General features: G+C 67.3%; 50 protein-coding genes and 2 tRNA genes (1 of these 52 cut by a window edge). 27 read left to right on the plus strand and 25 right to left on the minus strand.

Annotated elements, in window-relative coordinates:
• The 8 genes from DK459_RS26080 to DK459_RS26115 all read right to left on the minus strand — a co-directional run.
• The coding region (locus tag DK459_RS26080) for an amidohydrolase family protein (RefSeq protein ID WP_110135279.1) at nt 1–1,416 on the minus strand (1,416 nt) is incomplete at its 3' end.
• 14 nt (nt 1,417–1,430) lie between these two features.
• Entirely contained in the window at nt 1,431–2,303 is an 873-nt protein-coding gene (locus DK459_RS26085; RefSeq protein ID WP_006389085.1) for a MurR/RpiR family transcriptional regulator, read from the minus strand.
• Between the two features lie 32 nt (nt 2,304–2,335).
• Nucleotides 2,336–3,337: an ABC transporter ATP-binding protein gene (locus tag DK459_RS26090; protein WP_006389086.1), complete on the minus strand. Its 1,002-nt coding sequence runs from the start codon at nt 3,335–3,337 to the stop codon at nt 2,336–2,338.
• Entirely contained in the window at nt 3,334–4,341 is a 1,008-nt protein-coding gene (locus DK459_RS26095; protein WP_054507001.1) for an ABC transporter ATP-binding protein, read from the minus strand. Before DK459_RS26095 ends, DK459_RS26090 begins: the two co-directional genes overlap by 4 nt.
• A gap of 2 nt (nt 4,342–4,343) precedes the next feature.
• Entirely contained in the window at nt 4,344–5,213 is an 870-nt protein-coding gene (locus tag DK459_RS26100) for an ABC transporter permease (protein ID WP_070541524.1), read from the minus strand.
• 27 nt (nt 5,214–5,240) lie between these two features.
• Nucleotides 5,241–6,182, minus strand: a complete 942-nt coding sequence (locus tag DK459_RS26105; RefSeq protein ID WP_020924879.1) for an ABC transporter permease — start codon at nt 6,180–6,182, stop codon at nt 5,241–5,243.
• A gap of 85 nt (nt 6,183–6,267) precedes the next feature.
• The gene (locus tag DK459_RS26110) at nt 6,268–7,827 is read right to left on the minus strand and encodes an ABC transporter substrate-binding protein (RefSeq protein ID WP_006389090.1); all 1,560 of its coding nucleotides are present in this window, start codon (nt 7,825–7,827) and stop codon (nt 6,268–6,270) included.
• Between the two features lie 149 nt (nt 7,828–7,976).
• A complete protein-coding gene (locus DK459_RS26115; RefSeq protein ID WP_006389091.1) occupies nt 7,977–9,245 on the minus strand; it encodes an amino acid deaminase in 1,269 nt (422 codons plus the stop codon).
• A 173-nt stretch (nt 9,246–9,418) separates the two neighbouring features.
• Between DK459_RS26115 and DK459_RS26120 the strand changes: the two genes are divergently transcribed.
• From DK459_RS26120 to DK459_RS26135, 4 genes are all read left to right on the plus strand, one after another.
• Nucleotides 9,419–10,210 carry a deaminated glutathione amidase gene (locus tag DK459_RS26120; protein ID WP_006389092.1) on the plus strand — a complete coding sequence of 264 codons (792 nt, stop codon included), beginning with the start codon at nt 9,419–9,421 and terminating at the stop codon, nt 10,208–10,210.
• A 134-nt stretch (nt 10,211–10,344) separates the two neighbouring features.
• Complete coding sequence (locus DK459_RS26125) at nt 10,345–11,685, plus strand: replication-associated recombination protein A (protein WP_047992521.1); 1,341 nt, start codon at nt 10,345–10,347, stop codon at nt 11,683–11,685.
• A 42-nt stretch (nt 11,686–11,727) separates the two neighbouring features.
• Nucleotides 11,728–13,074 carry a serine--tRNA ligase gene (serS, locus tag DK459_RS26130; protein ID WP_006389094.1) on the plus strand — a complete coding sequence of 449 codons (1,347 nt, stop codon included), beginning with the start codon at nt 11,728–11,730 and terminating at the stop codon, nt 13,072–13,074.
• A 300-nt stretch (nt 13,075–13,374) separates the two neighbouring features.
• A complete protein-coding gene (locus DK459_RS26135; protein ID WP_080564301.1) occupies nt 13,375–13,623 on the plus strand; it encodes a hypothetical protein in 249 nt (82 codons plus the stop codon).
• Between the two features lie 235 nt (nt 13,624–13,858).
• Here DK459_RS26135 and DK459_RS26140 read toward each other — a convergent pair whose 3' ends face one another.
• Nucleotides 13,859–14,197, minus strand: coding sequence for a virulence factor (locus tag DK459_RS26140; RefSeq protein WP_006389096.1), 339 nt, complete (start codon nt 14,195–14,197; stop codon nt 13,859–13,861).
• Between the two features lie 352 nt (nt 14,198–14,549).
• Nucleotides 14,550–15,050, minus strand: a complete 501-nt coding sequence (locus DK459_RS26145) for an ASCH domain-containing protein (protein WP_006389097.1) — start codon at nt 15,048–15,050, stop codon at nt 14,550–14,552.
• 191 nt (nt 15,051–15,241) lie between these two features.
• Between DK459_RS26145 and DK459_RS26150 the strand changes: the two genes are divergently transcribed.
• Together DK459_RS26150 and DK459_RS26155 are read left to right on the plus strand one after the other, a co-directional pair.
• Nucleotides 15,242–15,442 carry a hypothetical protein gene (locus tag DK459_RS26150; protein WP_006389098.1) on the plus strand — a complete coding sequence of 67 codons (201 nt, stop codon included), beginning with the start codon at nt 15,242–15,244 and terminating at the stop codon, nt 15,440–15,442.
• Between the two features lie 60 nt (nt 15,443–15,502).
• Nucleotides 15,503–16,702 (plus strand): amidohydrolase family protein, encoded by a 1,200-nt coding sequence (locus tag DK459_RS26155; RefSeq protein WP_070541521.1) that lies wholly within the window; start codon nt 15,503–15,505, stop codon nt 16,700–16,702.
• Between the two features lie 14 nt (nt 16,703–16,716).
• Here DK459_RS26155 and DK459_RS26160 read toward each other — a convergent pair whose 3' ends face one another.
• Nucleotides 16,717–17,595 carry a LysR family transcriptional regulator gene (locus DK459_RS26160; RefSeq protein WP_020924871.1) on the minus strand — a complete coding sequence of 293 codons (879 nt, stop codon included), beginning with the start codon at nt 17,593–17,595 and terminating at the stop codon, nt 16,717–16,719.
• Between the two features lie 156 nt (nt 17,596–17,751).
• Between DK459_RS26160 and DK459_RS26165 the strand changes: the two genes are divergently transcribed.
• The 3 genes from DK459_RS26165 (at nt 17,752) to DK459_RS26175 (ending at nt 20,897) form a co-directional block, all read left to right on the plus strand.
• On the plus strand, nt 17,752–18,879 hold the full coding sequence (locus DK459_RS26165) for a mandelate racemase/muconate lactonizing enzyme family protein (RefSeq protein WP_026382307.1): 1,128 nt from the start codon (nt 17,752–17,754) through the stop codon (nt 18,877–18,879).
• Between the two features lie 13 nt (nt 18,880–18,892).
• Nucleotides 18,893–19,801, plus strand: coding sequence for a dihydrodipicolinate synthase family protein (locus tag DK459_RS26170; protein ID WP_070541518.1), 909 nt, complete (start codon nt 18,893–18,895; stop codon nt 19,799–19,801).
• A 118-nt stretch (nt 19,802–19,919) separates the two neighbouring features.
• The gene (locus tag DK459_RS26175) at nt 19,920–20,897 is read left to right on the plus strand and encodes a tripartite tricarboxylate transporter substrate binding protein (protein ID WP_054443152.1); all 978 of its coding nucleotides are present in this window, start codon (nt 19,920–19,922) and stop codon (nt 20,895–20,897) included.
• A 15-nt stretch (nt 20,898–20,912) separates the two neighbouring features.
• On the opposite strand, the gene DK459_RS26180 is transcribed toward DK459_RS26175, so the two are convergent.
• The 7 genes from DK459_RS26180 to DK459_RS26210 all read right to left on the minus strand — a co-directional run bounded on the left by DK459_RS26180 (nt 20,913) and on the right by DK459_RS26210 (nt 30,481).
• Nucleotides 20,913–23,183 (minus strand): TonB-dependent siderophore receptor, encoded by a 2,271-nt coding sequence (locus DK459_RS26180; RefSeq protein WP_053497009.1) that lies wholly within the window; start codon nt 23,181–23,183, stop codon nt 20,913–20,915.
• A 109-nt stretch (nt 23,184–23,292) separates the two neighbouring features.
• Nucleotides 23,293–24,273 (minus strand): siderophore ABC transporter substrate-binding protein, encoded by a 981-nt coding sequence (locus DK459_RS26185; RefSeq protein WP_070541514.1) that lies wholly within the window; start codon nt 24,271–24,273, stop codon nt 23,293–23,295.
• Nucleotides 24,270–25,046, minus strand: a complete 777-nt coding sequence (locus tag DK459_RS26190; protein WP_054440417.1) for an ABC transporter ATP-binding protein — start codon at nt 25,044–25,046, stop codon at nt 24,270–24,272. Before DK459_RS26190 ends, DK459_RS26185 begins: the two co-directional genes overlap by 4 nt.
• Nucleotides 25,043–25,966: an iron chelate uptake ABC transporter family permease subunit gene (locus tag DK459_RS26195; RefSeq protein ID WP_070541531.1), complete on the minus strand. Its 924-nt coding sequence runs from the start codon at nt 25,964–25,966 to the stop codon at nt 25,043–25,045. The genes DK459_RS26190 and DK459_RS26195 overlap by 4 nt, the downstream gene beginning before the upstream one ends.
• 20 nt (nt 25,967–25,986) lie before the next feature.
• Nucleotides 25,987–26,928: an ABC transporter permease gene (locus tag DK459_RS26200; protein ID WP_049052721.1), complete on the minus strand. Its 942-nt coding sequence runs from the start codon at nt 26,926–26,928 to the stop codon at nt 25,987–25,989.
• Nucleotides 26,928–28,694 (minus strand): ABC transporter ATP-binding protein, encoded by a 1,767-nt coding sequence (locus DK459_RS26205; protein ID WP_070541511.1) that lies wholly within the window; start codon nt 28,692–28,694, stop codon nt 26,928–26,930. Before DK459_RS26205 ends, DK459_RS26200 begins: the two co-directional genes overlap by 1 nt.
• Nucleotides 28,688–30,481 (minus strand): ABC transporter ATP-binding protein, encoded by a 1,794-nt coding sequence (locus DK459_RS26210; RefSeq protein WP_070541508.1) that lies wholly within the window; start codon nt 30,479–30,481, stop codon nt 28,688–28,690. The genes DK459_RS26205 and DK459_RS26210 overlap by 7 nt, the downstream gene beginning before the upstream one ends.
• 133 nt (nt 30,482–30,614) lie before the next feature.
• On the opposite strand from DK459_RS26210, the gene DK459_RS26215 reads away from it, so the two are divergent.
• A complete protein-coding gene (locus DK459_RS26215; protein ID WP_006389111.1) occupies nt 30,615–31,244 on the plus strand; it encodes a TetR/AcrR family transcriptional regulator in 630 nt (209 codons plus the stop codon).
• A gap of 155 nt (nt 31,245–31,399) precedes the next feature.
• Here DK459_RS26215 and DK459_RS26220 read toward each other — a convergent pair.
• Nucleotides 31,400–31,490 (minus strand) — tRNA-Ser (locus DK459_RS26220).
• Between the two features lie 257 nt (nt 31,491–31,747).
• Here DK459_RS26220 and DK459_RS26225 point away from each other — a divergent pair.
• From DK459_RS26225 to yaaA, 3 genes are all read left to right on the plus strand, one after another.
• Nucleotides 31,748–33,043, plus strand: a complete 1,296-nt coding sequence (locus DK459_RS26225) for a cation:proton antiporter (protein ID WP_223203293.1) — start codon at nt 31,748–31,750, stop codon at nt 33,041–33,043.
• 148 nt (nt 33,044–33,191) lie between these two features.
• Nucleotides 33,192–33,974: a 3-hydroxybutyrate dehydrogenase gene (locus DK459_RS26230; protein ID WP_006389113.1), complete on the plus strand. Its 783-nt coding sequence runs from the start codon at nt 33,192–33,194 to the stop codon at nt 33,972–33,974.
• Between the two features lie 16 nt (nt 33,975–33,990).
• On the plus strand, nt 33,991–34,761 hold the full coding sequence (yaaA, locus tag DK459_RS26235) for a peroxide stress protein YaaA (RefSeq protein ID WP_020924859.1): 771 nt from the start codon (nt 33,991–33,993) through the stop codon (nt 34,759–34,761).
• A gap of 76 nt (nt 34,762–34,837) precedes the next feature.
• Here yaaA and DK459_RS26240 read toward each other — a convergent pair whose 3' ends face one another.
• Nucleotides 34,838–37,060 (minus strand): FUSC family membrane protein, encoded by a 2,223-nt coding sequence (locus tag DK459_RS26240; RefSeq protein ID WP_054440407.1) that lies wholly within the window; start codon nt 37,058–37,060, stop codon nt 34,838–34,840.
• Nucleotides 37,061–37,500: 440 nt separating this feature from the next.
• Between DK459_RS26240 and DK459_RS26245 the strand changes: the two genes are divergently transcribed.
• The 4 genes from DK459_RS26245 to pssA all read left to right on the plus strand — a co-directional run bounded on the left by DK459_RS26245 (nt 37,501) and on the right by pssA (nt 41,868).
• The gene (locus DK459_RS26245; RefSeq protein ID WP_255412927.1) at nt 37,501–39,270 is read left to right on the plus strand and encodes an acetolactate synthase 3 catalytic subunit; all 1,770 of its coding nucleotides are present in this window, start codon (nt 37,501–37,503) and stop codon (nt 39,268–39,270) included.
• A gap of 10 nt (nt 39,271–39,280) precedes the next feature.
• Nucleotides 39,281–39,772, plus strand: a complete 492-nt coding sequence (gene ilvN, locus DK459_RS26250) for an acetolactate synthase small subunit (RefSeq protein WP_006389117.1) — start codon at nt 39,281–39,283, stop codon at nt 39,770–39,772.
• Nucleotides 39,773–39,842: 70 nt separating this feature from the next.
• Complete coding sequence (gene ilvC, locus DK459_RS26255) at nt 39,843–40,859, plus strand: ketol-acid reductoisomerase (RefSeq protein ID WP_006389118.1); 1,017 nt, start codon at nt 39,843–39,845, stop codon at nt 40,857–40,859.
• Between the two features lie 235 nt (nt 40,860–41,094).
• Nucleotides 41,095–41,868: a CDP-diacylglycerol--serine O-phosphatidyltransferase gene (gene pssA / locus DK459_RS26260; protein WP_006389119.1), complete on the plus strand. Its 774-nt coding sequence runs from the start codon at nt 41,095–41,097 to the stop codon at nt 41,866–41,868.
• Nucleotides 41,869–41,928: 60 nt separating this feature from the next.
• On the opposite strand, the gene DK459_RS26265 is transcribed toward pssA, so the two are convergent.
• Nucleotides 41,929–42,447 carry a hypothetical protein gene (locus DK459_RS26265; protein WP_020924856.1) on the minus strand — a complete coding sequence of 173 codons (519 nt, stop codon included), beginning with the start codon at nt 42,445–42,447 and terminating at the stop codon, nt 41,929–41,931.
• Between the two features lie 318 nt (nt 42,448–42,765).
• On the opposite strand from DK459_RS26265, the gene rpsO reads away from it, so the two are divergent.
• The 4 genes from rpsO (at nt 42,766) to DK459_RS26285 (ending at nt 47,452) form a co-directional block, all read left to right on the plus strand.
• Nucleotides 42,766–43,035: a 30S ribosomal protein S15 gene (gene rpsO, locus DK459_RS26270; protein ID WP_006223612.1), complete on the plus strand. Its 270-nt coding sequence runs from the start codon at nt 42,766–42,768 to the stop codon at nt 43,033–43,035.
• A 90-nt stretch (nt 43,036–43,125) separates the two neighbouring features.
• A complete protein-coding gene (pnp, locus tag DK459_RS26275) occupies nt 43,126–45,282 on the plus strand; it encodes a polyribonucleotide nucleotidyltransferase (protein ID WP_020924855.1) in 2,157 nt (718 codons plus the stop codon).
• 208 nt (nt 45,283–45,490) lie between these two features.
• Nucleotides 45,491–46,219, plus strand: a complete 729-nt coding sequence (locus DK459_RS26280) for a hypothetical protein (RefSeq protein ID WP_006389122.1) — start codon at nt 45,491–45,493, stop codon at nt 46,217–46,219.
• Nucleotides 46,220–46,234: 15 nt separating this feature from the next.
• Nucleotides 46,235–47,452 (plus strand): threonine ammonia-lyase, encoded by a 1,218-nt coding sequence (locus tag DK459_RS26285; RefSeq protein ID WP_006389123.1) that lies wholly within the window; start codon nt 46,235–46,237, stop codon nt 47,450–47,452.
• A 1-nt stretch (nt 47,453) separates the two neighbouring features.
• Here the strand turns inward: DK459_RS26285 and DK459_RS26290 are convergent, their stop codons facing one another.
• Nucleotides 47,454–48,119 (minus strand): PIN domain-containing protein, encoded by a 666-nt coding sequence (locus DK459_RS26290; RefSeq protein ID WP_020924853.1) that lies wholly within the window; start codon nt 48,117–48,119, stop codon nt 47,454–47,456.
• 452 nt (nt 48,120–48,571) lie between these two features.
• Nucleotides 48,572–49,495 (minus strand): carbon-nitrogen hydrolase family protein, encoded by a 924-nt coding sequence (locus tag DK459_RS26295; RefSeq protein WP_020924811.1) that lies wholly within the window; start codon nt 49,493–49,495, stop codon nt 48,572–48,574.
• Between the two features lie 92 nt (nt 49,496–49,587).
• On the opposite strand from DK459_RS26295, the gene DK459_RS26300 reads away from it, so the two are divergent.
• Nucleotides 49,588–50,529 carry a LysR substrate-binding domain-containing protein gene (locus DK459_RS26300; RefSeq protein ID WP_020924810.1) on the plus strand — a complete coding sequence of 314 codons (942 nt, stop codon included), beginning with the start codon at nt 49,588–49,590 and terminating at the stop codon, nt 50,527–50,529.
• Here DK459_RS26300 and DK459_RS26305 read toward each other — a convergent pair.
• Nucleotides 50,470–51,456, minus strand: a complete 987-nt coding sequence (locus tag DK459_RS26305) for an AraC family transcriptional regulator (protein WP_045952815.1) — start codon at nt 51,454–51,456, stop codon at nt 50,470–50,472. The genes DK459_RS26300 and DK459_RS26305 overlap by 60 nt on opposite strands.
• A gap of 100 nt (nt 51,457–51,556) precedes the next feature.
• On the opposite strand from DK459_RS26305, the gene DK459_RS26310 reads away from it, so the two are divergent.
• Together DK459_RS26310 and DK459_RS26315 are read left to right on the plus strand one after the other, a co-directional pair.
• Nucleotides 51,557–52,792: an MFS transporter gene (locus tag DK459_RS26310; protein ID WP_070541505.1), complete on the plus strand. Its 1,236-nt coding sequence runs from the start codon at nt 51,557–51,559 to the stop codon at nt 52,790–52,792.
• 108 nt (nt 52,793–52,900) lie between these two features.
• On the plus strand, nt 52,901–54,163 hold the full coding sequence (locus tag DK459_RS26315; protein ID WP_024068026.1) for a hypothetical protein: 1,263 nt from the start codon (nt 52,901–52,903) through the stop codon (nt 54,161–54,163).
• A 140-nt stretch (nt 54,164–54,303) separates the two neighbouring features.
• Here the strand turns inward: DK459_RS26315 and DK459_RS26320 are convergent.
• Nucleotides 54,304–54,391 (minus strand) — tRNA-Ser (locus DK459_RS26320).
• Nucleotides 54,392–54,513: 122 nt separating this feature from the next.
• Between DK459_RS26320 and DK459_RS26325 the strand changes: the two genes are divergently transcribed.
• The 3 genes from DK459_RS26325 to secG all read left to right on the plus strand — a co-directional run.
• Nucleotides 54,514–55,491, plus strand: coding sequence for an NAD(P)H-quinone oxidoreductase (locus DK459_RS26325; RefSeq protein ID WP_006389132.1), 978 nt, complete (start codon nt 54,514–54,516; stop codon nt 55,489–55,491).
• Between the two features lie 128 nt (nt 55,492–55,619).
• Entirely contained in the window at nt 55,620–56,366 is a 747-nt protein-coding gene (gene tpiA / locus DK459_RS26330) for a triose-phosphate isomerase (protein ID WP_006389133.1), read from the plus strand.
• A gap of 21 nt (nt 56,367–56,387) precedes the next feature.
• Nucleotides 56,388–56,734, plus strand: partial view of a preprotein translocase subunit SecG gene (secG, locus tag DK459_RS26335; protein ID WP_054440273.1) — the 5' portion only. 157 nt of this gene lie beyond the right edge of the window; only the first 347 of its 504 coding nucleotides appear in the window; it begins with the start codon at nt 56,388–56,390; the stop codon falls past the right edge of the window.

The following is a 56,734-nucleotide window of genomic DNA, read 5'->3' on the forward strand; positions in this document are numbered from 1 at the left end:
CCAGCGGCCGGCGCGGTCGCCGGTGGGCTGGCCTTGGCGGTAGGACAGGACGCCGTTGACCCAGACGGCCTCGATGCCGGCGGCGGTCTGGACGGGGGCGGCGAAGGTGGCGCGGTCGATGACGGTGGCGGGGTCGAACAGGACCAGGTCGGCGTGGAAGCCCTCGCGCACCAGTCCGCGTTCGGCCAGGCCGAAGCGGGCGGCGGACAGGCCGGTCATCTTATGCACGGCTTCGGCCAGCGGGAACAGGCCGACGTCGCGGCTGTAGTGGCCCAGCACGCGCGGGAAGGCGCCCCACAGGCGCGGGTGCGGCATGGGGTCGTTGGGCAGGCCGTCGGAGCCGACCATGGTGAGCCGGTTCGACAGCACGCGGCGCACGTCGTCCTCGTGCATGTTGTGGTAGACGGCGCCGGCCGGTTGCAGGCGCTTCGCCGCTTCCAGCAGCGTCACGTTCCAGTCGGCGGCGATGGCGGACAGTTTGCGGCGGGCCTGTTCGGGGTGCGGCACCGACCAGGTGATGTCGATGTCGAATTCGTCGGTGACCTGCTTGAGGTCGAGCGTGGACGAGCTGGCCGAATACGGATAGCAGTCGCAGCCCACGTGCTGCATGCGGCCGGCGTTCTCCAGCTTGAACAGCACTTCCTTGGTGCGGCCCCAGTTGCCGGCGCCGGCGCATTTCAGGTGCGACACCACCACCGGCACGCGGGCGTGCAGGGCGATGTCGAAGGCTTCCTGCATGGCTTCCAGGATGGCGGCGAATTCCGAGCGCAGGTGGGTGGTGTAGAGCGCGCCGAATTCGTCCAGGACCTCGGCCAGCAGCTTGACCTCGGCGGTGTCGGCCTCGATCGCCGAGCCGTAGGCCAGGCCGGTGCTCAGGCCGATGGCGCCGTGGGCCAGGGCTTCGCGTAATTGATCGCGCATGGCCATCACCTCGTCGCGCGTGGCGCTGCGGTCGAGGCGGTCCATGTGGTTGTTGCGCAGGGCCGTGTGGCCGACCAGCGCGGCGACGTTCACGGCGGGCTGCGCGGCCTCGATGGCGCGGGTGTAGTCGGCGAAGGTCGGGTAGGCGAAGTCGTCGCGCTGGCCCAGCAGGTTCATCGGGTCGGGTGGTTCGCCACGCAGCGAGACCGGCGAGGCGCTGATGCCGCAGTTGCCCACCACCACGGTGGTCACGCCCTGAGACAGCTTGGGCAACATGCCGGGGGTGCGGATGACGTTGGTGTCGTCGTGGGTATGGACGTCGATGAAGCCGGGCGCGAGCGCCAGGCCGGCGCCGTTGATGATCCGACCCGCCGACTGGCCGGACAGGTTGCCGATGGCGGCGATGCGGCCATGGGCCAGCGCCACGTCGGCGGTGTATTCGGCGCCGCCCGAGCCGTCGAGCACGCGGACGTTGCCGATGAGGGTGTCGTACATCTTGGGTTCCAGTTTCAATCGCCCAGCGGCAGCCGGTTGGGGCCGCCGCGGTGCTCGTCCAGCGCCAGCTTGATGCGGCGCAGGCGTTCGCGGTTCTCTTCTTGGTTCAGCATGGCCAGCTCGGTCGACAGCAGGTCGATCGCCAGCATCATGGCGTAGCGCGAGGCCGAGGGCTTGTAGATGAAGTCGGTTTCGTCGGTGCGGATCGGCAGCACCACGTCGGCCAGCTTGGCCAGTTCCGAGGTGGCGTCGGTGACCGCGACGATGCGGGCGCGGTACTGCTTGACGATGCGCGCGGCGCCAACGATTTCCGGCGTCAGGCCGGAGGCCGACAGGATCACCACGGCGTCGCGCTCGTCGAGCGTGGCGGCCACCATGCGCAGCAGCACGGCGTCGCTGTAGACCGCGATCGGGTAGCCCAGGCGCACCAGGCGCGATTGCACTTCCTGCGCCAGCACGGCCGATGCCCCGCCGACCCCGAACACGTAGATCATGCGGGCGCCGTCGACGATGCCGGCGGCGGCCTCGAACAGCGGTTCGGTGAAGGTCGGCAGGTGCGCGCGCAGCGTGCTTTCGATGTCGGCGTAGATGCGCGCGTAGAACGTGCTTTCCTCGGCCGGCGTGCTCTGGTCCAGGAAGCGACTGCCCACGGTGCTGGCCTGCGCCAGTTTCATCTTCAGGTCGCGGGTGTCGTCGCAGCCCACGGTGCGGGCAAAGCGCGAGATGGTGGCGATGCTGACGCCGGCCTTGGCCGCCAGCTGGTCCACGGTGGCGCTGGCGCTCCAGATGATGTTGTCCAGGATGGCGTCGGCGACCTTGCGCTCGGTCACGCTCAGGTCGTCCCGGCGGCTGCGGATCTGGAAGACGATGTCGCGGATGATGTTCATGTGGTGTTCCTGGGTCATGGCGGGCGCGGCCCTTACGCGGCCAGTTCGGGATCGCCGAGGCGCGAACAGGCCGCGAAGTGGCCTGGCCCGACGCTGACGTCGCGCGCTTCGATCGTGGCGCAGGCGTCGATGGCGTGCGGGCAGCGGGTGCGGAAGACACAGCCGGAAGGCGGGTTGACCGGGCTCGGGATGTCGCCCTTGAGCAGGATACGCGAACGCGGCGCGCGCGGATCCGGCACCGGCGCGGCCGACAGCAGGGCGCGGGTATAGGGATGGCGCGGCCGCGCGTAGACCTCGCTGGTCGGGCCGCGTTCCATGACGCGGCCCAGGTACATCACCACCACCTCGTCGCACAGGTAGTCGACCACGGCCAGGTCGTGCGCCACGAACAGCATGGTCAGGCCCAGGTCGCGCTGCAGGTCCTGCAGCAGGTTCAGCACCTGCGCCTGCACCGACACGTCCAGCGCCGAGACCGGTTCGTCGGCCACGATGAAGTCGGGCTCCACCGCCAGGGCGCGGGCGATGCCGATGCGCTGGCGCTGGCCACCGGAGAATTCGTGCGGATAGCGGCGGCGGTGATCGGCGTTCAGGCCGACGCGTTCGAGCAGTTCGCCGATGCGGGCCTCGCGGCGATGCTGCGCCAACTTATGGGTGTCGAGCGCCTCGCCCAGGATCTCGGCCACGGTCATGCGCGGGTTGAGGCTGGCGTAGGGGTCCTGGAACACGATCTGCATGCGGCGGCGCCACGGCAGCATTTCTTTCTCGGACAGTTTGGTGATGTCCTGGCCGTCGAACAGCAGGCGGCCGGCGGTGGGCGCGAACAGGCGCAGCAGGGCGCGGCCGGTGGTGGTCTTGCCCGAGCCGGACTCGCCCACCAGGCCGACGATGGTGTTGCGCGGCACGTCGAAGCTGACGCCGTCCACCGCCCGCACCACCGGCGCGTTGCGCGCCTGCGAGGTGGGGAAGTGGACCTTCAGGTCCTCGATGCGCACCAGCGGTTCGGCGGCGCGCGCGGGTTGGGGGCTTGCGGTCATAGCGGGGTCACCTTGATGCAGCGGGCGTGGTGCTGGGCCTGCACCGGCACCAGTTCGGGCACGTCGCGCCGGCAGTTGTCGTCGGCCAGCGCGCAGCGCGGCGCGAAGGTGCAGCCGGCAGGCAGCGACAGCACGCTCGGCACGTTGCCCGGGATGGCGCGCAGGCGCTCGCCGGAAGCCAGCAGCGCCGCGGTCGGCAGACAGGACAGCAGGCCGCGGGTGTACGGATGGGTGGGCTTCTCGAACAGGTCGTAGACGCCGGCGTCCTCGACCACGCGGCCGGCGTACATCACCGCCACGCGATGCGCGATCTCGGCCACCACACCGAGGTTGTGGGTGATGAACAGAATGCTCATGTTCATCTCGGCCTGCAGCCGGCGCAGCAGGTCCAGGATCTGGGCCTGCACCGTCACGTCCAGCGCGGTGGTGGGCTCGTCGGCGATCAGCACGGCCGGGTTGCAGGCCAGCGCCAGGGCGATCATGACGCGTTGGCGCATGCCGCCGGACATCTGGTGCGGATACTCGCTGACGCGCCGGTCGGCCGCCGGGATCTCGACGCGGTCGAGCATGTCGCGGGCGCGCTTCATGGCCGCCGCGCGCGATCCGCCCTCGTGCTGCAGCACGGCTTCGGCGATCTGGTCGCCCACCGTGTACAGCGGGTTCAGGCTGGTCATCGGCTCCTGGAAGATCATGGCGATCTCGGCGCCGCGGATGCGCCGCAGCGTGGCCGGCGAGGCGTGGGCCAGGTCGTGTTCCTGGCCGCGGCGGTCGCGAAAGCGGATCTTGCCCGCTTCGATGCGGCCGGCAGGCTTGGGCAGCAGGCCCATGATGGACAGGCTGGTGACGGACTTGCCGGAGCCGGATTCGCCGACGATGGCCAGCGTTTCGCCGCGGGCCAGGTCGAAGGTGACGCCGTCTACCGATTTGGCGACGCCGTCGCGGCTGTGGAACCAGGTCTTCAGGCCTTCCACCGACAGCACGATGTCTCGGGTGCTTGCGGTCATGATTACAGCTCCTTGCGCAGGCGCGGGTCGAGCACGTCGCGCAGGCCGTCGCCGACCAGTTGCAGCGACAGCACCGACAGGACAATGGCGATGCCGGGGAAGATCATGATCCAGTCGGCCGAGCCCATGTACTGCTGGCCGGCGTTGATCATGGTGCCCCAGGTGGGGATGTCGGGCGAGACGCCCACGCCCAGGAACGACAGGCCGGCTTCGGCCAGGATCGCGTAGGCGAAGATGAAGGTGCCTTGCACCAGGATCGGCGACAGCAGGTTGCGCAGCACGTGCACGGTGACGATGCGCCAGGTGGACACACCCAGCGCGCGGGCGGCCTCGACGAACGGCAGCTCGCGGATCACCAGGGTCGAGGCGCGCACGATGCGGGCCAGGCGCGGCGTGTAGACGATGCCCAGCGCGATCACCACGTTCACCAGCGACGGTCCCAGCGCGGCCACCAGGGAGATCGCCAGCAGGATGTCGGGAAACGCCATCATCGCGTCGATCAGGCGCGACACGAACTTGTCGGCCGAGCGGAAGAAGCCGGCGATCAGGCCCAGCGCGATGCCCAGCACGCTGGACACGATCACCACCGAGAAGCCCACCATCAGCGACAGCCGGCCGCCGTAGATGACGCGGCTGAACACGTCGCGACCGAAGTCGTCGGTGCCGAACCAGTGCACGGCGCCGGGCGCCTTGAGGCGGTTCATGATGGACAGCTTGAACGGGTCGTAGGGGCTGACCCACGGCGCCAGCAGCGCCGAGGCCACCAGCACGATCAGCACGATCAGGCTGATGAGCACGGTCTTGCGGGCCACCAGCAGGCGCAGCACCTGCCAGCGGTCCGCGCCGGCGTTAACGGTAGTCGGATTAGTCATTTCGGTCGTTTCGTTCGCAATTCATCATCAATAACGGACGCGCGGATCGACCAGCAGGTACAGCAGATCGATGAACAGGTTGATGAGCACGTAGATGGCCGCGATGATCAGCAGCGCGCCCTGGATGACGGGATAGTCGCGGCGCAGCACGGCCGACACCACCAGGCTGCCCACGCCGGGCAGGCCGAACACGGTCTCGGTGACCACGGCGCCGCTGATCAGCAGGGCCGTGGTCAGGCCCAGCACCGTCAGGATCGGGATCAACGCATTGCGCACGGCGTGCTTGAGGATCACGCGGCTTTCCGGCAGGCCCTTGGCGCGGGCGGTGCGCACGTAGTCGTCACGCAGCACGTCCAGCATGCTGGCGCGGATGAAGCGCGTGATCAGCGCCGAGTTCACCAGCCCCAGCACCACCGCGGGCAGTATCAGGTGCGACACGCGCGTGGCGAACGAGGCGTCCGGCCCGCCATAGCCCGACACCGGCAGCCAGCCCAGCTTGACCGAGAACACCTGCATCAGCAGCAGGCCCAGCCAGAAGCTCGGCACGCTGGAGGTGAACATCGAGAACGACAGCACCGACTGGTCCAGAGTGGTGCCGCGCTTGACCGCCGACAGGATGCCCACCGGCAGCGCGATCAGCGTGGCGATGAACAGCGACATCAGCGTCAGCAGCAGGGTTGGCTCGGCGCGGTCGGCCAGCGCCGCCAGCACCGGCTTGTTCATGAAGATGGACTGGCCCAGGTCGCCCTGTACCAGCTTGCCCAGCCAGGAGACGTACTGCACCGGCAGGGGCTGGTCCAGGCCCAGCTGGTGTTCGAGCGCGGCGATGTCGGCCTGGCTGGCCTGGGGCCCGAGCATCACGGCGGCGGGGTTGCCGGGCGTGACGCGGATGATGACGAACACGATGGTCGCGACGATGAACATCACGGCCACCAGCCCGACCAGCCGGTTCAAGAGATAACGCAACACAGTGGCATCCTAAGGATCGGCGCGCCGATGCCGGCGCTGTGGTTCAGGCGGGGCGGGCCCTGAGCGGACCGCCCCGCGGCCTGGTTTACTTCTGCGCTTTCCAGGCGTTCCAGAAGAACGGCCACGGCGCCGGCTTGACGCCTTGCAGCGACGGCGAACGGGCCGCCTGGGCGTTGAAGTCGCCGACCTTCACGAACGGCACTTCGTCATACACGGCCTGCTGCACGTCGGCCCAGCGCTTGACGCGTTCTTCCTGGGTGCGGGCCTGGTTGAAGGCATCCATCACCTGCGCGCGGCGCGGCGTGTCCCACCAGCCCGGCGCGTCCTTGGACGGGAAGTCGATCAGCGCGGGTTCCGGCAGGAACACGCTGTGGGTGATGAAGATGTCCCACACGGCCGGATCCTGGCGGCGCTGCGTCAGCGTGGCCCAGTCGACCACCTGCATGTCCACCGTGAAGCCGGCGGCCTTGAGGTATTCCGCCGCCACCAGCGCCATCTTGTAGTGGAACTCGTACTGCTGGCTGGTCAGAATGCGGATCTTCTTGTCGGCCACGTTGGCGCTGTCCAGCAGCTTCTTGGCCGCGGCGGCGTCGCCCTTGTTGTAGACCTTGCCGCCCAGCGACGTGGCCCACGGGTAGCCTTCCGGATACAGATCACCGTTGAGTTTGTAGAAGTCCTTGTTGCCGAAGGCGGCGAACAGCATGTCTTCTTCGTTCAGCGCCAGTTGCACCGCCTGGCGCACGGCCAGATTGGACATGATGCCCTGCTTGGTGTTGAGCACCAGGCGCGGCCAGCCGAAGGGCTTGAGCATGACCGGGTCGGAACGGCCGCCCTTGAGCTTGTCCAGCGCTTCCACCGGCAGCGAGTCGACGTAGTCGAACTGGCCCGCGGCGGCGGCTTCGGAACGGGTGTTGGCGTTGGCGACCGGCACGAAGCGGATCTCGTCCAGGTATTGCTTGCGGGCGCCGCCGTAGCCGTCGGGTTCGCCTTCGCGCTGCTTGTAGCCCTCGAAGCGGGTCAGTTGGATGTACTGGTCCGGCACGCGCGCCTTGAGCTGGTAGGGGCCGGTGCCGACGATCTCGGTCAGCACCGGGGCGATCTTGCCCTTGGGCATGATCACGGCGGCGGCGTTGTTCATGGCCAGCAGCGCGGTCAGCGGGGCGTAGGGCTGCTTGAGCGTGATGCGGATGGTGTTGGCGTCGGGCGCCTCGATGTTGGCGATGACCTTGGCGGCCATCTTGCCGCGCGTGGCGGTCTCGGTCCAGCGTTTGAGCGAGGCCAGCACGTCCGACGAATCCATCTTGGAACCGTCATGGAAGGTGATGCCCTGGCGCAGCGCGATGGTGTAGACCAGGCCGTCCGGGGTGACTTCGGGCATCTTGTCCGCCAGCAGCGGGGTGAGGTTCCACTTGGCGTCGAAGGTGTACAGCGTTTCGAAGAAGTGCTGCGTCAGGATGCCGACCAGGTCGGCGGTGCTGCTCATCGGGTCCAGCGTGGGCGGCTCGCCGATGGTGGCGACGGAAATCGTGCCTCCCTTGACCGGCGTGGCACAGAGGGCGGGGGACGACAATGCGGTCAAGCCAATTGCGCCGGCCACGAGCAGGCTTTTCAGCCCGCCGCCTTGCCGGGAGGTGCGGAAGTTCATGATTCTCTCTCCAGAGGGTCAAAAACAGGTTGTCGCGTGATTCAGTGAAAGGCCGGTAAGGCGCCGGATGCCCGAGTTCGTTCTTGCCCCCCGGGCGCGGGGCTTGTCGGTAGCGCAACGGAGCGCGCGGCCGCGCCGCGCGCAAAGGCTCAGAAAAAGGTGTCCGCGACGTCGATGACGCGGTACTGCTCGTCCACCAGCAGGACCTGGCGCCACTTGTCGAACGTCAGGCAGGGATGGGAGATGTCGAAGGCGATCATGTCGCCAACCTGGATGTCGTCGTTCTCGCCGATCTGCATGAACGCGTGCTGGTCCATCATGGCGGTGAGCTTCCATTGGGACGGCGCGGCGCCAGGCGCGCTTTGCCCGGGACGGAAATGCAGCGACGGCGTCGGCAGGCCGGCATCGAAGGCGGCGTCGCGCTTGCCCATGGCCACGATGGCGCGGCCGGGTTCGGGCAGCGACTGTACGTAGGCCCAGACCTGCAGCGCGGGTTGCAGGCCCGGCTCCATCTTGTGGGCTACCGGGTTGTGGGCGTTGATGCGCTCGGCGGCCGAACGGTAGACGCCGACGTCGTGCGACAGGTAGCAGCCGGGGCGCAGCACGATTTCCAGCGGCGCGCCGATGTCCAGTTGCGAGAATTCCTCGGCCACCACGTCGAACCAGGCCGAACCGGCGCCGGATATCAGGGCGGGGCCGTTCTTGCGCAGCCGGCCGGTGCTGGCCAGCCCGCGCAGGGCGTCGGTGGCGCGGCGCAGGAAGGCGCGGATCGCGGTTTCCTCCTGCAGCACGCCTTCGTAGACTTCGATGCCGGCCAGCGCCAGCCCGGGCCAGCGGCCGATTTCTTCGGCCACGGCCTGCAGTTGCGCGTCGTCGCGCACGCCGGTGCGGCCGCCGGTCGGGCCCAGTTCGATCAGCACGGGCAGCACCAGGCCCTGCTCACCAAAGTAACGGCCCAGCTGGGCGGCGTTGGCGACGGAATCGACAATGCAGAAGTAGGTGAACGCCGGGTCGCGCAGCAGCTTGGCGATCAGCGCCATGTTGGCGCGGCCGACCAGCTGGTTGGCCATCAGCACCCGGCGGATGCCATGGTTGTAGGCCGCCACCACCTGCGGCGCGGTCGCCAGGGTGATGCCCCAGGCGCCGTTGTCGATCTGGCGCTGGAACAGCGCGGGGCTCATGGTGGTCTTGCCGTGCGGCGCCAGCTTGACGCGGTAGGCTTCCATGAAGCGCTGCATCCATTGCAGGTTGTGGCGCACGCGGGCCTCGTACAGTACCGCCACCGGCAGGCTGACGTCCTCGGCCAGCAGGTTCCAGTTCAGCGCCGCCACGCCGGCGTTGGTACAGGCGGCGGGAAAGGCGCCCAGGCCCTTGCCGTTGGCGTCCAGGGGGGCTGCGGTGATGGAGGAGTGGGGCATGGCGGCGGTTCGTCTCTGGAAAATATTTACGGCAAATCCGTTTTTTTTAATTATCCTGAAAGAAATTTACAAGCGGCAGTTGGGAGTTACCCGTAGTCCGCCGCCGGCGCCGGTTGGCGCGACAATAGGGGCATGTCGCGGCGACCCTCTGCCGCCCCACACAAGGAAGAGTCATGCTGAAAGTCGCTTTGGGCCAGTTCGCCGTCAGCCGCGTCTGGGAAGAAAATGCCCAGGTCTGCGTCGATCTCATGGCGCGCGCCCGTGCTGGCGGCGCCGGCCTGCTGGTGCTGCCCGAAGGCATCCTGGCCCGCGACATCACCGACCCGCAGATCGTGCTGAAGGCCGCGCAACCCTTGGATGGCCCCTTCATGACGCGCCTGCTCGAGGCCAGTCGCGGCTCGTCGCTGGCGACCATGATGTGCGTGCACGTGCCGACCGGCGATGGCCGGGTGTGGAACACCCTGGTCACGCTGCAGGATGGCCGCATCCTGTCGCAGTATCGCAAGCTGCACCTGTACGACGCCTTCACCATGAAAGAGTCGACCAACGTCACGCCCGGCAACGACATTCCGCCGCTGCTGGAGATCGGCGGCGTGAAGGTCGGGCTGATGACCTGCTACGACGTGCGGTTTCCCGAACTGGCCCGGCGTCTGGCGCTGGACGGGGCCGACCTGCTGGCGTTGCCGGCCGCCTGGGTACGCGGCCCGTTGAAGGAGCGGCATTGGGAAGTGCTGGTGACGGCGCGCGCGCTGGAGAACACCTGCTACGTCGCCGCCACGGGCGAGTGCGGCGAACGCAATATCGGTTGCAGCATGGTGGTGGACCCGCTGGGCGTGGTCACGGCGCAGGCCGGCGAGGCGCCGGCGCTGGTGTTCGCCGATATCGATCCCGAGCGCCTGGCGCATGCCCGCAAGGTGCTGCCGGTGCTGGCCAACCGCCGTTTCGCCACGCCGGAACTGGCCTGAAGCGGCGGTTCCCCGCGGGCTCGCCGGGCCCGGCGCCGCAGGCCGGTTCCCGGCCTGGCCGCCAGGGCGGAGGGCGGCCGGACATGTTGTAATACTGGCTTGATTTCCTTGCCGTCTTCCCCCATCTGCTGCCAATGAGCAACGATCTCTTCGCGGCCGATCCCGCCCATCGGCCTTACGTGCCCCTGGCCGAGCGCCTGCGTCCGCGCACGCTGGCCGACGTCGTCGGCCAGTCGCACCTGCTGGGGCCGGACAAGCCGCTGCGCGTGGCATTCGAGTCGGGCCGCCCGCATTCCATGATCTTCTGGGGCCCGCCGGGCGTGGGCAAGACCACCTTGGCGCGCCTCATGGCCGACGGCTTCGACGCCCAGTTCATCGCCATCTCGGCCGTGCTGGGCGGCGTCAAGGACATCCGCGACGCCGTCACCGTGGCGCAGGTGGCGCAGGGGCAGGGCCGCCGCACCATCCTGTTCGTCGACGAAGTGCACCGCTTCAACAAGGCGCAGCAGGACGCGTTCCTGCCCTACGTCGAAAGCGGGCTGTTCACCTTCATCGGCGCCACCACCGAGAACCCCTCGTTCGAGGTCAACTCGGCGTTGCTGTCGCGCGCCCGCGTCTACGTGCTGCAGTCGCTCACGCCCGAGGAACTGCAGCAATTGGTGGACCGGGCCATCGCCGCGTTCAACGACGGCCACGAGGAGGACGCGCGCATCCACATCGACGCCGACGCGCGCGAACAGCTGGCGGCCTGGGCCGACGGCGACGCGCGCCGGCTGATCAGCGCGGTCGAGGTGGTGGCCGAATCGGCCCAGGCCGCCGGCCGCGACACGGTCGACGCGGCCTGGCTCGAGATCTCGCTGTCGCAGAACCTGCGGCGTTTCGACAAGGGCGGCGACGCCTTCTACGACCAGATCAGCGCGCTGCACAAGTCGGTGCGGGGCTCCAATCCCGACGCCGCGCTGTACTGGTTCTGCCGCATGATCGACGGCGGCGCCGATCCCAAGTACCTGGCGCGCCGGCTGGTGCGCATGGCGGTCGAGGACATCGGTCTGGCCGACCCGCGCGCCACCGACCTGGCGGTCAACGGCGCCGACATCTACGAACGGCTGGGCTCGCCCGAAGGCGAGCTGGCGCTGGCCCAGGCGGTGGTCTACATGGCCTGCGCGGCCAAGTCCAACGCCGTCTACAACGCCTACAACCAGGCGCGCAAGTTCGCCGCCGAGCATGGTAGCGCGCCGGTGCCAATCCATCTGCGCAATGCGCCCACCAAGTTGATGAAACAATTGGGCCATGGCAAGGCCTACCGCTATGCCCACGACGAGCCGCACGGCTACGCCGCGGACGAGCAATATTTCCCCGATGGGCTCAAGCCTTCCTTCTACCGGCCGACCGATCGCGGCCTGGAGGCTAAAATCCAGCAGAAGTTGGCATTCCTGCGCGAGCTGGACGCGCAGGAACGCGCCAAGAAACGGTAACGGGCGCCGCCCGTTGCTTCCCGCAATCTCACCGACATCACCATGCTAGACCCGATACTGCTGCGCAAAGACCTGCAAACCGTCGTAGACCGCCTCAAGAGCCGTGGCGTGTCCTTCGACACGGAACGGTTCAACGAGCTGGAGTCTCGCCGCAAGGCGGTCCAGACCGAAACCGAATCCCTGCAAGCCCGCCGCAACGCGCTGGCCAAGCAGATCGGTCAACTCAAGGCCAAGGGCGAGGACGCCAGCGCCGTCATGGCCGAATCGCAGGCCGTGCCCGAGCGCCTGAAGCAGTTGGAAGAAGAGCTGGCCGCCCTGCAGCAACCGCTCAACGAGCTGCTGATGTCGGTGCCGAACCTGCCGCACGCCAGCGTGCCGCTGGGCGAGTCCGCCGACGATAACGTCGAAGTGCGCCGCTGGCTGCCGGCCGCCGCGGGCGCCGATGGCAACCCGCCCGCGCTGCCGTTCGAGGCCCGCGACCACGTCGCGCTGGGCGAACCGCTGGGCCTGGACTTCGATACCGCCGCCAAGCTGTCGGGCGCGCGCTTCTCGTTCATGCGCGGTCCCATTGCCCGCCTGCACCGCGCGCTGGCGCAGTTCATGCTCGACCTGCAGACCGGCACGCACGGCTACACCGAGTGCTACACCCCGTACATCGTCAACGCCTCGACGCTGTACGGCACCGGCCAACTGCCCAAGTTCAAGGATGACATGTTCGCCGTGTCCAAGGGCGGCGGCGACGACGATCCCAAGGTCGACGAGCACGGCAAGCCGTTCGTGCGCGAAGACCAGTACCTGATCTCGACGTCGGAAATCACCCTGACCAGTGTGGTGCGCGACACCATCCAGGCCGCCGCCGACCTGCCGCTCAAGCTCACCGCCCACACCCCGTGCTTCCGTTCCGAAGCCGGCAGCGGCGGGCGCGATACCCGCGGCATGATCCGCCAGCACCAGTTCGACAAGGTCGAAATGGTGCAGGTCACGCAGCCCGACCAGTCCTATGAGGCGCTGGAGGGCATGGTCGGCCATGCCGAGCGCGTGCTGCAGTTGCTGGGGCTGCCGTACCGGGTGATGCTGCTGTGCACCGGTGACATGGGGTTCGGCTCGGCCAAGACCTACGACCTGGAGGTGTGGCTGCCGGCGCAGAACACCTGGCGCGAGATTTCGTCGGTGTCCAACTGCGAAACCTTCCAGGCGCGCCGCATGCAGGCGCGATTCCGCAACGCCCAGGGCAAGCCCGAATACGTGCATACGCTGAACGGCTCGGGACTGGCCGTGGGCCGCGCGCTGGTGGCGGTGCTGGAAAACCACCAGCAGGCCGATGGCAGCATCCTGGTGCCCGAGGCGTTGCAACCTTACATGGGCGGCCTGACGGTATTGAAGCCTTGACCCTGGCTGGAGCAATCCACAAATAAAAAACGGAGCCCGCGGGCTCCGTTTTTTATTGTTCGCCAGGACCGGGCACGCCACTTGCTGATTATGCAAGTCGACCACACGGCGGATGGGGCGGGAAGTCCGGCCTATTTATGATCGAGACATATTTCTGTCGCGTCCGTGGATTATGTTGGCGGCGTGACTGCCTGATTTTGATGTGAGCAATTGTGTATTTTCAATAAAAGGGCCGGATAGTTCGGCACAATACATCTGCGTTTTACACGCCTCATTCACACATATAACAAGGAGTTGTCCATGACTTCAAGAATGATTGGAGATTTTCGGGTGAGATGCGCTGTGAGTCAGGATGACGAGCAGGGCTACCGCGTGCAGATATGGACCCGCCGGGTAGGCGGAACCGCACCGGAAAAATGCTGGACCGTGCCGGGGCAGGCGCCATTCGCAAGCCTGGACGAAGCGGAACAGGAAAGCCGGCAACTGTTTGAAGAAATCAACGGCGTTCGTTTCAACGGTGAACCGGAGTTTGCTCATGCGTCCGCATAATGGTTGGTGGCGGGCGTCGAGCGCTCCGCGCCGCTGGATCGATCTCGTCCAGGAATCGCCGCGTTGGGCCGTTGCCAAGCCCAATCCGGCGTCGCAGCAACCGCCCGCCGTCATGACGGGCAAGTCCGTCCAGGTCCCCACGACCTGACACGATTCCCGCCGGGCACCGGAAATTGCCCCGCAGGAAAAAAGGCCACTCCTGGGAGTGGCCTTTGTTTTTCGTGCCGTCGCGGGATCAACGATGCCAGCCGCCGCGACCGTGGTAATAGCCTCGATCGGGACCACGCCAATGGCCTCGATGGCCGCCCCAGTAGCCGCCCCCGCGGATATAGACCGGGGCGGGGTACACGACCGGCGGCGCGACGTAGACGGGCGCCGGACGATAGTAGACCGGGGGCGGCGGCGCGTAGACGGGCGCCGGGGCCACATAGACCGGGGCGGGAGCCGCGTAGACGGGGGCCGGGTAGACCACCCCTGGCACGCCAATCGAGATGCCGACGTCGACCCGGGCCAATGCGACGCTGGAGATCAGCAGGCCGGCGGCGCCGACCCCTGCGATTAACCATTTTTTCATGTTGCACCTGCCTACTGCGTGACGCAGCAAAGTTGAGTATTCGTTGACGCTATTTTCGACCTTTTCGGCGCGGCGAAGGTAAGCGACCCGTCCTCAATAGCGACAATCCGCAACGGTTGCCACCGTGCCGGCGGCGCCGATGTTGCGCCGCGTCAGCCCGCTCCCACTCTGGCGAACCCAGGGGTGAAATCGACTGAAATAAAGCGGCGCCGACTTCGGCGCGGCGGACGGGTTACAGGTAGTCACCATCAGCGCGGACGGATTCCCCTGTCGGCAACACCGGTACGCCTGCGCCAAGGCGGTGCCCCCGAACCATCGCCTCGCTCCGGATGGTCGTTTTCCCGATTTCGCCCTAGCGCTCGTCAGGCTGTTGGCAGCGGAATTCGACCACCCAGACCCAGGGATTGGCGGCCCAGGCATGCGCGCCGTAGCGCTCGCACCAGGTCAGGGCGAACGCGGTCTGCAGGGGCACGCCCGGCAACAGCGCCGAGGAGTGATAGAGCGCCTGCGTGCCTTCGGCCCGCGCATCCGCTTCGGACAGTCTCTGCAGGCGCTGGATGCGCACGCCGACCACGACGGCGGTGGCGAAGGGTTTGCCGGATTCATCCTCGAGGGTGATGCTTTCGCCGGATTTGCCATAAGGGCAACTTATCCAGGGGGAAGTCTTGCGCAACTCGCCCTCGCCTTCCGCGGGACCCATGGCGACCCACTTCCCGGAATCGGCCGCGTCGGCATACCAGGCGGTTGTCAGCTTGGTGGGCTGCGGTTTGACGATGCGCCGGGTTTGCACTTTATAGCCATCGAGAATGGCTTGCTTGAGTGGCTCGCTGAATTGGAGTGCTTGCCTTTTCATACCTGTGTTGTTCCCCTCACGTCCGACGCTTGCATACCAATGGTGCTGCGGCCGCGTCGACACGTGCCAACATGGCGGGCTTTCCGAAACCTCGCATGAAACAGTATGACGCGTCGCAATCGTCGTGTCAGGCAAAGGGTTACTTGTGTGTCTTTTTGAATACGCCCCGGCGTTGTTTGTATACTCGGGGCATGAATACTGACCTGCATGATCTCAAGCCCGGTTACTACTGGTACACCATGGCCAACGACCCGCTGGCCGTCATCCATATTCACGACGACGGCGGCGCCACGTTGATGGGCACCGACTATCGCCTCAGCGCCGAAGGCGTCGCGGACATGCTCCGCCAGGGCCAGCGCTTCTTCTGGATCGAACCGCCGCAGCAAGCCTGATCCGGCCGCCGCCCGGATACCCGGCGCATGCAGGCGAGAGGCGAGGCCAAGGACGTCCCCATGACCGACATGTTGTTAAACGACGTTCGACTGCTCGATGGCGCGGCGGTCGACGTATTGATTTCCCGCGGCCGTATCGAACGCATCGGGCCAAACCTGCAGGCGCCCGCCGGCGTGGCGCGCGAGCCCGGGGCGGGCGCGCTGCTGTTGCCGGGACTGGTCGAAGGGCACACGCACCTGGACAAGACCACCTGGGATTCTCCGTGGTACGTGAACCAGGTGGGCCCGGCGCTGACCGACCGCATTGACAATGAACGTGCCTGGCGCGCCGCCAGCGGCCATGACGCCGCCAGCCATTCGCGCGCGCTGGCGCTGGCCTTCCTGCGTGAAGGCACCACGCGCATCCGCAGCCACGTCGACGTCGATACGGATGCCGGCCTGCGTCACCTGGAGGGCGTGCACCGCACGCGCGCGGCGCTGGCCGGCCGGGTCGAGATCCAGACCGTGGCGTTTCCGCAATCCGGCCTGCTGGTGCGGCCGGGCACGGCGGCGTTGCTGGACCGGGCGCTGGCGGAGGGCGCGGACGTGTTGGGCGGACTCGACCCTTGCGCCATCGACCGCGACCCGGCGCAATCGCTCGACGTGCTGTTCGGCCTGGCCGACAAGCATGGCAAGCCGCTGGACATCCACCTGCACGAACCGGGTGAACTGGGCGCGTTTTCGCTCGACCTGATTCTGGACCGGGTGCGGGCGCTGGACATGCGCGGTCGTGTCGTCATCAGCCACGCGTTCTGCCTGGGTGGCGTGGATGCCAGGCGGCTGGATGGCCTGCTCAAGCGCCTGGCGGCGCTGGACGTGGCGCTGCTGACCACCGCGCCGCCGTCGCGGCCGGTGCCGCCGCTGCGCGCCTGTCGCGACGCCGGCGTGACGCTGTTCGGCGGCAACGACGGCATCCGCGATACCTGGACGCCCTATGGCAGCCCCGACATGCTGGCGCGCGCCATGATGATCGGCCTGCGCAACGACCTGCGCCGCGACGACGAGATCGGCTGGGTCTTCGACTGCGTCAGCACCGCCGCGGCCCGCGCCTGCGGATTCGCGCACTACGGGCTGGAGTCCGGCGCGCGCGCCGACCTGGTGCTGGTGGCGGCGAGCGGCGTGGCCGAAGCCGTGGCGCAACGCGCGCCGCGCCGCCTGGTGATCTCGGGCGGCAAGGTGGTGGCGCGCGATGGCCGCTTGCTGGATGACGCGGCGGCGTAGGCGCCGCCTGGCCGTCAGCGTCGCGCGGCCGCCTGGTCCTCGGCCAGTTCCACGAATACCCGCATCAATTCGGAACGCACCCCCGAGCGCGGCCAGATCGCGCCGACCGTGCGCACCGGACAGGGCGCCGGTAGCGGCCAGCGCTTGACCGGCGCCGACACACCCGTGGTGGCCCAGTCGGGCAGCAGCGCCACTCCCAGCCCCTCCGAGACCAGCTTGGCGATCGAATCGATGCCGTCCAGCTCGAAGCGCACCTGCGGCCGCAGGTCGCGGGCACGCAGGTAGTCGTCGGCCATGCGGCCGCCCACCACGCTGCGGTCGTAACGGATATAGGGTTCGCGCGCAATCACCGCAAGCGGGTCGCGCACCGGCATGTCGACCGGGGTCACCAGCACCAGCGGCTCGCGCCGCAGGTCGCGCCAGACGCAGGACTTGGGAATGGCGAACAGCGGATGCACCAGCAGCGCGCCGTCCAGCTCGCCCGACAGCACCTTGCCGTAGAGCAGGGTGGTGGGGGCCGGCTCGATATAGATCTCGATGTGGGGATGGCGCGCCGCCCAGGTGCGCAGCACCGGCGGCATGATGCCGGTGAGCGCGGTGGGCGTGGCGCCCAGGCGCAGCGGGCCGGCGGGCAGGTCGGACTCGGTGGCCGCCGAACGCAGGTCGCGCAGGTCGCGCAGCACGTTGCGGGCTCGTTCCAGGATGCGGGTGCCGGCGGCGGTGGGCTTGACCGTGCGGCCCGAGCGCGCGATCAACGCGCTGCCCATGTCCGCCTCGAGCGCGCGCAGCCGCTGCTGCACCGTGGCGGGCGTCAGCCCCTGGTGGCGCGCGGCCTGCGCGATGGAGCCCAGCTCCACCACGTGCACATAGGTCTGCAGGAATCTCGAATCCATCGTCGGGCTCTAAAAAGATGCTTTTTCCATATTCTAAATATGGTTCAAGATAATTGTTTGTTTCTTTGGTGGCGGCAAGAATGCGTCTGAGCGTTGCGCCGGCGCAAGGCGCGCCGGCCGTGCAACCCGCAATATTCCCCTCATCAGGAGCCAACCGTGCCCATCATTGAATCCATCGACGTTTGCGCAGCCGCCGTGCCTTTGGACAAGGTCACCTCGTTTTCGAACCGCACCGTCTCCACCCGCCACTACGGACTGGTGAAGGTCCGCAGCACCGACGGCATCGAAGGCATCGGCTTCTGCTACGTCGGCAGCGCCGGCGGCGCAATCTTCGAGGCCGCGGTGCAAAGCCTGCTGGCGCCGGTGCTGCTGGGCAAGGATTCGCACGCGGTCGAGGGGCTGTGGCAGGCGATGTACCAGGAGGCCCTGCTGCAGGGGCGCCAGGGCACGGTGATGCGCGCGATCAGCGCGCTGGACATCGCGCTGTGGGACTTGAATGCCAAGGCCGCCGGCCTGCCGCTGCACAAGTTCCTCGGCGCGGTCGAGTTGGAGTCCGTGCCGGCCTACGCCAGTGGCGGTTACTACCTGGACGGCAAGACGCCGCAGCATCTGGGCGAGGAAATGGCCAGCTACGTCGCCAAGGGCTTTGCCGCCGTCAAGATGAAGACCGGCCGCCTGTCGCCGCGCGAGGAAGAGGCGCGGCTGAAGGCGGCGCGCGAGGCCGTCGGTCCCGACGTGGAACTGATGATGGACTGCAACAACGCCTGGCAGGACGTGACCCAGGCCATGCAGTACATCCGCCGCTTCGAGCAGTACGAGCCATACTTCATCGAGGAGCCGTTCGGCCCCGACGACATCGACAGTCACGCCAAGCTGGCGCGCCTGACGCACCTGCCCATCGCCACCGCCGAGATCGGCTATGGCCGCTGGTACCACAAGGAACTGCTGGACAAGGGCGCGGCCGGCATCCTGCAGACCGACGCCGCGGTGTGTGGCGGCATCACCGAATGGAAGCGCATTGCCGCCACCGCCGCCAGCTACGGCGTGGTGGTCTGCCCGCATTGGTTCCACGACGTGCACGCGCCGCTGGTGGCCGCCACGCCCAATGCGCGCTATGTTGAGTTTTTCTGGGACGACCAGGTCCTGAATTTCCGCAAACTGGTGGATCGCCAACTGAGCCACAAACAGGGCCGTGTGGTGCTGCACCAGGAGCCGGGGTTGGGATTCGGTTTCGATGAACGCATGGTCGAGCGCTACGGCAAGTGGACCCGCATCGGCCGCTGACAGGAGAGTCTTCATGAGCACACGCGCCGCGGACCGGCCGCAAGGCGTCTATTCCCCGGTCCTCACGCCCTTCAACGCGGACCTGTCGCCCAGCGTGCCGCGCTTCGTCGGGCATTGCCGCGCCCTGCTGGAGCAGGGCGCGGGCCTGGCGATCTTCGGCACCAACTCCGAGGCCAATTCGCTCAGCGTCGCCGAAAAGCGCCAATTGCTGGATGCTTTGCTGGAAGCCGGGCTGCCGGCCGCGCGCATGATGCCGGGCACCGGCGCCTGCGCGTTGCCGGACGCCGTGGAGCTGACCCGTCATGCCGTCAACGCGGGCTGCGGCGGGGTGCTCATGCTGCCGCCGTTCTACTACAAGGGCGTCAGCGACGAGGGCCTGTTCCGCGCCTATGCCCACGTGATCGAGCGGGTCGGCGACGAACGCCTGCGGATCTACCTGTATCACATCCCGCCGGTGTCGGGCGTGCCCATCAGCCTGGGCCTCATCGACCGCCTGCTGGGCGAGTTCCCCGGTATCGTCGCCGGCATCAAGGACAGTTCTGGCGACTGGGGCAACACGGCGGCGATGCTGCGGGACTTCCAGCCGCGAGGCTTCGACGTGTTCGCCGGCACCGAGACCGTCCTGCTCGAAACCATGCGGGCCGGCGGCGCGGGCTGCATCACCGCCACAGGCAACGTCAACGCCGCGCCCATCGTCGCGCTCTACCGCGCCTGGCGCGAACCCGACGCCGAAGCGCGGCAGCGCGCCCTGAACGACACCCGCGCCATTTTCCAGGCCTATCCGATGATCCCGGCCATGAAGGCGGCCATCGCGCAACGACGCAATGATCCGGTCTGGGCCACGGTGCGGCCGCCGCTGGTGGAGCTGACCGCCGCGCAGGCGGCGCAACTGGCCCAGCGGCTGGCGGTACCCGCGGCCTGAGCCGCATCGCAGGACGCCGCGTCATCGGCCGGCCACCTTGAGTGGCCGATGGAAGGCGAGGGCGGGCAAGGTTTACCAACAGTCGCCGGGCACGAACCCGGCGCGCGAGGAGACACGTATGCAACGTAGGGACTTCATTACCGGCGCCGCGGCGCTGGGGGCGGCGCTCGTCCTGCCGTCAGCCCGGGCGCAGGAGCTGCCGCCGGGGCCGGTCAAGATCGTGGTCGGCTTTCCGGCCGGGGGCGGCACGGATGTGCTGGCGCGGCTGCTGGGACAGAAGCTGGGCGTGATGTGGAACATCCCGGTGATCGTCGAGAACCGCGCCGGCGCGGCCGGCATCATCGCCGCCGAACAGGTCGCGCGTCAGCCGGGCGACGGCCACACCCTGTTGATGGCGCACGTCAACAGCCACGGCATCGCGCCGGGCCTGCAGCCCAAGCTGACCTATTCGGCCGAACGCGATTTCTCGCCCATCGCGCTGGTGGGCAAGACGCCCACGCTGCTGATCGGCGGCGCGGCGCAGCCCGCCAGGACCCTGCCCGACCTGGTGGCGCTGTGCCGCGCGCAACCCGGCAAGATCATCTTCGGGTCGGCCGGCAGCGGATCGGCGCAGCACCTGGCGCTGGAGATTTTCAAGGCCCGCGCCGGCATCGACGTGCTGCACGTGCCCTACAAGGGCTCGGCGCCGCTGATGAACGATCTGCTGGGCGGCCACGTGCAATATTGCTTCGAGGGCATGACCACGGCCACGCCGCTGATCCAGTCCGGCAAGGTGATGGCGCTTGCGCAGACCCTGCAGCAGCGCTCCAGGAGCCAGCCCGATGTGCCGACGGTGGCCGAGCAGGGCTACCCGGGCTTCGAGGCCAGCATCTGGTTCGGCATGGTCGGCCCGGCCAGCATGCCGGCCGACATGGTCGCGCGCATGAACCGGGACATCGACCGCGTGCTGGCTATGGCCGACGTGCAGGAAAAGCTGGCGCAGGTGGGCGCGGAAGACGGCGGCGGCAGCGCGCAGCGATTCGCCGATTTCATGCGCGCCGAGCAGCGCAAATACGCCAAGACCATCCAGGACGCGAAGATCGTGGCGGAAGGTTGAAATCGGCGGCCGGGATCAGAAATCCACGGTTGCCGACAGCATGACCGTGCGCGGCGCGCCCATGGCCAGGCTGGTCCATTGGGGCATCGACCAATAGGCCTTGTTGGTCAGGTTGTGGACGGTGGCGCGCAAGGTCAGCGGTCGGCCCGCCACCTTCGTGGCATAGCGCGCGCCGACATCGTAGATCGTGCGTCCCGCCACCGACAGCGAATTGGAGGTATCGATGTACTGCTTGGATGCCGACGTCGCGTTGGCGGTCAGCGTCAGGCCGCGCAGCTGCGGAACATCCCATTCCGCGCCCAGTTTGCCTTGCAGCTTGGGAACTCCGGTCGCTGTGTTGCCCTGGTTGATGCCGCCGGCCGTCTTGGTCAGCTTGGGATCCATATAGGCAATGCCGCCCATCAGGCGCACGCCCTCCAGCGGCGAGCCGAAGAAGGTCCATTCGATGCCGCGGTTGCGCTGTTCCCCGCCGAAGGAAAAGGTGTTGGTCGCCGGGTCGGTGTAGCTGCTGGGGCGGGTAATTTCATACAGACTCAGCGTGTGCGCGAAATCGCCCAGGTCGAGCTTGAGGCCGACTTCCTTCTGCTTGCTCTTGTAGGGGGCGAACACCTCGCCCGCATTGGCCGCGCTGATCGGGGCAGTGGCGCCCTGGCTCAGGCCTTCGATGTAGTTTGCGTAAATCGAGAGCGAGTCGGTGGCCTTGAACAAGATCGCGGCCGCGGGGGTGATGGCGCTTTCGTCGTAGCGCGAGGTGCGCGCGCCGGTCGCGACGTTGTACGAATCGGCCACCACCTGCTGGTGCCGCGCGCCCAGCGTCAGCTGCACCCGGCCATCGGCGAAGGACAAGGTGTCGGCCAGTCCATAACTGCTCAGGCGCAGTTTGGTCTTCGTGATCTGCGGCGCGATGAACGTATCGGGCGCGGGACCCCATACCGGGTGGTAGATGTTGGTGATCCAATCGGGGCCGAGCGCGTTGCGCCGGCCGAATTGCTCGTCGGTGTGAGCGTAGTAAGTGGCGTTCAGTGCCCATTCATGGGCGACGGCGCCGGTGCGGAACTTGCCGCGCAAACCGGCCTCGGCCGACTGCTTCTCGACTTCGAAGCGCAGGTCGCTGACGTTGGTGCGATAGTCGCCGGCGTTGTTGAAGACCTCCACCGTTTGTACGCTGGTTGTCTTGTACTTGGTATCACTGGTGCCTACCGCGGCGTAGGCCGTCAGTTGGTCGCTCAGGTCGATCTCGCCACGGGCCATCAAGCCTTCGTCGCGGGTGTCGAAAAAGGCCCAGGTCGGGTTGAGCAAGGTATCGGGCTTCGGCGGCTTGGGCACGCTCACGCCGCGCGCCAGGTTGATGCCCCGGGTTGGACCGTCCACGCGGTCCTGGCTGCTGTAGACGTCGATGGAAATGCGGGCCCGGTCGGCGCGCAGGTCCAGTCCCAGCGCGGCCAGCTGGGACTTCTGGTCCTGCTGCTTGACCGCCGTACCGCCATCCCGGTAGACGCCATTGAAACGAATGCCGAACTGCTGGTTCTCGCCGAAACGCCGACCCAGGTCGATATGGCCGCCGAACTGCGAGTCCGACATGTAGGTCGCGGTCAGGCTCGCTACCGGCACGTCGCCGGCCCGCTTGGGCACGAGGTTGACGGCGCCGCCGACCGAGCCGCCCGGCGGCATGCCGTTGAGCAGGGCCGAGGGCCCTTTCAGGACCTCGATGCGCTCGAACATCTCGGGCGAGGCGCGGTAGTAGGGCGAGATGCCGTAGAGCCCGCCGAACGAGACATCGTTGATGTTGGAACTGAAGCCGCGGATCGAATAGTTCTCGGCGATGGTGCCTTGCACGCCGGTGGAGAACACCGAGGGATCGGTGGCGGAAATCACGTCGGTGATGTCGCGCGCTTGCCGGTCCGCGATGAATTTGTCGGTGTAGCTGACGGTGCTGAAGGGCGTTTCCATGAAATCCTTGTCGCCCAGCATGCCGACACGGCCGCCGGTGGCCACCTGTCCGCCGGCGTAGGGCTGCACGGTTTCGCCCTGCCCATGGACGGTGACGGCCTGCAGGGTGGTTACGCCCTCCGCCGTGGCGGCCGCGCGCGGGGTTTCAGGGGCGTCCGCGGCCAAGCCGGCAGTCTGCGCCCGCGCGGACGGAACCGCCGCCGCGGCGAGTATCACGCCCAGCCAGATCGCCGCCTGTACGGCGGCCGCGGTGCGGTTCAACTCGAAGGCGGTGGTGCGGCGGATAGCCTGCGGCGCGGGGAGGGCGATACGGTTTTGACGGCACAGTGCGTTCATGCCGATTCCTTTCAATGTAGGTTGAAAAATTGCTTCGGTTTGAAAACAAGAAAACGAGTGAGATCGAGAATCGTTTATCAAAGAGCCGGCCAGGAAAAACGGCCGGGTTTCAGTCCTGGTAGCCCTTGATGACGTCGTCGATCACCAGCTGCAACGAAGTCACGCTGGCGGCGGTGGTGTACCAGGCGTCGGCGTCGACGAACACCACGCGGCCGTTCTTCCAGGCATTGGTCTGCCGCAGCAGCGGGTTGCTCATGCGCTCGGCATCCATGACCGGGCGCCGTTCCATGACCGCGGTACGGTCGACCACGTACAGGATGTCGGGATTGGCTTGCTGAATGAACTCGCTGGAAATCGGCTGGCCGTGCAGGCTGGAATCGACGAGGGTGCTGGCGGGCTTGACGCCCAGCGCGTCGAAGACGAAGGCGTAGCGCGACTGCACGCCGAAGGAGCTGAAGGCCCCGTTGTTGAACATCACGATCATGGCCCTCTCGGGACGGCCTTCCGTCACGCGGCGGGCGGCTGCCACTTTGGCATCGAGTTCGGCAGCCTTGCGGCGGGCCACGTCCTCTTTGCCGAAGAGACGTCCCAGCGTCATCAGGTGATCTTTGATGACGGCGAGGTGCTGGCCCTTGCTGTTGCCGAAGTCCACATCGAAATGCAGCGTCGGGGCGATTTCGGTCAGTTCACGGTAATGGTTGGCCTGGATCGGGGAGATCAGGATCAGGTCGGGCTTGAGCGCGTGCACCCGTTCCAGGTTGGGCTGGACGATGGCGCCCAGGTCCAGCACGCTGGCGTCTTCCTTGTAGCGCGCGAGGAAGTGCGGCACATAGTCCTTGGTCATGCCCACGATCGGCACGCCCAACTGGTCGAGCGTATCGGCTTCGTTCATGTCCAGCACCGCGACGCGCCGGGGCGGGCGCGTGATCGTGGTCGTGCCCAGCTTGTGGGTGATGCTGATGGGCGAGTCGAATGCCGGCGAGGCCTGCGCCGCCTGGGGCGGCTGGGCGGGCTTGTCGCCGCACGCTTGCAGGACGACCATCGCGATTATTGCCAGGCCCACGGCGCGGCAGGTGCTTTTCCAGCTCATATCGGAACTCCGGATGGATTGAAGTAGTTGCAGAGACAGCCGCGTTCGTTGCGCAAGACCTCGAAATCCAGCTCGTACAGCGCGCGCAGGCGCGGCTCGGTCACCACCTGCGCCGACGGGCCGCAGCCATGCAGGGCGCCGTCCTTGAGCGCGACGATATGGTCGGAATAGTTGGCGGCGAAGTTGATGTCGTGGATCACCAGGATCACGGTGCGGCGTTGCTCGTCGCACAGGCGACGCAGCGCCCGCATGATCTGCACGGCATGCTTCATGTCGAGGTTGTTCAGCGGTTCGTCCAGCAGCAGCACATCCGTCTGCTGCGCGATCGTCATCGCCAGGAACGCCATCTGGCGCTGGCCGCCGCTGAGTTCATCGAGGTTGGCATCGCGTAGCGGCGTCAGGCTCAGGAAATCGATGGCTGAGTCGACCGCGTTGCGGTCGGCGGCCGTCAGCGTGCCGCGGCTGTAGGGGAAGCGGCCGAAGGCGACCAGCTCCTGCACCGTCAGGCGCAGGTCGAACCCCGGCGCCTGGCGCAGGGTGGCGACGCGCCGCGCGTACTCGGCGATCCGCAAGTTCGTCACCGGCTGCCCGTCGAGCAGGATCTCGCCGCCGCTGGGTTCCAGCAGCCGCGCCATCAGCATCAGCAGCGTGGATTTGCCGGCGCCGTTGGGCCCGATCAGCGAGGTCACGCGCCGCGCCGGGAATTCGGCGTCGATGCCGTCCAGGACGGTTCTGGCGCCGTAGGTCTTGCGAAGATTGCGGACGGTGATCATGGCGTGGCTCGGCCTCGGAACGTCAGGGTAAGGAAGTACGCGCCGCACACCAGGTTGACGAGGATGCTGACCGAGGTCTTGTAGTTGAAGGCGTGTTCGACCAGCAGCTGGGCGACGATGAATACGGCAATCGCGACGCCGCACCCCAGGGGCAGCGTGATCCTGTGCCGGTTGCTGCCCGCCACCGCGTAGGCGATGTTGGCGACAAAGATGCCCATGAAGGCCGTGGGCCCGATGAGGCTGGTCGATACCGCCACCAGAATGGCGATCAGCGCCAGGTAGCGACGGACATATCGGGCATGGTGCACGCCCAGCGACATCGCCTGGTCGCGGCCAAGCGCCAGCACGTCGAGCGCGGGCGGGCCGCCGCGAGCCGCGAAGCACACCGCCGCCAGCGCCACCGTTGCGTAGAGCAGGGTTTCGGTCGTCGCTCGATTGAACGAGGCGTAGCCCAGTCCCTGGAACACGGCGAATTCGCCCGGGCTGATGCGCAGCTGAACGAACTGCGTGAAAGTCGTGATCACCATCGTCAGCACCAGGCCGAGCAGCAGCATCCGGTACACATCGTTGCCGCCGCGCAGCAGCCAGCGATGCACCACCCAGGAATAGGCCAGCATCAGCCCCACCGAAACCAGGAAGTTTCCGGCTACGCCGAGCATCGCCATGCCGTGCGTGCCCATCAACAGAAGCAGCAGCGACTGCCACAGCAGATACACCGCCTCGTAGCCCATCACGGCGGGCGTCAGGATGCGGTTGCCGGCAAGCGTCTGAAAGACGATGGCCGAAAGCGCGACGCAGATGCCGCCGACGACGATGGCCGCCAGGCGGATCAGGCGCTTGGGAATCACGTAGCCGAAGTCCCCCCCGGCGCCCGCGAATACGAAGGCGATTGCCAGGGCGGCCAATGCCAGGCCGAACATCCAGAACCGGGGCGCGCGCTTCACCGCAACCCCCGCAGGATCAGGACCAGGAACATGACGCCGCCCACGCCGCCGGCCGTCAGGCCAATGGGCACTTCGAACGGGTGGATGAGCAGGCGGCCGATGATGTCGCAGGCGAGCAGCAGCGATGCGCCGCCCAGCGCGACGATGGGAAGCGTGCGGCCGAGGTTCTCGCCGTAGCGCAGTGCCACCAGGTTGGGCACGACCAGTCCGACGAATGGAATCGCGCCGACGATGATGACCGTTACGGACACCGTCACCGCGACCAGCACGAGGCCCAGCGCCGCGGTAGCCGCATAACCGAGCCCCAGGCTGGATGCCATGTCCTCGCCCATGCCGAGCACGGTGAAGCGATGCGCGTACAGATAGGCCAGGGCGACGATGGGCAGGACCAGATAGATGATCTCGTAATGGCCCTGAACGACGCGCGAGAAATCGCCCAGCAGCCAGCCCTGCATGCTTTGCAGGATGTTGTGGCGATAGGCGTAGAACTCGGCCACGGCGCTGAGCACGCTGCCGTACATCAGGCCGATGACCGGAACCAGTACCGTATTGCGCCAGCGAATGCGGCGAATGATGCCTACGTAGAGCAGGCTGGAGGCCAGGCAGAACACCAGCGCGAACAGCATGCGGCTCGTCGTGCCGGCCGCCGGCGCCAGCGTCAGCGACACCAGGATGCCGAGCTTGGCGGCATCCAGCCCACCGGAAGTGCCGGGTTCGACGAAGCGATTGCGCACGATGTGCTGCAGGATGACGCCGCAGACCGACAGGCCTACGCCGGTCAGCACCACGGCCGCCAGGCGTGGCAGGCGGCTGGCCGTCAGCGTCAGCCAGGCGTCGCCCGATCCGGCAAGCGCCTGCGACCACGCCACCGGGCTGGAGCCGACCAGCAGGGAGACGCCGCACAGGATGGCCAGCAGGCAGCACAGGCGCGCGGGCATCAGCGTTCCCGACCGGGCGCCGCCGGCGCGATGCGCCAGCCCTTGGCGGCCTGGCGCTGGGCCAGGAAACGGGCGTAGTGCCCTGCGCTTGCGCGCAACTGCGCGGGCGTTCCCGATTCGGCGATCAGGCCGTCTTCCAGTACCACGATCTGGTCGGCCATGGACACGGTGGATAGCTGGTGCGCGATCACGATGAGGGTGCGCCGGCCACGCAATCGCGCCAACGTGTCGGCGATGGCCGCCTGGTTCTCGGCGTCGAGCGCGGCAGTGGCTTCGTCCACCAGCAGGATGGGCGCATTCTTGATCAAAGCGCGCGCAATGGCGATGCGCTGCCGTTCTCCGCCGGACAACCGCGCGCCGCCTTCGCCGACCGGCGTCTCCAGCCCTTGCGGCAGGCGCTCGATGATCTCGGTCACGCCGGCCAGGCGCGCGGCTTCCATGAGGTCGGCGTCGCTCGCTTCGGGCCGGCCGAGGCGGATGTTGTCGGCAATGCTGCCGGTGAACAGATAGCTGTCCTGGAAAATCTGGCTGATCTGGCCCGCCAGTTGCGTCTGCGACATGTCGCGTACGTCGACCCCGCCCACCCGCACGCTGCCCTGGTCGGCGTCGAAGAAGCGCGCAATCAGGCGTACCAACGTGGTCTTGCCCGAGCCGGACGCGCCGATCAGTGCCGTCATGCTGCCGGGAGCGACACACAGGTTCACGCCGCGCAGCACATCGGTCTGGCCGGGCGCGTAGCGGAAGCAAACGTCGCGTAGTTCCACGCCGGCGTCCCGCGGCGGCCGCGGCGCTTGCGCCGCCGGCAACGGCGGGACGGCCAGCAGTTCGCGTATGGCGTCGAGCTGGCCGCGCGCGCCGCGCAGCGCTTCGCCGTAGGCGGCGACTTCCAGCAGCGGGTCGATGTAGCGGCCCACCAGCAGCAGTGAGACGACAAGCGCGACGATCTCGGCAGCTGCCAGCGGGTTTGCCAGTTGGACATTGAGCCATAGCGTCGCCGCGACCAGCAGCGCGGCGAACACCGCCTGCACGGCCCAGGCATTGAGAACCGAGGACAGGGATGACAGCAGGATCAGTCGCGTGCCGGAGCGCTGTTGCCGCGCCACGGCCTGCTCGACGAAGCGGGCGCCGGCGCCGTCGCCGTTGAAGGCGCGCAGCACCGACTGGGCCTGCGCGAACTCGACCATGCGCTGGCTGGTATCGGCGAAGTGGCGATGGAAGGCCCGGTCCGCGCGCCCCGACAACCGTCCACTCAGCGCGAGCACGCCGGCCAGCAAGGGCAGGGCCGCCAGCGCGATCAGGCCCAGTTGCCAGTGCAGCGCGAGCAGGACGGCCACGATGACCACCGGCGTCACCAGACCGCCGATCACGGGCGTGAAGACATGCGCCGGCAATTGAGCCACCGCCATCATGCCCTGGGTGATCAGGTGCCCCAACCAGGCAGTGTTGTCGGCAGTGAACCAGCCCACGGGCAAACGCGCGACGTGGTCGCCCAGTCGCTGGCGCCCGCCTTGCAGCACGCAGACGCCAACGCGCACACCGGCCTGTTCCACATAGCGCCGGCCGATCCAGCAGAGCGCGACCCCGGCCAGCAGTAACGCCAGCCAAGGCAGCGCCGCGCGCGCATCGCCCGCCAGCAGATGGCTGAGCACGGGTACCTGCGCGCTGATGGTCAGGCCGCACAGCAGGCTGTAGGCCACGGCCTGGCAGGCATAGCGGCGCAAGAGGACGGCATCCGGGCCCAGCAATTGCAGCAATGTTCTCAGCATGACGCCTCCTGCAAAGGGGCGCCCGCGTGGCCGCCCAGCCGCCACATGCGCGCATAGCGGCCCTGGCGAGCCAGCAGTTGTTGGTGCGTGCCTTGCTCGACGATCACGCCGCGGTCGAGCACCAGGATGCGATCGGCGTGCATGACGGTATCGAGGCGATGGGCGATGACCAGCACGGTGCGGCCGCGCGCGAAGCGCGACAGCGCGTCCTGGATCGCCACCTCGTTGCCGGCATCCGCGGCGGCGGTGGCTTCGTCCAGAACCAGCACCGGTGCGTCCAGCAACACTGCGCGGGCAATGCTCACGCGCTGGCGTTCGCCGCCGGACAGCTGCGCATCCTCGCCCACCACCGAGTCGTAGCCTCGTGGCAGGGCCAGGATACGTTCATGGATGTTGGCCGCGCGCGCCGCGTCCTCGACTTCGCGTCGGCTTGCCGAAGGCCGTCCCAAGGCGATGTTGTCGTGGAGACTGGCGTGGATCAGGCGCACATCTTGCAGCACGAAGCCGATATGGCGGTACAGCCGCGACGTCTCGATCTGCCGCAGGTCGACGCCGCCGAGCATGATGCGCCCATCGGTCGGGTCGAAAAAGCGCAGCAGCAATCGCGCCAATGTCGATTTGCCCGAACCGGAGGGACCGACGATCGCCGTCACCGAGCCCGGTTCCAGGGTGAAACCGAGATTCGTCAGCGCCGGCTGTTCGGCGTCATAGGCGTAGCTGACGTTTTCGAAACGGACCTCGTGGCCCGTCGGCGGGCTGTGCCGATCGGGCGAGGGCGCCGCCAGCATCGGCGTTCGCAGCAGCGCCTGGACGCGCTGGGCGGCGCCAGCGGCATTACCCAGGTCGTGCAGCAGCGTGTGGAGCAGCAGGACCGGGGCGCAGATGCCCGGCGCCACCAGGGCGAACGGCAGCAGCTCGAGCGGCGTCATCCAGCCCAGCCCCACGAACAATGCGCCGCAGGCCAGCACCAGGCCCAGCACGGTCACCGGCGCGATCATGGCATGGGCATGCGCCATGGCCACGACCAGCGGGCGGGTGAAATCCGCGAATGCCTCGGCAAAGGCGTCAACGGCCTTGCGATACCCGTCATGTGCGCGGCCGTCTGCGCCGAATGCCTTGACCACCGGAATGCCGCTGACGAATTCGATCGTCGCGCTGTTGACCCGTCCAAGGCGGGTGACGAAGGCCTGCATGTTGGCGCCGCTGGCCCGCATGGCGCGGCGCAGGAACAGGAAGAAGCCGGGAAACGGCAACAGCGCGACGATCGCAAGGCGCCAATCCATGGCGAACAGGTAGAGCACGGAGATCAGGATCGCGCCGCCCGCGCGTCCCACCGCGGTGTAGAAGTGCGCGGTCAGGCTGTGCAGGGTGGCGATGTCGTCCTGCATGGCCTGCTTGACCTCGCCCGAGGCGCGGCTGGTGAACCACCCCAGCGGAACCCGCGCCAGCCGGTGCATGACAGCCAGGCGCAGTTGGGCAGTGAGCCGGTTGTCGGCCAGGTGGGCGAGCAGCTCACCGGCCAAGACCAGCGTCATGCCGGCCAGCAGGCATACGGCGCTGGCGATGGCGACCCGCCAGATTTCATCCCGCGTCGACGCCGCCGCGGCGTGCTCGCCCAGGGCGAGTTGCGCGATATGCGCGATGCCCGCCAAAGGCGCGAGCGTCAGCATCGTGCCGATGGCGGCGCAGAGGGCGGCGAGAGCCAGGCGTGCGCGGATGGGTCGCAACAACAGGCTGATCGGGCCGGATTTCTGGGGCGGGGCCGCAGCCGTATCGCGCGTGCTCATGCAAAGAATAAGGCGTCTGAATAATTAGTTGCATGACTATAAACTAAATAAGAGTTACTTGCATCCAACTAAACTAAATGGACAGGCGGATCAAAGTTATTGCGGGTCCGTCGCCATCAGCGGGAATTGCCATATGAAATCGTCACCCCGGTCCGCGGCGCGCGGGCGTCCACCCTCCATCACGCGCGAACGGATCGCGGACGCGGGCATCGCCATCGGCCTGCCGAACATCACCTTCGTCGGCGTTGCCGCGGCGCTGGGGGTCAGCCACATGGCGCTCTACAAGCATGTGCCCAGCCTGGAGGCGCTCAAGCACCTGGTGGCCGAGGAGATCTTCAGCCGCTGGCGAATCCCGCTGCCCTGTGATGACGGACGCAGCGGGTTGAAGGAATACCTGCTCGCGTTCTCGGCGTCGGCCCAGCAATTGGTCAAGCAGAATCTCGGACTGACACCCTACGTGCTGCGCCGGTTGGCCGCGACGCCGCCCATGCTCGTCAAGATCGATGAGCACCAGAGCCGCATCGCGCGCATCTACGGCATTCCGAAAGAGCAGGCGCGCTGGCTGCTGGCCACGGTGGCGTTCCATTGCATCGCGGTGGCGGACACGGTGTATTCGGTGGCGGGCCGCGAACCACTGGTCGAGGCCGAACGCGCGGCGGAAGAGGCCGAGATGGAGGCGGAATTCGCGCAGGGCATGCATGCGCTGATCATGGGCGCGCTCGCCATGCTCGATGCCGGGGCGGTGCCTCAGGCGCAGGGCTGAGGCATGGGCGCCCCTGCCCGCAGGCCCGCTGGCTGGATATGGTCGGATATGGTCGACACGCCCGGCCAACAAAAAACCCGCACAAGCGGGGCTTATGCGGGTCGTCTGTGTTTTTGCTTGCCTACGAGACCGCGGTGGGGCTCACAAGCCAAAACTGGCGGAGAGGGTGGGATTCGAACCCACGGTACGGGGATACCGTACGCCTGATTTCGAGTCAGGTACATTCGACCACTCTGCCACCTCTCCGTGGCTGGGTTCCGCAACGGTGAAATTCCAGTGGCCGGCGCCGGGCTTGAGCCCATCGGCGGTTCCTGGTTTCCCACGATCAGATCCCTGGTCGGAAGAATCTGCGTTGTCGGAGCAGCGAAGCCCGCAATTCTACAGCAAAAAAAAGTTTTGTGTAAAGCCCGTCGAGATCGGCGGCTACAGCGGGTTTCATCCGCTTCCCAGCTGGGCAATCCTTGCGCAGAATCGGGTTGTTCCGACCCGTCCGTTTCGCGCCGATGAACCTGATTCTCATCCTGTTGCTGGCCGCCGTCCTGTGCGTGCCCCTGACCCAACGGCTGGGGCTGGGCGCGATCCCGGGCTATCTGGTGGCCGGCGTGCTGGTCGGGCCGTCCTGCCTGAAGCTGGTGACGGACGTGAGCGATATGGTCAACGTCTCGCAATGGGGCGTGGTGATGATGCTGTTCGTCATCGGCCTGGAGTTGGCGCCCAAGCGCCTGTGGGCCATGCGCCGCGAAGTGTTCGCGCTGGGCGCGATGCAGATGCTGGCCTGCGGCATGCTGCTGGGCCTGGTGTTCGGCGCGGCCCTGCGGCACATGGCAGGCATGGGATGGCAGGCGGCGGTCCTGTGCGGCCTGTCGCTGGCGCTGTCGTCGACGGCGGTGGCGCTGCGGCTGCTGGAGGAGCGCGGCCTGACGCGCACGCCCATGGGCAGGTCGGCGCTGGGGGTGCTGTTGTTCCAGGACATGGCGGCAATCCCGATGCTGGTGGCGGCGGGGCTGTTGGGCGCGGGCGGCGCATCGGCGCCGTCCTTCAAGGAAGCGCTGGTCGCCGTCGCGGTGGTGGCGGTGGCCTACCGTTTGCGCCTCCTGGGCTGGGCAGCCAAGGCGCAGCTGAAGGAATTGTTCACGGCGGCGGCGCTGCTGATGGTGGTGGGCACCGCCCAGCTGTTCGACTATGCGGGCTTGTCGGCCGGCCTGGGCGGTTTCCTGGTCGGCGTGCTGATGGCCGAATCGCGCTACCGCGACGAGTTGGAAACCGCCATCGAGCCCTTCAAGGGGTTGCTGCTGGGCCTGTTCTTCGTCGCGATCGGCATGTCCGTGAACCTGAGCGTGGTCGCGGAGCACTGGGCCTTCATCCTGGCGGGGGTGAGCGCGCTGCTGGCGGTCAAGGTGGCGGTGCTGTATGGCTTTGCGCGCGTGCTCGGCCTGCCCCGCTACCACCGCCTGTTGTTCGCGATGGTGCTGGCGCAGGGCGGCGAATTCAGCTTCGCGATCTTCAACGAAGCCTGGGACAACCACTTGATGGACCTGGATCAGCGCGACGTGCTGGCGGTGGTGGTGGCGGTGTCGATGGGAGTGGTGCCCATCCTGATCAAGCTCCTCGAACGGGTGCCCGAACGCCTGGGCGGCATGGCGGACCTGCCCGAGCCGGAGCCGGACCCGGACCCGGCGACGGCCGGCGGGCGGCCGGATGCGTCGCCGCGCGTAGCGCCGCCAACCGCGTCGGATACGGTGGCGGATACAGAGACGGATACAGCGACGGATACGGCGCCGGGCCGGCCGCGCGCTTGACCCCGCGCGCCGTGGGGGCATGGCATCATGGGCGCCTTGCCGGGCAGCTACACTTGACGCAGTTTTTCAGTCCGTGTTTCGCCCACGGCGCCGGCCGGCGTGTTCCGGCCGCCGTCCGCCCTTCGCGCCCCGCCACAGGAGAACATCTATGCTCAAAGGAAAAGTCGCAGTCGTCACCGGTTCCACCAGCGGGATCGGCCTGGGTATCGCCACCGCGCTGGCCGCGCAGGGCGCCGATATCGTGCTGAACGGTTTCGGCGACGCCGCCGAGATCGAAAAGGTCCGCGCCGGCCTGGCCGCCCAGCATGGCGTCAAGGTGCTGTACGACGGCGCCGACCTGTCCAAGGGCGACGCCGTGCGCGGCCTGGTCGACAACGCGGTGCGCCAGATGGGCCGCATCGACATCCTGGTCAACAACGCCGGCATCCAGCACACCGCGCTGATCGAGGATTTCCCCACCGAAAAATGGGATGCGATCCTGGCGCTGAACCTGTCGGCCGTGTTCCACGGCACCGCCGCCGCGCTGCCACACATGAAGAAGCAGGGCTTCGGCCGCATCATCAACATCGCCTCGGCGCACGGCCTGGTGGCTTCGGCCAACAAGTCGGCCTACGTCGCCGCCAAGCACGGCGTGGTCGGCTTCACCAAGGTGACCGCGCTGGAAACCGCCGGCCAGGGCATCACCGCCAACGCCATCTGCCCGGGCTGGGTGCGCACCCCGCTGGTCGAAAAACAGATCTCGGCGCTGGCCGAGAAGAACGGCGTCGACCAGGAAACCGCCGCGCGTGAACTGCTCGGCGAAAAGCAGCCGTCGCTGCAGTTCGTCACGCCCGAACAACTGGGCGGCACGGCCGTCTTCCTGGCATCCGATGCCGCCGCGCAAATCACCGGCACCACCGTCTCCGTCGATGGCGGCTGGACGGCGCGCTGATCAAAGGAATCTTCGAATGCTGTTTCTGCTTTCCCCCGCCAAGAAGCTGGACTACGACTCGCCGGTGCATGTCGAGACCCATACCCAGCCGCTGTTCGTGGATCAGGCCGCCGCCCTGATCAAGGTGCTCAAGACCAAGACCGCGGACGATATATCCGAACTGATGAGCCTGAGCCCGGCGCTGTCCGAGCTCAATGTGCAGCGGTATGCGCATTGGAAGCGCACCTTCACGCAGGCCAATTCGCGCCAGGCCGTGCTGGCTTTCAACGGCGACGTGTACGAAGGCCTGGAGGCCTCGACGCTGTCGGCCAAGCAGCTGGACTGGGCCCAGGAACACGTGGCCATCCTCAGCGGCCTGTACGGCGTGCTGCGGCCGCTGGACCTGATGCAGCCGTACCGCCTGGAAATGGGCACGCGCCTGGAAACGTCCAAGGGCAAGAACCTGTACGAATACTGGGGCAGCGGCATCGCCGACTACCTGAACGAACGCCAGGCCGGGCAGAAGGCGCCGGTCATCGTCAACCTGGCGTCCGAAGAGTATTTCAAGGCGGTCGACCTGAAGGCGCTCAAGGCGCGCGTGGTGCAGTGCGTGTTCCAGGACTGGAAGAACGGCGCCTGGAAGATCATCAGCTTCCACGCCAAGCGCGCGCGCGGCCTGATGGCGCGCTACGCAATCCTGCACAAGGTGTCCAAGCCCGAAGGCCTGCACGGCTTCGACCTGGAAGGCTACAAGTACGACGCCTCGGCCTCGACCGAGGACAAGCTGGTGTTCCGCCGCAAGCTCTGAGCGGGACGCGGGTAGCGCGGAAAACCGGCCCCGAAAGGGCCGGTTTTTTTGTTCCCGCGAAGCGCGGCGGCTCGATTCAGGCTGGCGCCGCGACCGGCGGCGCGTGCTGCGGATCGGCCAGCGCCAGCAGTTCCTGGCGGATCATGTGCGCGGCCTTGATCATTTGCTTGACCGGATAGACCAGCGCCGCCTGCTCGCCTTCGGTGTCGAACTGAGTGGGCAGGTCGGCGGGGGCCTGCGCGCGGTTCTCGTCGAGCAGGTCGGCCATGCCGGTGAGCGCGCGCTGCACCGCCTCGGGCGTGGCGGGCAGGGCGGCCAGGATGGGAATGGCGGCGGTGATCTGCGAGGCCAGCACGTGGTTCTGGATCAGCAGGTTGTTCAGCTCGGGCACGCTGACCTGGTGCGACTTGGGCTCGCTCATCATGCGATAGAAGGCCTCGGCGAAATTGCTGAAGGCGATGTGCACGTTCTTGCGCGCCAGGCGCCAGGCGATGTCGGCGTCGGTGACCGCGGGCGTCGCGTCGGCGGCCGCGCCCATCGGCGCGCCGTGTGCCTGCATCGCTTCCACGTAGCGCATGCCTGCCATCAGGTATTCACGATTGGCGCGCGTGGCGGCGGCGGCCAGCGGCTTGAGGTAGCGCGCTTCCCACCAGGGCAGGATGTAGCTGCACACCAGCGCCAGCGTGCAGCCGATCAGCGTATCGATGGCGCGTTCGCCGATCACCGCCATCGACACCGTGCCGGGCGAGACGAAGTGGAACACCAGCACCACGAACAGGGTGTTGAAGATGGCGCTGGCCATGTAGTTCAGCTGCACCATGCTGTTGCCCATGACGCAGGCGCCCAGCAGCACCGCGAACAGGATCTCGGGGCGGTCGGTGACGTTGAACAGCAGCAGCGCGCAGATGCAGCCGATCAGCGTGCCCATCAGGCGCCAGCCGTTGCGCTGGCGGGTCAGCGCGAAGCCCGGCTTCATGATGATGACGATGGTCAGCATGATCCAGTAGTTGTGCGCCGAGAACGCCGGCGACAGCCAGCGGCTGGCCAGCGTCATGGCGATGGCGGCCGCCGCGGTCACGCGCAGCGCATAGCGAAAGTGCGGCGAATCCAGGCGCAGGTTGCTGGTCAGCAGGCCGAAGCGGAATTCCTGGCGCGAGATGAAGCGCGTCAGCGACTTGTTGATGCGCAGCACGTCGGTGGGCTTGGCGTGGGGCGAGGCGGCGGTGTGGTCGGCCAGGCGGTCGACGATGCGGGCCGAGTTGCGCAGCCGGCGCAGCACCTGCACGATCAGCGCCAGCATCTCGGGCTCGCGCTCGCCCAGGCCCTGCTGCTTGAGTTGTTCGATCTCGTACTCGATGGCGCGCAGTTCGGCCTTGGCGCTGCTGCGGTACTGCACCTTGCGGCCGCGCGACACGTCCAGCGCGATGCGGTTCAGCTCCAGCGACATCTTCACCAGCGCATCGCGCATGAACATCAGGCAATCGTTGCCGGCCAGCGCGCGCCGCAGCGCGGCGTAGTCGGTGTGGGTGGCCACCAGCGTATCCAGCAATTGCAGCATGTCGACGAACATGTTCCAGATCATCACGCGCTGGCGGTCGCCCAGGCCCTTGCCGCGGGGCAGGGCGCGCAGCACCATGTCGCGCGCCGCCTGGTGCTTTTCGGTCATGACGGACTGCCGCTGGATCAGGTTGCGGTAGGCCTCGTCCAGGTCGGCGGTTTCGTCGTAGAAGGCGGCGCGCGCGGCGACGTAGTCGGCGGTGGCGAACAGCGCCACCGACATCGCCTGCTGTTCTTCCCGCAGCCAGAACAGCCGCGAAAATCCCAGGCTGAATGCCACGTAGAACAGCGCCCCGCCCAGCGTCGCGGCGGCATGCGCCAGCACCTCGTGCGGTTCCAGCGGCGAATGCATGGTCAGCGTCATCAGCAGCAGGCCGGCAAAGCCGATCAGGCCGCCGCGCTTGCCGAACACCGTGAACATGGAATAGACGAAGCACTGCGCGATGACCACCAGCCAGATCAGCACCGGGTTGGTCGAGGCCAGACCGGTGATGATGACGGTCAGCGTGCCCAGCGCGGCGCCGCCCAGCATCTCGTTGGTGCGGTGCCGCTGCGGGCCCCCGGGCTGGTCGATGATGGCCAGGCACTGGGCGCCGAAGGTGGCGACAAGGCCGGTGGTGTAGTGGCCGAACAGCCCGCCCAGCACCAGTACCGGCAACAGCATGCCGACTCCCTGCCGCACCCCTCCGAAGAAGTAGTGGCTGTAGAGAAAGCGGCGAATGCTGGCAATGCGCAGATCCATGGACGGCGGGGCTCGAATCCGGGTGACGCGTCAAGTATAGAGAGAGCGGTCGCGTTTTAGGGGCCAGATGGTTACCAGACTTTCCCGCATGGCCGGGCGCGACTTCCGTGCAACGTCCGCGAAACCTCGATTTGCTAGCTTTGACGCAACGCGGTAAATTGCTCCACTTGCGCCGGTCTGCCTATCCGAAACCGGCGCGATGAGGCGGATGGCCAGGGTCACCTCCCAGCCATCCCGCAGCAGATACATTTGCCGTTGGCCGCGCCACAAGCGTGTGTTGCCAAGGCTTCCATTTCGACCTCCAGCGTCCCCCAGGGGCGTTTGCACTGCGTTCTGTCGAACGTGTGCCGGGTCGGCAGGGTGTCCGGGTGGCGTGGCTCCGTGAGCCGCTAAGCGCCGGATCATGTTGCCGTAGCCGGTATGGGTTCAGTTGCCGCCGTATCCGGGCGCGCAGCAGGCAGGGTTGCAGGGCCGGTTTTGAAAGGAATGACAACATGGAAATGAATGGCGCCGATATCGTCGTGCGCTGCCTGGCCGATGAAGGCGTGGAACACGTTTTCGGCTACCCTGGCGGCGCGGTGCTCTACATCTACGACGCGATTTTCAAGCAGGACAAATTCCAGCATATCCTGGTTCGTCACGAGCAAGCCGCCGTGCACGCGGCCGATGCCTATTCGCGCTCGTCGCAGAAGGTCGGCGTCTGCATCGTGACCAGCGGTCCGGGCGTGACCAATGCCGTCACCGGCATTGCCACCGCCTACATGGACTCCATCCCCATGGTCATCATCAGCGGGCAGGTGCCCACTGCGGCCATCGGCGAGGACGCTTTCCAGGAATGCGACACCGTCGGCATCACCCGTCCCTGCGTCAAGCACAACTTCCTGGTGCGTGACGTCAAGGACCTGGCCGAAACCATGCGCCGCGCGTTCTACATCGCGCGCACCGGCCGTCCCGGCCCGGTGCTGGTGGACATCCCCAAGGACATCACCGTCGCGCAGTGCAAGTACACCCCGCCCAAGGGCGAGATCTCGATGCGTTCCTATGCGCCCGTCAACAAGGGCCACCAGGGGCAGATCAAGAAAGCCGTGCAGATGCTGCTGGCCGCCGAGCGGCCGATGATCTACACCGGCGGCGGGGTCATCCTGTCGAACGCCGCGCCCGAGCTGAACAAGCTCGTCTCGCAATTGGGCGCGCCCTGCACCAGCACCCTGATGGGCCTGGGCGGCTTCCCGGCCAGCAGCGGCCAGTTCGTCGGCATGCCCGGCATGCACGGCACCTACGAGGCCAACATGGCGATGCAGCACTGCGACGTGCTGCTGGCCATTGGCGCCCGTTTCGACGACCGCGTGATCGGCAACCCCAAGCACTTCGCCCAGAACGCCCGCAAGATCATCCATATCGATATCGACCCGTCGTCGATCTCCAAGCGCGTGCGCGTGGACGTCCCGATCGTCGGCAACGTCAAGGATGTGCTGGCCGACCTGAGCGCGCAGTACGAGGCCGCCTCGGCCGAGCACAAGCCGGCTTCCATCGCCAAGTGGTGGGAGCAGGTCGAGACCTGGCGCGGCAAGGAATGCCTGAAGTTCGCCAATTCGGATGAAGTCATCAAGCCGCAGTTCGTGGTGGAAAAGCTCTGGGAAGTGACCGGCGGCGACGCCTTCGTCACCTCCGACGTGGGCCAGCACCAGATGTGGGCCGCGCAGTACTACAAGTTCGACAAGCCGCGCCGCTGGATCAATTCCGGCGGCCTGGGCACCATGGGCGTGGGCCTGCCGTACGCCATGGGCGTGCAGATGGCCAATCCGGGCCATGACATCGCCGTGATCACCGGCGAGGCCTCGATCCAGATGAACATCCAGGAACTGTCGACCTGCGCCCAGTACCGCCTGACGCCCAAGATCATCTGCCTGAACAACCGCTTCCTGGGCATGGTGCGGCAGTGGCAGCAGATCGACTACGGCTCGCGCTATTCCGAGTCGTACATGGATTCGCTGCCCGACTTCGTCAAGGTGGCCGAGGCCTACGGCCACGTGGGCCTGCGCATCGAGCGCCCGGCCGACGTCGAGCCGGCGCTGCGCGAAGCGTTCAAGAAACACAAGGAGCGCCTGGTCTTCCTGGACTTCATCACCGACCGCACCGAAAACGTGTGGCCGATGGTCAAGGCCGGCCGCGGGCTGACCGAAATGCTGCTCGGCTCTGAAGACCTGTAAGGAGGCCACCATGAAGCACGTGATTTCCGTCCTCCTCGAGAACGAGCCCGGCGCGCTGTCGCGCGTGGTCGGCCTGTTTTCGGCGCGGGGCTACAACATCGAGACCCTGACCGTGGCGCCGACCGAGGACGCCACGCTGTCGCGCATGACCATCGTCACCACCGGCTCGGATGAAGTCATCGAGCAGATCACCAAGCACCTGAACCGCCTGGTGGACGTGGTCAAGGTCGTGGACCTGACCGAAGGCGCGCACATCGAGCGCGAGCTGATGCTCGTGAAGGTGCGCGCGGTCGGCAAGGAACGCGAGGAAATGAAGCGCATGGCGGACATCTTCCGCGGGCGCATCATCGACGTCACCGACAAGTCCTACACCATCGAATTGACCGGGGTGCAGGAAAAAGTACAGGCCTTCCTGGAGGCCCTGGACCGCAGTGCCATTCTGGAAACCGTGCGCACCGGCGTGTCCGGCATCGGCCGCGGTGAACGGATCCTGAAGCTTTGACCGGCCTTCCAGGCCAAGCCGCACCCTACATCCCGAACCAACGAATATCCAAAAATATCTGGAGCACCCCATGAAAGTTTTCTACGACAAAGACTGCGACCTCTCCCTCATCAAAGGCAAGACCGTTGCCATCATCGGCTACGGCTCGCAAGGCCACGCCCATGCCCAGAACCTGAATGATTCGGGCGTGAAGGTCATCGTCGGCCTGCGCAAGGGCGGCGCCTCGTGGGACAAGGCCGCCAACGCCGGCCTGCAGGTCAAGGAAGTGGCGGAAGCCGTCAAGGCCGCCGACATCGTCATGATGCTGCTGCCCGACGAGAACATCGCCTCGGTCTACAACAAGGAAGTGCACGCCAACATCAAGGCCGGCGCCGCCCTGGCCTTCGCCCACGGCTTCAACGTCCACTACGGCCAGGTCGTGCCGCGCGAAGACATCGACGTCATCATGATCGCCCCGAAGGCCCCCGGCCACACGGTGCGCAACACCTACAAGCAGGGTGGCGGCGTGCCCCACCTGGTCGCTGTCTATCAGGACAAGTCGGGCGCCGCGCGCGACGTGGCCCTGTCGTACGCCAGCGCCAACGGCGGTGGCCGTGCCGGCATCATCGAAACCAACTTCCGTGAAGAAACCGAAACCGACCTGTTCGGCGAACAGGCCGTGCTGTGCGGCGGCACCGTCGAACTGATCAAGGCCGGTTTCGACACGCTGGTGGAAGCCGGCTACGCGCCCGAAATGGCGTACTTCGAGTGCCTGCACGAACTGAAGCTGATCGTCGACCTGATCTACGAAGGCGGCATCGCCAACATGAACTACTCGATCTCGAACAACGCCGAGTTCGGCGAGTACGAGACCGGCCCGAAGATCGTCACCGACGAAACCCGCAAGGCCATGCGCCAGTGCCTGACGGACATCCAGACCGGCGAATACGCCAAGAAGTTCATCCTGGAAAACGCCGCCGGCGCCCCGACGCTGACCTCGCGCCGCCGCATCAACGCGGAATCGCAGATCGAAGTGGTGGGCGGCAAGCTGCGCGCCATGATGCCCTGGATCGCCGCCAACAAGCTGGTGGACAAGTCCAAGAACTGATCCCGGTTTCCGCGCGGGGTTTGCGCCCCGCGCGCGCCGACGGCAAGCGGCATGCCTCGCGAGGGCATGCCGTTTTTCTTTGCGCGGAGAATGCGCGAGGCGGGCGCGTCAGCGGGGCGCGAGCGGGGCTTTTCGCGCCGGCGGGGCCAGATCGGCGCGGGCACGGCCCTTGCTGCGGCCCGTTGTGGGGCCAGATGAGTTAACCTTTCAATGTCTGTCGTAAGTAATTGAGACCATGCCCAATTTTTCCATGCGCGATTCCGAGAACCGCCACCGAAGCATCTACCTGCTGCCCAACGCATTCACCACCGCGGCGTTGTTCGCGGGGTTCTATGCCGTGGTGCAGGCCATGAACAACCGCTTCGAGGTCGCCGCCATCGCCATTTTCGTGGCCATGGTGCTGGACGGCATGGACGGCCGGGTGGCCCGCCTGACCAACACCCAATCCGCCTTCGGCGAGCAATACGATTCGCTGTCCGACATGACCTCGTTCGGCGTGGCGCCGGCGCTGGTGATGTACGAATGGATCCTGAACGACCTGGGGCGCTGGGGCTGGCTGGCGGCGTTCGTCTACGTCGCGGGAGCCGCGCTGCGCCTGGCGCGCTTCAACACCAATATCGCGGTGGTCGACAAGCGTTACTTCCAGGGGCTGCCGAGCCCGGCGGCGGCGGCATTGGTGGCCGGCTTCGTCTGGCTGGCGGTCGACAACAAGCTGCCGATCCACGACAGCGTGATGGCCTGGGTCGCGTTCACGCTGACCATGTACGCCGGCATCACCATGGTGTCGAACGCGCCGTTCTTCAGTGGCAAGAGCTTCGCCCTGGGCCGCAGCGTGCCGTTCTGGGGCATCCTGCTGGTGGTGGCGGTGTTCGTGTTCGTCTCCAGCGATCCCCCGGTGGTGCTGTTCGGCCTGTTCGTGCTGTACGGCTTTTCGGGCTGGGTGATCTGGGCCTGGCGCTGGAACCGCGCCCGCCGGCTGCAACAGGAGCGCCGCGGCCAGTCGTCCTGAGCCCGCCGCCCGGCAAAAGAAAAACCCGCCTGAATGAAGGCGGGTTTTTTCATGGGGGAATCAACGCCACATGAAGCGGTCATCGTCGTACATCGGGTCCGGGCCGGGATGGAAGTGCGTCACCCCGTTGCCGTCGCGGCCCATGTAGACGTACATCAGCGAATTCCAGACGCTGTTTTCCTTGTAGCGGTACGACCAGATCACCTCGCGTTTTTCGCCCAGGCCGGCCTGATCGATGCGGGCCGGCGGGCCGAACTCGCAGCGCACGCGCTCGGGGCTCCATTGGCCCTGTTCCAGCACCTTGAAGTGGGCGTCGGTCAGCAGCGGCACGACCCGGTCGACTCGGCCGTCGGCGCCGACGTTGGCGCCCCAGGCATACTGGCCCATGGGTTGCTGCGTCCAGATCACGCGGCGGCCGCCGTTGGCCTGCGGGCATTCGAAATTGGGACGGCCGAACTGGGCCTGGACGTCGGCCAGCGGGGTGCCGGGGGCGACCTGGGCAAGATTGGCACAGGCGGCCAGGCCGGCCAGGGCCGCGGCGGCCAGGGTGGTGCGGGCAAGTCTGTAATAATTTGACATATTATGGCTCCTGGTGCCTTCCGCGAGGGCGGCGGCGCGACGCCCGGCGGCGGGCCGGCGGTCTCACTGGGGTAATTCTAGCGAATCGGCTATAATCGTCAGGCTTTATCAAGTGTATTGATTTTGCAAGATGCTTTGCGCCGGCAACGGGGCTGGGCTGGACATGCGGCAAATGGGGCGCCAAGCCTTGTCTTGCGGCACTTCCAGGGTAGCCTTGAAGCAGCAGTGAGAACGCAATAACGCTTTTCGCCGGCCGCGATTTTTTTCCAAACCACGTCAGGGCGCCTCGGCCCTGTCGCATGTCCGAAGAGGTCATCAATGTCTGTAGCTGACATCAAGAAATCCGATATCGTTGCGCAGTTCCAACGCGCTCAAGGCGATACCGGCTCCCCCGAAGTCCAGGTGGCTCTGCTCACCGCCCGTATCAACGAACTGACCGGTCACTTCAAAGAACACATGAAGGACCATCACTCGCGCCGCGGTCTGCTGCGTATGGTCAGCCGTCGCCGCAAGCTGCTCGACTATCTCAAGGGCCGCAATCCCGATTCGTACCGCGCACTGATCGAAAAACTCGGTCTGCGCAAGTGATCGACGGGGCTGGCTCCCCATGACGCAACCGTGGTCGGTGCGACGCATGTCGCGACGGCCACGGTTTTTCATTTGTAAGGAATAATCGTCATGTTCAATAAAGTGACTAAATCGTTCCAGTACGGCCAGCACACGGTCGTCCTGGAAACCGGCGAAATCGCTCGCCAGGCCTCCGGCGCCGTTGTGGTGTCGATCGAGGACACCGTCGTCCTGGCCACTGTCGTGGCCTCCAAGAAGGCCAAGCCGGGTCAGACGTTCTTCCCGCTGACCGTCGACTACATCGAAAAGACCTACGCCGCCGGCCGCATCCCGGGTGGCTTCTTCAAGCGTGAAGGCAAGCCGTCCGAGAAGGAAACGCTGACCTCGCGCCTGATCGACCGTCCCCTGCGTCCGCTGTTCCCCGAAGACTTCTACAACGAAGTCCAGGTGGTCATCCACACGCTGTCGGTCAATCCCGAAATCGATCCGGACATCGCCGCCATGATCGGCGCGTCGGCCGCCCTGGCCATCTCCGGCATCCCCTTCAACGGCCCGATCGGCGCCGCCCGCGTGGGTTACATCGATGGCCAGTACGCCATCAACCCGACCGCGTCGCAATTGAAGTCGTCGAAGCTGGACCTGGTGGTCGCCGGCACCGAAAACGCCGTGCTGATGGTGGAATCGGAAGCCGACCAGCTGTCCGAGGAAATCATGCTGGGCGGCGTGGTCTACGGCCACGAGCAGATGCAGGCCGTCATCAACGCCATCCACGAACTGGTCAAGGACGCCGGCAAGCCCGATTGGGACTGGCAAGCGCCCGCCAAGGACGAGGCCCTGATCGCCGCCGTCACGTCGGCTGCCCAGGAAGGCCTGAACGCCGCCTACCAGATCCGCGAAAAGCAGGCCCGCACCACCAAGCTGCGTGAAGTCTACGCCGACGTGTCGGCCAAGCTGAACGCCGCCGCCGCCGAGAAGGGCGAGCCGGCGCCGGACGCCGTCACCGTCGACAACATCCTGTTCTCGCTGGAATCGGCCATCGTCCGCGGCCAGATCCTGAACGGCGAACCGCGTATCGATGGTCGCGACACCCGCACCGTGCGTCCCATCAGCGTGCGCCTGGGCGTGCTGCCGCGCGCGCACGGCAGCGCCCTGTTCACCCGCGGTGAAACCCAGGCGCTGGTCGTGGCCACGCTGGGCACCAAGCAGGACGAGCAGATCATTGACGCGCTCATGGGCGAGTACCGCGACCGCTTCATGCTGCACTACAACATGCCTCCGTTCGCCACCGGCGAAACCGGCCGCATCGGCGTGCCCAAGCGCCGCGAAATCGGCCACGGCCGCCTGGCCAAGCGCGCGCTGATCCCGCTGCTGCCGGCCCCGGAAGACTTCCAGTACACCATCCGCATCGTCTCGGAAATCACCGAGTCCAACGGCTCGTCGTCGATGGCTTCGGTCTGCGGCGGCTCGCTGGCCATGATGGATGCCGGCGTGCCGGTCAAGGATCACGTGGCCGGCGTGGCCATGGGCCTGATCCTGGACGGCGGCAAGTTCGCCGTGCTGACCGACATCCTGGGTGACGAAGATCACCTGGGCGACATGGACTTCAAGGTCGCAGGCACCGAAAACGGCGTCACCGCGCTGCAGATGGACATCAAGATCCAGGGCATCACCAAGGAAATCATGCAAGTGGCGCTGGCGCAAGCCCGCGAAGGCCGCCTGCACATCCTGGGCAAGATGAAGGAAGCGCTGGACGGTTCGCGCGGCGAGCTGTCGGCTTTCGCCCCGCGCATGCTGACCATCAAGATCAACCCCGAGAAGATCCGCGACGTGATCGGCAAGGGCGGCGCCACCATCCGCGCGCTGACCGAGGAAACCGGCACCCAGATCGACATCTCCGACGACGGCACGATCGTGATCGCCAGCGTCGACGAAGCGCAGGCCAAGGAAGCCCAGCGCCGCATCGTCGAGCTGACCGCCGACGTCGAAGTGGGCCAGGTCTACGACGGCTCGGTCCTGCGCCTGCTGGACTTCGGCGCCATCGTGCAAGTGCTGCCGGGCCGCGACGGCCTGCTGCACATCTCGGAAATCGCCAACTACCGCATCGCCAACATCAACGATGTGCTGAAGGTCGGCCAGCAAGTCCGCGTCAAGGTCATCGAGGCCGACGACAAGGGCCGCCTGCGCCTGTCCATCAAGGCGATCGGCGGCATCGAGCAGCAGCAGGCCGCTGCCGAAGCCGCCCCGCAAGCGGAACCGCAAGCCGAATAAGGCCTGCCTTTCCCCTGCTCAAGAACGGCGCCGCGAGGCGCCGTTTTTCTTTGCTTTGGTGGCAGGCGGATTCATCTTCTTTCGTCTTCGAATCTCCCGCATCTCCCATCTTCGCGCGCCTTACGGTAAAGTCTTGCGCGTGACACGAGCGCCGGCGCGGCGCAAGCCGGCAGGGCGCCAGACAGAGGGGGATACGGATGGATCGAGCATGACGCGATGGCGAGGACCCGCCACGGCGGCGGCCATGCTGCTGGGAGCGTTGTTGGCCGGATGCATGTCCGCGCCCGGGCCGGGCCAGGGTTCGCCCAAGGGCGAAGGCATGTCGGCCGACCAACTGGTCCAGACCGACTTCAACCGCACCGTCACCCTGGAGGTGCGCGACAACCTGGCCAGCCTCTACAGCCTGCTGGACAAGCTCTACCGACGCAACCCGCGCGAATGGCGCAAGACCGGCGCGCCCGACCACGCGACCGCGGTGTCGCGGGTCAAGCATGCGATCGAGGTGCGGATCCCGCCGGCCGACCTGGCCGGCCTGCACGACATCCAGATCCTGGCGGTGTCGCTCGATCCCAACTACAGCGGCGACCGCGTCGGGGCCTTCATCTACGGCCTGGCCGACACCATCATCGCCGCCCACAATGGCAAGACCCGCCTGTACGCCACCGACGCGCTCGACGGGCAGCGGGTCTACAATGCCGCACGGAACGTCGAGGCGGCGGCCTGGCTGCTGGCGTCGCGCCGCAACAACCAGGGCGAGCCGCTGCTGCTGGCCAACGAGATGTCGGCGCAGGCCACCAACCTCAGTTTCGAACGCGAGTTCGGCGCCATCATCGGCCGGCTGGACCTGATCGCCAATCTGCTGGGCGAGAACTCGCGGCGCATCGGCATCAACTATGCGCAAGGCCTTTTGCTGTTCAATTTCCTGCCGGTGCGCTAACAGGATTTTTCCACCGTGATCGATATCGCTTCCATCCAGACCGCCCGCGAGAACCTGCGTGGCCAGGTGCTCAAGACCCCGTTCACCCTGTCGCGCACGCTGTCCGACATCTTCGGCGCCGAGATCTGGCTGAAATTCGAGAACCTGCAGTTCACCGCCAGCTTCAAGGAGCGCGGCGCGCTCAACCGCATGCTGACGCTGTCGGAAGACGAGCGCCGCGCGGGCGTAATCGCGGTGTCGGCCGGCAACCATGCCCAGGGCGTGGCCTACCATGCGCAGCGCATGGGCGTGCCGGCCGTGATCGTGATGCCGCGCTTCACGCCGACCGTGAAGGTCGCCAACACGCGCCGCTTCGGCGCCGAAGTGGTGCTGGCCGGCGATACCTTCGACGACGCCAAGGCGCATGGCTACGAGCTGGCCAAACAGCGCGGGCTGATCATGATCCACCCCTACGACGACGAGGCCGTGATCGCGGGGCAGGGCACGGTGGCGCTGGAAATGCTGGAAGACCAGCCGCAGCTGGACATGTTGGTGATCGCCATCGGCGGCGGCGGCCTGATCTCGGGCATCGCCACGGCAGCCAAGGCGCTCAAGCCCGGCATCGAGATCATCGGGGTGCAGACCGAGCGCTTTCCCGCCATGTATGCCGCCGTCAAGGGCGTATCGATGCCGCAGGGGCAGTACACCATCGCCGAAGGCATCGCGGTGAAATCGCCGGGCGGGCTGACGCAGCCCATCGTCAGCCGGCTGGTCGACGACATCGAACTGGTCAGCGAGGCCGACATCGAGCACGCCATCGTGGTGCTGCTGGAAATCGAGAAGACCGTGGTCGAAGGCGCTGGCGCGGCCGGCCTGGCGGCGCTGCTGCGCGCGCAGGAGGCGGGCAGCGAGCGCTTCAAGGGCAAGCGCATCGGCCTGGTGCTGACCGGCGGCAACATCGACCCCTTGATGCTGGGCGAACTGATCGAGCGCGGCATGGTGCGCGCCGGCCGCCTGGCCCGCATCCGCGTCGATCTGCGCGACCTGCCGGGCGCGCTGGCCCACGCCACCAAGCTGATCGCCGACGCCCAGGCCAACATCACCGAGGTGCATCACCAGCGCGCGTTCACCTCATTGCCGGTGCGCAACGTGGAAGTGGATTTCGTGCTGCAGACGCGCGGGCCGGAGCACATCCAGGAAGTGATCGACATCCTGAACGCGGCCGGTTTCGCGGCCAGCAACCACGACCATTGAGTCAGGGGCGGCCCAGCTCCGGATCCCGGCCCACCTGGTTCTTCAGCCGGTACAGCCGCTCGCGGTGCAAGGTCGCGGCCAGCGGCTCGGGCTCGCGCCCCAGCGCCACGTAGTCGGCCGGGATCTGCGCGATGGCGTCGCGCATGCGCCCGGCGCCGTCCTGCCACCATTGCGCCAGCATGCGGTCGGGGTTGTACACGTCCAGGCCCTGGCGGCGCAGTTCCGAGCGGTTGAAATCCTTCAGGTTCCAGGTCAGCACCTGCACCACCGGCGTCTGCGGCAGGCCGCAGCGCGCGCGGCGCGCCAGGCCGGCGGCGATGACGTGGAAATCCTTGGGGTCGCTGTAGCGCAGCGCCGCCTCGTAGACCTGGGTGTCGTGCTCGATGGCCTGCGGGAAGCGGGCGTTCATCTCGGCCCAGAACTCGGCCATCACCTCGGGCGGGATGTCCCAGATGCGGCAGGCGTTACGGCGCCATTCCTCGCCGATGCGTTCGGTCCAGACCGGCTGGAACACGCCGGCGTCGGCCAGGCGCAGCAGCAGGCGGCGCAGGATGCCGGACATGAGGACACAGGCGTCCAGGACGATGAAGGGCGGGGCGGCGGGTGTGGCGGTCAAGATCGGGCGGTCCGGGCGCGCAGGCAAGGCAGGCGCGGCGGCGCCTGGCATAGGGGTGGTGCCCGAGACCGGAATCGAACCGGTACGGCCTTGCGGCCGAGGGATTTTCGTACCACTTCGACTTTCGCCGCCGGCGCGTCAAGCGCCGTTCGTGGTCTGGAGCACGCCTTCACCATAGCCTTGCGGCCTTAGGTGCCCGCCGTCTGCTCTCTACACCTTCCCGGTTCTTTCGAAGCGGGCTTGGCTCGGCGTTGGCTCGGACCGGGTCCAGGGCATTCGCCGAGTTTGACGGGCTACACCTCTGGAGTTTCCTCCGGAGGGCTCAAATGGATTCAAGTCCCTTGTGTCTACCAATTTCACCACTCGGGCATCGCCGACCCCGCGGACGGGGCGGCAACGGGATACCGGGTGAGCCGCGCGGGCGCGGCATGGGTATCCAGCGGCCGTGACTATACCACTGGAGCCGCGGGCTTCCCGCCCTGGCGGACGCCGGCCGGGTGAAGTCAGGCGGTGAAACGCACGCTCTGGCGCACGCGTTCATCCACGTCCAGGGCGAAAACGTCGGGACGCGCGTAATGGCCGACCACGTCGAAGTCGTAGCGCGCGCGCACCAGGTCCTCGATGTCGATGGTTGCGGTCAGCAGGCCGGTCTGGCCGTGCAGCGGGCCGGCCAGGACGTCGCCCAGCGGGCCGACGATGAGCGAGCCGCCATTGATGAGCGGGCGTTGCGGATCCCAGCCGGGCACGTCCAGGCCCAGTTCGGCGGGCGACGGCTGCACCTGGCAGGCGCTGATGACGAAGCAGCGGCCCTCGTGGGCGATGTGACGCATCGAGCATTGCCAGATGTCGCGTTCGTCGACGGTGGGCGCGCACCAGATCTGCACGCCCTTGGCGTACATGGCGGTGCGCAGCAGCGGCATGTGGTTTTCCCAGCAGATGGCGCCGCCGACGCGGCCCGCGGCGGTTTCCACCACGGGCAGGGTGGAGCCGTCGCCCTGGCCCCAGATCAGGCGTTCGGTGCCGGTGGGCATGAGCTTGCGGTGCCTGGCGGCCAGGCCGGCGGCCGGATCGAAGTACAGCGCGGTGCAGTACAGCGTGCTGCCGGCGCGTTCGATGACGCCGATCACCAGGCTGGCGCCGGTGCGTTGCGACAGCGCGGCCAGCGCGTCGGTCTCGGGGCCGGGCACGTCGATGGCGTTCTGGTAATAGCGGGCATAGGCCTGACGGCCTTCGGGCAAGCGGTAGCCGAGGCGCGTGCCGAATATCTCGCCCTTGGGATAGCCGCCGAGCAGGGCTTCGGGCATGACCACGAGCGCGGCGCCCGAGGCGGTGATCTCGGCCTCGAAGGCCAGGATCCGTTCCAGGGTGGCTTCCTTGCCCTCGGGCGAGGCGCCGATCTGCAGCGCGGCAACGGTCTGGGTGGTCATGCGGGTTCCTTGGCTGGGGCTGGCGGGGTGTTGGGAGCTGCCAGTGTCGGCGCCAGCCTAAAATCGATCAATCCCATTTGACGATAAATGATATGAGCCAGATCGATATCGAGTCGACCGACCTGAACCTGCTCAAGGTGTTCGAGGCGATCTACGACGAAGGCGGCGCGGGCCGCGCGGCGCTGCGGCTGGGCGTGACGCAGTCGGCCGTCAGCGCGTCGCTGGCGCGGCTGCGCACGCTGTATGCGGATCCGCTGTTCGTGCGCACCGGGCGCGGCCTTTCGCCCAGCCTGCGGGCCCGCGAGCTGCGGCCGATCATCGGCGAGGCGCTGGACAAGTGCCGGCAAAGCCTGTCGCTGGCCCGGCCTGGGCCGGCCGGTTTTGCCGGGCGTTCGGTCACGCTGGGGCTGTCGGACGACTTCGAAATCGCGCTGGGGCGCGAGGCCATCGCGGCGCTGGCCGAGGCTGCGCCGGGACTACGTCTGATCTTTCGCCAGACCCACAGCCGCCTGGCCGCCGACATGCTGATGGCGCGCGACGTCGACCTGGTGATCGCGTCCGGTGGACTGACCGCGCCCGCATTGCAGCGCGTGACCGTGGGGCAGGGCGACTATGCCTGCCTGGTTGATCCGGCCAGCCTGGCGCCGGGCCAGGATGCGTTGTCCGTGGAGGATTTCACCGGGCGTGCGCACGTGCTGGTGTCGTCGGGCGGATTCATCGGCGTGGTTGACGAGGTGCTGCACGCGCAGGGATTGACGCGACGGGTGCTGGCCGCGACCACGCACTTTGCGGCGCTGGCGTTCCTGCTGCGTGGCGGCGACGCGCTGGCGACCCTGCCGACCCACGCGGCGCGCGGCCTGGCGGCGGTCTCGGGGCTGCGGCTGCTGCCGTGCCCGGTCGCCATGCCGGGCTACGCCATCGAGATGGGCTGGCGCGCCGATGCCTTGCGCGATGAGGCCGTGGCGGTGGCACGCCTATCCCTGCTGGGCCTGCTGCAGGGCTACGGTTGGGCCGCGGCGCCTGGCGCCCGGTGATTGACCAGTGACGCGTTTATAGGCGCGGCTGAAGGCGGCTTGGGAGGTATAGCCGAGGCGCTCGGCCACGGTGTCGATCGGCAAGCGCTCGTGGGATAGCCATTGGCTGGCCAGGCGCATGCGCAATTCGGTGGCGTAGCGCAGCGGCGGCGTGCCGATGGTGGCCTGGAAGCGTTGCGCGAAGACCGATCGCGAGACATTGCATTGCGCCGCCAGTTCTTCCACGGTCCAATCGCGGCCGGGCTGGCGATGCAGGGCCAGGATGGCGCGCGCCAGCCGCGGGTCGCGCAGGGCGGCCACCAGGCCGGCGGCATCATCGCAACCGCTTTCGATCCAGCCGCGCACGATCATGGCGGCCACCACTTCCGCCAGGCGCGCCAGGATGCCGGCAAAGCCGATGCGTCCGGCGCAGATTTCGCGCTTCATGGCGTCCAGCAGCGCCAGCGCGCCCGGGTAGCGTTCGCTGGCGGCGTCCACCAGCATCAGGCCAGGCATCAAGGGGCCGAGGCCCCGCATGCCGCCCAGGTCGAACGCCATGCAGCCATAGAAGAGCACGGCGCTGGGCGTGTCGTGCGTGCTGGGGCAGGTGTCGACGCCGCTGACCTGCTCGCCCAGCGGCGCCGCGGCCACCTCGTCGATATCGCGCACCGGGGCGCGCGGGTCGGATAGCAAGTGATGGGCGTCGCCCTGGGGAATGAGCACGGCGTTGCCCGCGGACAGCGGATGCAGCGCGCCGTCGGCGCTGCGCAGCACCGCGTTGCCAACCGCCAGGTAGTGGAAGTAGGCGTGGCCGGGGCGGGCGCGGAAACCCAGGCCGACCGGCGCGCCGACCTGGATGCGGCGGTATTGCACGCCGCGCAGGCGCATGCCGGTCAGCAGTTCACTGATCAGGTCGGACGAAAGCGCAAAGGCATCCGTGGCATTCATTCAGGTGTTTGGATCAAAAATCAAAGATTCTTCATCATAGATCATCCTGGACGCCATCCCTAGACTGGCCGCTGTGATGTTTTCCTGAGGATGTTCTGCGATGAGTCATGGTGTCTGTGAAGCGGTCTGCGATGGCCGCATGTCGCGCGCGGCGGATGCGCCGCCCGCCTGGATGGCGGTGTTTTCGCTGGCGATGGGGGTGTTCGGCTTGCTGACCGCGGAGTACCTGCCGGCCAGCCTGCTGACGCCGATGGCGCTCGACCTGGGCGTCTCCGAGGCGCTGGCCGGGCAGGCGGTGACGGTGACGGCGGTGGTGGCGCTGTTTGCCGGACTGCTGGTGCCGGGTCTGACGCGCGCGCTCGATCGGCGCGTGGTGCTGCTGGCCTTCAGCACCCTGATGGTGGCCTCCAATCTGCTGGTGGCGCTGTCTTCCAGCCTGACGGTGCTGCTGGCGATGCGTATTTTGCTCGGCATTGCGCTGGGCGGTTTCTGGAGCATGGCGGCGGCGGTGGCCATGCGCCTGGTGCCGCCCGCCCTGCTGCCGCGCGCGTTGTCGATCATCTTCAGTGGCATTGCCGTGGGGACCGTGGTGGCGGTGCCGCTCGGCAGCTATCTGGGCGGCAGGTATGGCTGGCGCAGCGCCTTCGTCGCCGCCGCCGCGGTCGGCGTGGCGACGCTGGCGTTCCAGTGGCTCACGCTGCCGCGGCTGGCGCCGGGCCGGACCGCGCGGCTGCGCACGGTGCTGGAGGTATTGCTGCGTCCCGGCATCGCCGTCGGCATGCTGGGATGCGTGCTGGTGCACACCGGCCACTTCGCGTTGTTCACCTACATCCGGCCGTTCCTTGAAACCACGACAGGCGTCGGCGCCGACGGACTGGCCTTGATGCTGCTGGGTTTTGGCGTGGCGAATTTCGCCGGCACCCTGCTGGCGGGCTGGTTGCTGGGGCACAGCGCCCGCGCCACGCTGGTGCTGATGCCCGCGCTGGTGGGGGCGGCGGCCCTGGCGCTGGCCTTGCTGCCGGCGTCCGTGACGGGACAGGCGCTGCTGGTGGCGCTATGGGGAATGGCGTTCGGCGGGGTGCCGGTGGCGTGGTCGAACTGGGTGGCCAGCGCGATGCCCGACCAAGCCGAAAGCGCGGGCGGCATGGTGGTGGCGTCGGTGCAGTCGTCGATCGCGGCGGGCGCGGCGGCCGGTGGCGCGATGTTCAGCGCCAACGGCATTGTCGGCGTGTTCGTGGCGGCCGGCATCCTGATGCTGCTGGCGGCGCTGCTGATCGCATTGCGGGTGCGCATCCACGCGCCCGGACGCGGCTCCGGTCCGGCAGTGCATCTTTGAGACCTGCGCCGCCTGAGGCCGGCGCGGTATGAGGCCGCGCCGGCCGGGCGCGCGAATGCGGCGACGGTATCATGTGCCATCCTCGTCTTGGCAGCCCGCCGCACATCCATGGTCCCTGCATCGACCCCGCTTCTCGACCGCCTGCTTGCCGACGGCGTCATTCGCCCGGACCACCACGCCGCCGCGCGCCAGCGCCTGGGCGAGAGGGGCGCCGAACCGTGGGCGTCGCTTGGCGAGGCGTTGTTCTGGCTGGTGGACGAGCACATCGTTTCCGACGAGGACCTGGCGGCCATCGGCGAGCTGTCCGTGACCGAAGCCGCCTTCGCCGGCAACGCCACCCGTCGCCAGGCGCTGGCCGAGATGGACGCGCTGATGCAGCGCAAGCTTGAAGAATACGAACGGCAGGTGCGCCAGATCGCGCTCAAGCGCGCTTTTCCCGGCCCGCGCTGGGCATGGCTGGGCGGCGGCGTGATCGCGGTGGCCGCGGCGGGCTGGTACCTGTTTGCGCCGGCATCGCCGCCGCAATGCGATGACGCCGATGTGCAGAAGACCCTGCGCGCCAGCATGTTCACCTCGCGCATCCAGCAGATGTCCAGGAACCCGCTGGCCGGGGGCGCGGCGCCCGCGGACCTGTACCTGGCGACATTTGCGGACGTGAAGGAGGTCGGCTACATCAAGCCGGAACGTTCGCGCGGTTGCACCGCCACGTTGAAGGTGGGCGAGGCCACCTCCAGCCTGGCCTACACCATCGGGCCCAATGCCAAGGGCGAAATGATGATCGCCGGCGCGGACCCGCGCGTGGTGCGGGCCCGTTACGGGCAGCTCGATGCCAGCGGCAAGCCGCGCGACGTGGGCCAGCCGGCCGGCGCCGTCCGGCTGGCAGCCGCGTTCGAGCAGGGCGTGGCGGCATTCGACCAGACCACCCGGGGCGAAGCGCGCAAGGCGGCGTACGAGCGCCAACGCCAGCGCGTGGGCCTGCCGCCGGAAACCGATACGCGTACGGTGCGCAACGTCCAGCCGCTGGGCGACTGCAAGGAGCTGGGAGGCGGCAAATGGTCGTGCCGCTTGCAGGCCGAATATCGCGACCGGCTGCTGTCGGCCATCGGCCGCGCCGACTGGCAGGTGCTCGAAGGCGATTTCGATTTCGTGCGCGACGGCGATGCCTGGCGCGTGGGCGAAACGTTCACGCGCCAGTACATGGATGCGATCGTGCGCGGCCGGGTGGCCGAATTGAAGGGCGACGAGGCGGCGGCGCAACTGGAGCAGATCCAGCGCCAGCGGCCGGACGCCGCCGCGCCAACGCCCGATGCGGCACCCCCCGCGGCGCGTGGCCGCGAGCATCGCGGTGATGGCGCCGTGATCAACAAATGACGGGCGCCGTGCCACAAGGCGCGACGCGACCCGCCGCTGACCGGCCTCCGCGCCCAGCACAAGCGAAGGCGAGCGCGATCCTGCCGGCCGATAGGCCTGGGCGCATGATGGCGCGAAAAAGGGGGGAGAGGGCGGATTCCTGGCGGAAGCGGTGAGATTCGAACTCACGAACGGTTGCCCGTTGCCGGTTTTCAAGACCGGTGCAATCGACCACTCTGCCACGCTTCCTGGTGCCGCACTGTACTGCGGGGGGCGGCAATCCGGCCGCCAGGCAAACACTCTACCTGACGAAAACGCGACTTGCCGTAAAGGGCGCAATAATAATCCATTTGCCGCGAAGGAGGCACGCGATGCACTGTGTAGAAATCTCACGCCCGGGCGGCCCCGAGGTCCTGGTTCCCGCCGAACGTCCCACGCCCGAAGCCGGCAAGGGTGAAGTGCTGATCAAGGTCAGCGCCGCGGGCGTCAACCGTCCGGACGTGTTCCAGCGCAAGGGCAACTACGCGCCGCCGCCCGGAGCGTCCGACCTGCCGGGCCTGGAAGTGGCCGGTGAAATCGTCGGCGGCGACCTGGCCGGCAGCGGCTTCGCGCTGGGCGACAAGGTGTGCGCCCTGGTCGCTGGCGGCGGCTATGCCGAATACTGCGTCGCGCCCGCCGCCCAGTGCCTGCCGATTCCCAAGGGCCTGTCCGATATCGAAGCGGCCGGCCTGCCGGAAACCTATTTCACCGTCTGGAGCAACGTGTTCGACCGCGGCCGCCTGGCCGACGGCGAGATCCTGCTGGTGCACGGCGGCGCCAGCGGCATCGGCACCACGGCCATCCAGCTGGCCCGCGCCATGGGCAACCCGGTCTACGCCACCGTCGGCAGCGATGACCGCGCTCGCGCGGTCGAGGCCCTGGGCGCCGCGCGCGGCATCAATTACAAGACGCAGGACTTCGTCAAGGAAGTGAAGGACGCCACCGGTGGCCGCGGCGTCGACGTGATCCTGGACATGGTGGCCGGCGACTACATCGCCCGCGACATGCAATGCCTGGCCGACGACGGCCGCATCGTCATCATCGCCCAGCTGGGCGGCGCGCAGGCCAATGTCGATACCAGCCAGGTCATGCGCCGCCGCCTGACCATCACCGGCTCGACCCTCCGTCCGCGCCCGGTGGACTTCAAGGGCGCCATCGCCCGGGCGCTGCGCGAGCGCGCCTGGCCGCTGCTGGAGCAGGGCGCCATCAAGCCGATCGTGCACGCCACCTTCCCGCTGGCCCAGGCCGCCCAGGCCCACGCCATGATGGAAAGCGGCGAGAACATCGGCAAAATCATCCTGACCGTGTAAGAAACGCGCGGCGTTCGGCGCGGCGCCGCGCAACAGGATACAATCACGGGTTTCGCCTGGAATTATTTCCAGGCCAGCCCGTGGGCGGGTGCTTTTCCCCCGGGTTCACCCACTCTGACATTTGCGCCATGACTTCAGTCGAACACCGCGCCCGCCTCGTGCTGGGCAACTGGAAGATGCACGGCAACCTGGCCGAGAATGCCGCGTTGCTGACCGAACTGCGCGCCGCGGATGCCGCCAGCCATTGCGAGATCGGCGTCTGCGTGCCGTTTCCGTACCTGGCGCAGGCCGCCTCGGCCCTGACCGGCAGCGCCGTGTCCTGGGGCGCGCAGGACGTCAGCGCCCACGACAAGGGCGCCTACACGGGCGAAGTCGCGGGCGCCATGCTCAAGGAATTCGGCTGCCGCTATGCGCTGGCCGGCCACTCCGAGCGCCGCGTGCTGCACGGTGAAACCGACCAGATGGTCGCCGACAAGGCTCGCGCCGCGCTGGCTGCCGGCCTGACCCCGGTGGTGTGCGTGGGCGAGTCGCTGGCCGATCGCGAAGCCGGTAACACGCTGGCCGTGATCGAACGCCAGCTCAAGCCGGTGCTGGCGCTGGGCGCCGAGGCCGTCTCGCGCATGGTGCTGGCCTACGAACCCGTGTGGGCCATCGGCACCGGCCGCACCGCCAGCCCCGAGCAGGCCCAGGAAGTCCACGGCGCCATCCGCGCCGCCCTGGTCGCGCTGGGCGCGGCCCAGGTGCAGGTTTTGTACGGCGGCAGCGTCAAGGCTGCCAATGCCGCCAGTTTGTTCGCCATGACTGATATCGACGGAGCCCTGGTCGGCGGCGCGTCGCTCGTGGCCGAAGAATTTTTGCGAATCGCCGCCATCTAAGTTTCCGTTCCGGAGTCTGTAATGCCCTTGATGCTCAAACTTCTGCTGGCCGTCCAAGTGATCTCGGCGCTGGCTATCATCGTGCTGGTCCTGCTGCAGCAGGGCAAAGGCGCCGACATGGGGTCCGCGTTCGGCAGCGGCTCGTCGGGCAGCCTGTTCGGCGCCACCGGCGCGGCCAACTTCCTGTCGCGTGCCACCAAGTGGGCCGCGGTGGTCTTCTTCGCCTCCACGGCCGGCCTGGCCTATGTCAGCCACAAGGGCACCAGCGGCCCCGCCGTCGACTCCGGCGTGATGCAGAACTTCCCGGCCGACCGTTCCGTGCCGCAGGTGCCGGGCGCCGCGCCGGCCCAGCCGGGCGCGGGCGCCTC

Origin of the sequence: Achromobacter sp. RW408, from assembly GCF_003184165.1 — a bacterium.
Lineage (GTDB): Bacteria > Pseudomonadota > Gammaproteobacteria > Burkholderiales > Burkholderiaceae_B > Achromobacter > Achromobacter xylosoxidans.

Bases quoted from the DNA above. Each gene is read 5' to 3' on its own strand.
- DK459_RS26110 (WP_006389090.1), bottom strand. From the start codon at position 7,827: ATGAACTTCCGCACCTCCCGGCAAGGCGGCGGGCTGAAAAGCCTGCTC.
- ilvN (WP_006389117.1), top strand. From the start codon at position 39,281: ATGAAGCACGTGATTTCCGTCCTCCTCGAGAACGAGCCCGGCGCGCTG.
- DK459_RS26295 (WP_020924811.1), bottom strand. From the start codon at position 49,495: ATGACCACCCAGACCGTTGCCGCGCTGCAGATCGGCGCCTCGCCCGAG.
- DK459_RS26155 (WP_070541521.1), top strand. From the start codon at position 15,503: ATGACCGACATGTTGTTAAACGACGTTCGACTGCTCGATGGCGCGGCG.
- DK459_RS26160 (WP_020924871.1), bottom strand. From the start codon at position 17,595: ATGGATTCGAGATTCCTGCAGACCTATGTGCACGTGGTGGAGCTGGGC.
- ilvC (WP_006389118.1), top strand. From the start codon at position 39,843: ATGAAAGTTTTCTACGACAAAGACTGCGACCTCTCCCTCATCAAAGGC.
- DK459_RS26135 (WP_080564301.1), top strand. From the start codon at position 13,375: ATGACTTCAAGAATGATTGGAGATTTTCGGGTGAGATGCGCTGTGAGT.
- DK459_RS26205 (WP_070541511.1), bottom strand. From the start codon at position 28,694: ATGCTGAGAACATTGCTGCAATTGCTGGGCCCGGATGCCGTCCTCTTG.
- DK459_RS26145 (WP_006389097.1), bottom strand. From the start codon at position 15,050: ATGAAAAGGCAAGCACTCCAATTCAGCGAGCCACTCAAGCAAGCCATT.
- DK459_RS26120 (WP_006389092.1), top strand. From the start codon at position 9,419: ATGCTGAAAGTCGCTTTGGGCCAGTTCGCCGTCAGCCGCGTCTGGGAA.
- tpiA (WP_006389133.1), top strand. From the start codon at position 55,620: ATGACTTCAGTCGAACACCGCGCCCGCCTCGTGCTGGGCAACTGGAAG.
- DK459_RS26290 (WP_020924853.1), bottom strand. From the start codon at position 48,119: ATGCCAGGCGCCGCCGCGCCTGCCTTGCCTGCGCGCCCGGACCGCCCG.
- pssA (WP_006389119.1), top strand. From the start codon at position 41,095: ATGCCCAATTTTTCCATGCGCGATTCCGAGAACCGCCACCGAAGCATC.
- DK459_RS26225 (WP_223203293.1), top strand. From the start codon at position 31,748: ATGAACCTGATTCTCATCCTGTTGCTGGCCGCCGTCCTGTGCGTGCCC.
- DK459_RS26190 (WP_054440417.1), bottom strand. From the start codon at position 25,046: ATGATCACCGTCCGCAATCTTCGCAAGACCTACGGCGCCAGAACCGTC.
- DK459_RS26200 (WP_049052721.1), bottom strand. From the start codon at position 26,928: ATGCCCGCGCGCCTGTGCTGCCTGCTGGCCATCCTGTGCGGCGTCTCC.
- DK459_RS26195 (WP_070541531.1), bottom strand. From the start codon at position 25,966: ATGTTCGGCCTGGCATTGGCCGCCCTGGCAATCGCCTTCGTATTCGCG.
- DK459_RS26280 (WP_006389122.1), top strand. From the start codon at position 45,491: ATGACGCGATGGCGAGGACCCGCCACGGCGGCGGCCATGCTGCTGGGA.
- DK459_RS26210 (WP_070541508.1), bottom strand. From the start codon at position 30,481: ATGAGCACGCGCGATACGGCTGCGGCCCCGCCCCAGAAATCCGGCCCG.
- DK459_RS26125 (WP_047992521.1), top strand. From the start codon at position 10,345: ATGAGCAACGATCTCTTCGCGGCCGATCCCGCCCATCGGCCTTACGTG.
- DK459_RS26170 (WP_070541518.1), top strand. From the start codon at position 18,893: ATGAGCACACGCGCCGCGGACCGGCCGCAAGGCGTCTATTCCCCGGTC.
- DK459_RS26175 (WP_054443152.1), top strand. From the start codon at position 19,920: ATGCAACGTAGGGACTTCATTACCGGCGCCGCGGCGCTGGGGGCGGCG.
- DK459_RS26090 (WP_006389086.1), bottom strand. From the start codon at position 3,337: ATGACCGCAAGCCCCCAACCCGCGCGCGCCGCCGAACCGCTGGTGCGC.
- DK459_RS26325 (WP_006389132.1), top strand. From the start codon at position 54,514: ATGCACTGTGTAGAAATCTCACGCCCGGGCGGCCCCGAGGTCCTGGTT.
- DK459_RS26240 (WP_054440407.1), bottom strand. From the start codon at position 37,060: ATGGATCTGCGCATTGCCAGCATTCGCCGCTTTCTCTACAGCCACTAC.
- DK459_RS26095 (WP_054507001.1), bottom strand. From the start codon at position 4,341: ATGACCGCAAGCACCCGAGACATCGTGCTGTCGGTGGAAGGCCTGAAG.
- DK459_RS26310 (WP_070541505.1), top strand. From the start codon at position 51,557: ATGAGTCATGGTGTCTGTGAAGCGGTCTGCGATGGCCGCATGTCGCGC.
- DK459_RS26185 (WP_070541514.1), bottom strand. From the start codon at position 24,273: ATGAGCTGGAAAAGCACCTGCCGCGCCGTGGGCCTGGCAATAATCGCG.
- DK459_RS26215 (WP_006389111.1), top strand. From the start codon at position 30,615: ATGAAATCGTCACCCCGGTCCGCGGCGCGCGGGCGTCCACCCTCCATC.
- yaaA (WP_020924859.1), top strand. From the start codon at position 33,991: ATGCTGTTTCTGCTTTCCCCCGCCAAGAAGCTGGACTACGACTCGCCG.
- DK459_RS26305 (WP_045952815.1), bottom strand. From the start codon at position 51,456: ATGAATGCCACGGATGCCTTTGCGCTTTCGTCCGACCTGATCAGTGAA.
- DK459_RS26315 (WP_024068026.1), top strand. From the start codon at position 52,901: ATGGTCCCTGCATCGACCCCGCTTCTCGACCGCCTGCTTGCCGACGGC.
- rpsO (WP_006223612.1), top strand. From the start codon at position 42,766: ATGTCTGTAGCTGACATCAAGAAATCCGATATCGTTGCGCAGTTCCAA.
- DK459_RS26300 (WP_020924810.1), top strand. From the start codon at position 49,588: ATGAGCCAGATCGATATCGAGTCGACCGACCTGAACCTGCTCAAGGTG.
- DK459_RS26265 (WP_020924856.1), bottom strand. From the start codon at position 42,447: ATGTCAAATTATTACAGACTTGCCCGCACCACCCTGGCCGCCGCGGCC.
- DK459_RS26230 (WP_006389113.1), top strand. From the start codon at position 33,192: ATGCTCAAAGGAAAAGTCGCAGTCGTCACCGGTTCCACCAGCGGGATC.
- serS (WP_006389094.1), top strand. From the start codon at position 11,728: ATGCTAGACCCGATACTGCTGCGCAAAGACCTGCAAACCGTCGTAGAC.
- DK459_RS26180 (WP_053497009.1), bottom strand. From the start codon at position 23,183: ATGAACGCACTGTGCCGTCAAAACCGTATCGCCCTCCCCGCGCCGCAG.
- DK459_RS26140 (WP_006389096.1), bottom strand. From the start codon at position 14,197: ATGAAAAAATGGTTAATCGCAGGGGTCGGCGCCGCCGGCCTGCTGATC.
- DK459_RS26100 (WP_070541524.1), bottom strand. From the start codon at position 5,213: ATGACTAATCCGACTACCGTTAACGCCGGCGCGGACCGCTGGCAGGTG.
- pnp (WP_020924855.1), top strand. From the start codon at position 43,126: ATGTTCAATAAAGTGACTAAATCGTTCCAGTACGGCCAGCACACGGTC.
- DK459_RS26115 (WP_006389091.1), bottom strand. From the start codon at position 9,245: ATGCCCCACTCCTCCATCACCGCAGCCCCCCTGGACGCCAACGGCAAG.
- DK459_RS26150 (WP_006389098.1), top strand. From the start codon at position 15,242: ATGAATACTGACCTGCATGATCTCAAGCCCGGTTACTACTGGTACACC.
- DK459_RS26085 (WP_006389085.1), bottom strand. From the start codon at position 2,303: ATGAACATCATCCGCGACATCGTCTTCCAGATCCGCAGCCGCCGGGAC.